General features: G+C 52.6%; 53 protein-coding genes, 1 tRNA gene, 1 other RNA gene, 1 pseudogene and 1 riboswitch (1 of these 57 running past the window's edge). Of the genes and pseudogenes, 32 read left to right on the forward strand and 24 right to left on the reverse strand.

What is annotated here, in order from left to right; genetic code table 11:
• Positions 1-120: 120 nt before the first annotated feature.
• Positions 121-774: a 3,4-dihydroxy-2-butanone-4-phosphate synthase gene (ribB, locus tag ACLD3P_RS16745; RefSeq protein WP_001076978.1), complete on the reverse strand. Its 654-nt coding sequence runs from the start codon at positions 772-774 to the stop codon at positions 121-123.
• Positions 775-879: 105 nt separating this feature from the next.
• A riboswitch (FMN riboswitch) is annotated at positions 880-1,078 on the reverse strand.
• A gap of 132 nt (positions 1,079-1,210) precedes the next feature.
• Between ribB and ubiK the strand changes: the two genes are divergently transcribed.
• The gene (gene ubiK, locus ACLD3P_RS16750) at positions 1,211-1,507 is read left to right on the forward strand and encodes a ubiquinone biosynthesis accessory factor UbiK (protein WP_000566824.1); all 297 of its coding nucleotides are present in this window, start codon (positions 1,211-1,213) and stop codon (positions 1,505-1,507) included.
• A 73-nt stretch (positions 1,508-1,580) separates the two neighbouring features.
• On the opposite strand, the gene glgS is transcribed toward ubiK, so the two are convergent.
• Entirely contained in the window at positions 1,581-1,790 is a 210-nt protein-coding gene (glgS, locus tag ACLD3P_RS16755; RefSeq protein WP_000928927.1) for a cell surface composition regulator GlgS, read from the reverse strand.
• Between the two features lie 257 nt (positions 1,791-2,047).
• Here glgS and ACLD3P_RS16760 point away from each other — a divergent pair, with 257 nt between their 5' ends.
• The 3 genes from ACLD3P_RS16760 (at position 2,048) to ACLD3P_RS16770 (ending at position 4,632) form a co-directional block, all read left to right on the forward strand.
• On the forward strand, positions 2,048-2,668 hold the full coding sequence (locus ACLD3P_RS16760) for an OB-fold-containig protein (protein WP_076935679.1): 621 nt from the start codon (positions 2,048-2,050) through the stop codon (positions 2,666-2,668).
• Between the two features lie 18 nt (positions 2,669-2,686).
• Positions 2,687-4,366: a flotillin family protein gene (locus tag ACLD3P_RS16765; protein WP_411006606.1), complete on the forward strand. Its 1,680-nt coding sequence runs from the start codon at positions 2,687-2,689 to the stop codon at positions 4,364-4,366.
• Positions 4,367-4,572: 206 nt separating this feature from the next.
• Positions 4,573-4,632 (forward strand): type I toxin-antitoxin system Ibs family toxin, encoded by a 60-nt coding sequence (locus tag ACLD3P_RS16770; RefSeq protein ID WP_001804776.1) that lies wholly within the window; start codon positions 4,573-4,575, stop codon positions 4,630-4,632.
• A 159-nt stretch (positions 4,633-4,791) separates the two neighbouring features.
• On the opposite strand, the gene hldE is transcribed toward ACLD3P_RS16770, so the two are convergent.
• The 3 genes from hldE to ACLD3P_RS16785 all read right to left on the reverse strand — a co-directional run bounded on the left by hldE (position 4,792) and on the right by ACLD3P_RS16785 (position 10,535).
• Positions 4,792-6,225: a bifunctional D-glycero-beta-D-manno-heptose-7-phosphate kinase/D-glycero-beta-D-manno-heptose 1-phosphate adenylyltransferase HldE gene (gene hldE, locus ACLD3P_RS16775; protein WP_000867682.1), complete on the reverse strand. Its 1,434-nt coding sequence runs from the start codon at positions 6,223-6,225 to the stop codon at positions 4,792-4,794.
• 47 nt (positions 6,226-6,272) lie between these two features.
• Positions 6,273-9,116 (reverse strand): bifunctional [glutamate--ammonia ligase]-adenylyl-L-tyrosine phosphorylase/[glutamate--ammonia-ligase] adenylyltransferase, encoded by a 2,844-nt coding sequence (gene glnE, locus ACLD3P_RS16780; protein WP_411006716.1) that lies wholly within the window; start codon positions 9,114-9,116, stop codon positions 6,273-6,275.
• A gap of 117 nt (positions 9,117-9,233) precedes the next feature.
• Positions 9,234-10,535: an inorganic triphosphatase gene (locus ACLD3P_RS16785; protein ID WP_411006608.1), complete on the reverse strand. Its 1,302-nt coding sequence runs from the start codon at positions 10,533-10,535 to the stop codon at positions 9,234-9,236.
• Between the two features lie 241 nt (positions 10,536-10,776).
• Between ACLD3P_RS16785 and ACLD3P_RS16790 the strand changes: the two genes are divergently transcribed.
• Positions 10,777-11,391, forward strand: a complete 615-nt coding sequence (locus tag ACLD3P_RS16790) for a TIGR04211 family SH3 domain-containing protein (RefSeq protein ID WP_001125344.1) — start codon at positions 10,777-10,779, stop codon at positions 11,389-11,391.
• Positions 11,392-11,453: 62 nt separating this feature from the next.
• Entirely contained in the window at positions 11,454-12,695 is a 1,242-nt protein-coding gene (locus tag ACLD3P_RS16795; protein WP_023206363.1) for a multifunctional CCA addition/repair protein, read from the forward strand.
• Between the two features lie 104 nt (positions 12,696-12,799).
• Here ACLD3P_RS16795 and bacA read toward each other — a convergent pair whose 3' ends face one another.
• Together bacA and folB are read right to left on the reverse strand one after the other, a co-directional pair.
• Complete coding sequence (gene bacA / locus ACLD3P_RS16800; protein ID WP_001281933.1) at positions 12,800-13,621, reverse strand: undecaprenyl-diphosphate phosphatase; 822 nt, start codon at positions 13,619-13,621, stop codon at positions 12,800-12,802.
• A gap of 97 nt (positions 13,622-13,718) precedes the next feature.
• Positions 13,719-14,078, reverse strand: coding sequence for a bifunctional dihydroneopterin aldolase/7,8-dihydroneopterin epimerase (gene folB, locus ACLD3P_RS16805; RefSeq protein ID WP_000355776.1), 360 nt, complete (start codon positions 14,076-14,078; stop codon positions 13,719-13,721).
• Positions 14,079-14,184: 106 nt separating this feature from the next.
• Here folB and plsY point away from each other — a divergent pair, with 106 nt between their 5' ends.
• On the forward strand, positions 14,185-14,802 hold the full coding sequence (plsY, locus tag ACLD3P_RS16810; RefSeq protein ID WP_001272785.1) for a glycerol-3-phosphate 1-O-acyltransferase PlsY: 618 nt from the start codon (positions 14,185-14,187) through the stop codon (positions 14,800-14,802).
• A gap of 38 nt (positions 14,803-14,840) precedes the next feature.
• Positions 14,841-14,903 (forward strand): annotated as a pseudogene (locus ACLD3P_RS16815) (hypothetical protein); the annotation flags it as partial.
• Positions 14,904-15,026: 123 nt separating this feature from the next.
• Here ACLD3P_RS16815 and tsaD read toward each other — a convergent pair.
• Complete coding sequence (tsaD, locus tag ACLD3P_RS16820) at positions 15,027-16,040, reverse strand: tRNA (adenosine(37)-N6)-threonylcarbamoyltransferase complex transferase subunit TsaD (RefSeq protein ID WP_001264389.1); 1,014 nt, start codon at positions 16,038-16,040, stop codon at positions 15,027-15,029.
• 227 nt (positions 16,041-16,267) lie between these two features.
• On the opposite strand from tsaD, the gene rpsU reads away from it, so the two are divergent.
• The 3 genes from rpsU to rpoD all read left to right on the forward strand — a co-directional run bounded on the left by rpsU (position 16,268) and on the right by rpoD (position 20,461).
• Complete coding sequence (gene rpsU / locus ACLD3P_RS16825; protein ID WP_001144069.1) at positions 16,268-16,483, forward strand: 30S ribosomal protein S21; 216 nt, start codon at positions 16,268-16,270, stop codon at positions 16,481-16,483.
• A gap of 235 nt (positions 16,484-16,718) precedes the next feature.
• A complete protein-coding gene (gene dnaG / locus ACLD3P_RS16830) occupies positions 16,719-18,464 on the forward strand; it encodes a DNA primase (RefSeq protein ID WP_131046555.1) in 1,746 nt (581 codons plus the stop codon).
• Positions 18,465-18,478: 14 nt separating this feature from the next.
• Positions 18,479-20,461, forward strand: a complete 1,983-nt coding sequence (gene rpoD / locus ACLD3P_RS16835; protein ID WP_001120159.1) for an RNA polymerase sigma factor RpoD — start codon at positions 18,479-18,481, stop codon at positions 20,459-20,461.
• Between the two features lie 123 nt (positions 20,462-20,584).
• Here the strand turns inward: rpoD and mug are convergent, their stop codons facing one another.
• Positions 20,585-21,091 (reverse strand): G/U mismatch-specific DNA glycosylase, encoded by a 507-nt coding sequence (gene mug / locus ACLD3P_RS16840; protein ID WP_000237776.1) that lies wholly within the window; start codon positions 21,089-21,091, stop codon positions 20,585-20,587.
• 125 nt (positions 21,092-21,216) lie between these two features.
• On the opposite strand from mug, the gene ACLD3P_RS16845 reads away from it, so the two are divergent.
• Positions 21,217-21,292: transfer RNA gene (locus ACLD3P_RS16845), tRNA-Ile, on the forward strand.
• A gap of 78 nt (positions 21,293-21,370) precedes the next feature.
• Here ACLD3P_RS16845 and ACLD3P_RS16850 read toward each other — a convergent pair.
• Complete coding sequence (locus ACLD3P_RS16850; protein ID WP_023233420.1) at positions 21,371-22,138, reverse strand: siderophore-interacting protein; 768 nt, start codon at positions 22,136-22,138, stop codon at positions 21,371-21,373.
• 231 nt (positions 22,139-22,369) lie between these two features.
• Between ACLD3P_RS16850 and ACLD3P_RS16855 the strand changes: the two genes are divergently transcribed.
• Entirely contained in the window at positions 22,370-23,017 is a 648-nt protein-coding gene (locus ACLD3P_RS16855; protein ID WP_000983434.1) for a PadR family transcriptional regulator, read from the forward strand.
• On the opposite strand, the gene ACLD3P_RS16860 is transcribed toward ACLD3P_RS16855, so the two are convergent.
• On the reverse strand, positions 23,014-24,579 hold the full coding sequence (locus tag ACLD3P_RS16860; protein WP_000478471.1) for a methyl-accepting chemotaxis protein: 1,566 nt from the start codon (positions 24,577-24,579) through the stop codon (positions 23,014-23,016). The two genes, ACLD3P_RS16855 and ACLD3P_RS16860, sit on opposite strands and share 4 nt — an antisense overlap.
• Positions 24,580-24,965: 386 nt before the next feature.
• Positions 24,966-26,486 (reverse strand): PAS domain-containing methyl-accepting chemotaxis protein, encoded by a 1,521-nt coding sequence (locus ACLD3P_RS16865; protein ID WP_001582503.1) that lies wholly within the window; start codon positions 26,484-26,486, stop codon positions 24,966-24,968.
• 429 nt (positions 26,487-26,915) lie between these two features.
• Here ACLD3P_RS16865 and ygjG point away from each other — a divergent pair, with 429 nt between their 5' ends.
• Both ygjG and ACLD3P_RS16875 read left to right on the forward strand, forming a co-directional pair.
• Complete coding sequence (ygjG, locus tag ACLD3P_RS16870; RefSeq protein ID WP_001576371.1) at positions 26,916-28,295, forward strand: putrescine aminotransferase; 1,380 nt, start codon at positions 26,916-26,918, stop codon at positions 28,293-28,295.
• 170 nt (positions 28,296-28,465) lie between these two features.
• A complete protein-coding gene (locus ACLD3P_RS16875) occupies positions 28,466-30,484 on the forward strand; it encodes an FAD-dependent oxidoreductase (RefSeq protein ID WP_411006609.1) in 2,019 nt (672 codons plus the stop codon).
• 80 nt (positions 30,485-30,564) lie between these two features.
• On the opposite strand, the gene rlmG is transcribed toward ACLD3P_RS16875, so the two are convergent.
• Positions 30,565-31,701 (reverse strand): 23S rRNA (guanine(1835)-N(2))-methyltransferase RlmG, encoded by a 1,137-nt coding sequence (gene rlmG / locus ACLD3P_RS16880; RefSeq protein ID WP_411006610.1) that lies wholly within the window; start codon positions 31,699-31,701, stop codon positions 30,565-30,567.
• Between the two features lie 85 nt (positions 31,702-31,786).
• Here rlmG and ACLD3P_RS16885 point away from each other — a divergent pair, with 85 nt between their 5' ends.
• The 14 genes from ACLD3P_RS16885 (at position 31,787) to ACLD3P_RS16950 (ending at position 42,191) form a co-directional block, all read left to right on the forward strand.
• Entirely contained in the window at positions 31,787-32,284 is a 498-nt protein-coding gene (locus ACLD3P_RS16885; RefSeq protein ID WP_000202969.1) for a M48 family metallopeptidase, read from the forward strand.
• Between the two features lie 151 nt (positions 32,285-32,435).
• A complete protein-coding gene (locus ACLD3P_RS16890) occupies positions 32,436-33,128 on the forward strand; it encodes a vancomycin high temperature exclusion protein (RefSeq protein ID WP_000951045.1) in 693 nt (230 codons plus the stop codon).
• An 88-nt stretch (positions 33,129-33,216) separates the two neighbouring features.
• Positions 33,217-34,215 (forward strand): Gfo/Idh/MocA family protein, encoded by a 999-nt coding sequence (locus tag ACLD3P_RS16895; RefSeq protein ID WP_000617682.1) that lies wholly within the window; start codon positions 33,217-33,219, stop codon positions 34,213-34,215.
• A gap of 269 nt (positions 34,216-34,484) precedes the next feature.
• Positions 34,485-35,453 (forward strand): TerC family protein, encoded by a 969-nt coding sequence (locus ACLD3P_RS16900; RefSeq protein WP_001098833.1) that lies wholly within the window; start codon positions 34,485-34,487, stop codon positions 35,451-35,453.
• 254 nt (positions 35,454-35,707) lie between these two features.
• Entirely contained in the window at positions 35,708-36,952 is a 1,245-nt protein-coding gene (gene sstT, locus ACLD3P_RS16905; protein WP_000235363.1) for a serine/threonine transporter SstT, read from the forward strand.
• A gap of 449 nt (positions 36,953-37,401) precedes the next feature.
• Positions 37,402-38,064, forward strand: coding sequence for a DedA family general envelope maintenance protein YqjA (gene yqjA / locus ACLD3P_RS16910; protein ID WP_000422143.1), 663 nt, complete (start codon positions 37,402-37,404; stop codon positions 38,062-38,064).
• A 3-nt stretch (positions 38,065-38,067) separates the two neighbouring features.
• Positions 38,068-38,451, forward strand: coding sequence for an EnvZ/OmpR regulon moderator MzrA (gene mzrA, locus ACLD3P_RS16915; RefSeq protein WP_000917512.1), 384 nt, complete (start codon positions 38,068-38,070; stop codon positions 38,449-38,451).
• A 144-nt stretch (positions 38,452-38,595) separates the two neighbouring features.
• Positions 38,596-38,964 carry a DUF1090 domain-containing protein gene (locus ACLD3P_RS16920; protein ID WP_115285653.1) on the forward strand — a complete coding sequence of 123 codons (369 nt, stop codon included), beginning with the start codon at positions 38,596-38,598 and terminating at the stop codon, positions 38,962-38,964.
• 41 nt (positions 38,965-39,005) lie between these two features.
• The gene (locus tag ACLD3P_RS16925) at positions 39,006-39,311 is read left to right on the forward strand and encodes a YqjD family protein (protein WP_000031219.1); all 306 of its coding nucleotides are present in this window, start codon (positions 39,006-39,008) and stop codon (positions 39,309-39,311) included.
• A gap of 2 nt (positions 39,312-39,313) precedes the next feature.
• Positions 39,314-39,712: a phage holin family protein gene (locus ACLD3P_RS16930; protein ID WP_000785626.1), complete on the forward strand. Its 399-nt coding sequence runs from the start codon at positions 39,314-39,316 to the stop codon at positions 39,710-39,712.
• Positions 39,709-40,008, forward strand: a complete 300-nt coding sequence (locus tag ACLD3P_RS16935) for a YqjK-like family protein (RefSeq protein ID WP_000095498.1) — start codon at positions 39,709-39,711, stop codon at positions 40,006-40,008. Before ACLD3P_RS16930 ends, ACLD3P_RS16935 begins: the two co-directional genes overlap by 4 nt.
• A 247-nt stretch (positions 40,009-40,255) precedes the next feature.
• The gene (locus ACLD3P_RS16940) at positions 40,256-40,648 is read left to right on the forward strand and encodes a DoxX family protein (RefSeq protein ID WP_001592732.1); all 393 of its coding nucleotides are present in this window, start codon (positions 40,256-40,258) and stop codon (positions 40,646-40,648) included.
• 67 nt (positions 40,649-40,715) lie between these two features.
• Positions 40,716-41,702: a glutathione S-transferase family protein gene (locus tag ACLD3P_RS16945; protein ID WP_023217464.1), complete on the forward strand. Its 987-nt coding sequence runs from the start codon at positions 40,716-40,718 to the stop codon at positions 41,700-41,702.
• A gap of 123 nt (positions 41,703-41,825) precedes the next feature.
• Positions 41,826-42,191 carry a DUF805 domain-containing protein gene (locus ACLD3P_RS16950; protein WP_000384139.1) on the forward strand — a complete coding sequence of 122 codons (366 nt, stop codon included), beginning with the start codon at positions 41,826-41,828 and terminating at the stop codon, positions 42,189-42,191.
• A 38-nt stretch (positions 42,192-42,229) separates the two neighbouring features.
• Here ACLD3P_RS16950 and yhaJ read toward each other — a convergent pair whose 3' ends face one another.
• Positions 42,230-43,126, reverse strand: a complete 897-nt coding sequence (gene yhaJ / locus ACLD3P_RS16955; RefSeq protein WP_079841740.1) for a DNA-binding transcriptional regulator YhaJ — start codon at positions 43,124-43,126, stop codon at positions 42,230-42,232.
• A 104-nt stretch (positions 43,127-43,230) separates the two neighbouring features.
• Here yhaJ and ACLD3P_RS16960 point away from each other — a divergent pair, with 104 nt between their 5' ends.
• The gene (locus tag ACLD3P_RS16960; RefSeq protein WP_000633547.1) at positions 43,231-43,932 is read left to right on the forward strand and encodes a pirin family protein; all 702 of its coding nucleotides are present in this window, start codon (positions 43,231-43,233) and stop codon (positions 43,930-43,932) included.
• Between the two features lie 23 nt (positions 43,933-43,955).
• Complete coding sequence (locus ACLD3P_RS16965) at positions 43,956-44,120, forward strand: hypothetical protein (protein WP_000039324.1); 165 nt, start codon at positions 43,956-43,958, stop codon at positions 44,118-44,120.
• A gap of 112 nt (positions 44,121-44,232) precedes the next feature.
• On the opposite strand, the gene ACLD3P_RS16970 is transcribed toward ACLD3P_RS16965, so the two are convergent.
• The 8 genes from ACLD3P_RS16970 to tdcA form a co-directional block, all read right to left on the reverse strand.
• Entirely contained in the window at positions 44,233-45,543 is a 1,311-nt protein-coding gene (locus ACLD3P_RS16970; protein ID WP_000463070.1) for a serine dehydratase subunit alpha family protein, read from the reverse strand.
• Positions 45,544-45,568: 25 nt separating this feature from the next.
• Positions 45,569-46,900 (reverse strand): amino acid permease, encoded by a 1,332-nt coding sequence (locus tag ACLD3P_RS16975; RefSeq protein WP_000443187.1) that lies wholly within the window; start codon positions 46,898-46,900, stop codon positions 45,569-45,571.
• 315 nt (positions 46,901-47,215) lie between these two features.
• Positions 47,216-48,580, reverse strand: a complete 1,365-nt coding sequence (tdcG, locus tag ACLD3P_RS16980; protein WP_134944528.1) for an L-serine ammonia-lyase — start codon at positions 48,578-48,580, stop codon at positions 47,216-47,218.
• Positions 48,581-48,649: 69 nt separating this feature from the next.
• A complete protein-coding gene (gene pflB, locus ACLD3P_RS16985; RefSeq protein WP_000867316.1) occupies positions 48,650-50,944 on the reverse strand; it encodes a formate C-acetyltransferase in 2,295 nt (764 codons plus the stop codon).
• A 33-nt stretch (positions 50,945-50,977) separates the two neighbouring features.
• Positions 50,978-52,186 carry a propionate kinase gene (gene tdcD, locus ACLD3P_RS16990; protein WP_411006611.1) on the reverse strand — a complete coding sequence of 403 codons (1,209 nt, stop codon included), beginning with the start codon at positions 52,184-52,186 and terminating at the stop codon, positions 50,978-50,980.
• A 66-nt stretch (positions 52,187-52,252) separates the two neighbouring features.
• Positions 52,253-53,584, reverse strand: coding sequence for a threonine/serine transporter TdcC (gene tdcC / locus ACLD3P_RS16995; RefSeq protein WP_000108129.1), 1,332 nt, complete (start codon positions 53,582-53,584; stop codon positions 52,253-52,255).
• Between the two features lie 20 nt (positions 53,585-53,604).
• On the reverse strand, positions 53,605-54,594 hold the full coding sequence (tdcB, locus tag ACLD3P_RS17000) for a bifunctional threonine ammonia-lyase/L-serine ammonia-lyase TdcB (RefSeq protein WP_000548368.1): 990 nt from the start codon (positions 54,592-54,594) through the stop codon (positions 53,605-53,607).
• 97 nt (positions 54,595-54,691) lie between these two features.
• Positions 54,692-55,630: a transcriptional regulator TdcA gene (gene tdcA / locus ACLD3P_RS17005; protein WP_001094907.1), complete on the reverse strand. Its 939-nt coding sequence runs from the start codon at positions 55,628-55,630 to the stop codon at positions 54,692-54,694.
• A gap of 713 nt (positions 55,631-56,343) precedes the next feature.
• Between tdcA and ACLD3P_RS17010 the strand changes: the two genes are divergently transcribed.
• Complete coding sequence (locus ACLD3P_RS17010; protein ID WP_411006717.1) at positions 56,344-56,559, forward strand: hypothetical protein; 216 nt, start codon at positions 56,344-56,346, stop codon at positions 56,557-56,559.
• 442 nt (positions 56,560-57,001) lie between these two features.
• Here the strand turns inward: ACLD3P_RS17010 and rnpB are convergent.
• Both rnpB and garK read right to left on the reverse strand, forming a co-directional pair.
• Positions 57,002-57,376, reverse strand: an RNA gene (gene rnpB, locus ACLD3P_RS17015) — RNase P RNA component class A.
• 32 nt (positions 57,377-57,408) lie between these two features.
• On the reverse strand, positions 57,409-57,551 hold the 3' portion of the coding sequence (gene garK, locus ACLD3P_RS17020; RefSeq protein WP_134944527.1) for a glycerate 2-kinase. 1,003 nt of this gene lie beyond the right edge of the window; 143 of the gene's 1,146 nt are visible here — the last part of the coding sequence; its start codon lies off the right edge, out of view; it ends in the stop codon at positions 57,409-57,411.

Below are 57,551 nucleotides of genomic sequence, written 5' to 3' on the forward strand. Positions count from 1 at the left end.
AGTCATCATCACGTTCTCCGGATTTAAGTCTGGAACGTGTCAACGCTATTCAGGACGGGTCAAGGAATACAAAAAAGCCGATGACATCTCATCGGCTTTTTTCAACCATGATCCGTTCGATCAGCTGGCTTTGCGCTCATGCGCCTGGCGGTAAGCCACCAGATCTTCAATCGTGACCACCGCCATATTATGCTGGCCTGCAAACGCGATACACTCCGGCGCGCGCGCCATCGTCCCATCGTCGTTAGTCAACTCGCACAGTACGCCTGCAGGTTTAAAACCGGCCAGCGTCATCAGATCGATGGTCGCCTCCGTATGACCGCCGCGCGTCAGCACGCCGCCCGCCTGAGCGCGTAGTGGGAAAACGTGCCCCGGACGGTTAAGATCGGACGGTTTTGCGCCATCCTTAATTGCCGCACGCACCGTAGTGACACGGTCAGCGGCGGAAACGCCGGTGGTCACGCCTTCTGCGGCTTCAATGGTCACGGTAAAACCGGTGCCGTAGGCGCTGGTGTTGTTTTCCACCATCATTGGCAAGTCGAGCTGCTTACGACGGTCTTCAGTAATACACAGGCAAACAATACCGCTACCGTGACGAATGGTTAACGCCATCTGTTCTACGGTCATCGTCTCTGCGGGGAAAATCATATCGCCTTCGTTTTCACGATCTTCATCATCAAGCACCATCACACCGCGTCCTTCACGCAGCGCATCCAGTGCAAGTTCAACACGTTCAAAAGGCGTACCAAAAGAGGAAAGTAGCGTCTGATTCATGGTAAAAAAACCTCATTAACATTATGGTTACCAGAATCAGGGCAGTCTTAGGAGTGCCGACAAGCGGCAAAAAAATAACGTGAGCGGGTCCATGCCCGACTGGATCGTTACCCTCTCCCATCCGGACTTTAACCGTCGGCCCCGGAATTACACCGGATCTGCTGACCTTTTCGCTATGGCAAAAAGCGCTCGCGGGCTTTCAACCTGCTCTCCGCGTTCCGTCACGGCGCGCCGTGATGAGAAATGCGTTAAACATCGCTGATTTACCGCCGGTGGGGAATTTCGCCCCGCCCTGAGAATAAGCGGGTTAACTATAACGCTATTGATTACCTTCATCAACGCCTTTACTCCGTATGACGTCACACAATTCTGGTTTATGGCGTCCACATATCGCACTACAATAAGAGCTAACACTTACCAGTTCAGGGAAACCACAATGATTGACCCGAAAAAAATTGAGCAAATCGCACGCCAGGTTCATGAGTCAATGCCGAAAGGTATTCGCGAGTTCGGGGAAGATATCGAGAAAAAAATCCGTCAAACGCTGCAATCTCAGCTGACGCGTCTCGATCTGGTGAGCCGCGAAGAGTTTGATGTCCAGACTCAGGTCTTGCTGCGCACCCGGGAAAAACTGGCGCTGCTGGAGCAACGCCTCAGCGAACTGGAAGCTCGCGACAAGCCTGAAGAAGTAAAACCTGCACCCGCCATCCCGCCAGTCGATCCACAAGAGTAAAAACGTGAACGGGCCTGACGGCCCGCTCATATAAGATCTGAATAATGCCCTGCACCTGTAAAGGGAGCGAGGATTAGTGTTCTAATTCTAACCTTTTCGCCTGAGTCGCCTGCTGGCAGTAAAGCGCGTAACGCTTGCAAAACCAGTCGCGGTGCTCCTCGTCCATATTGCCGGTTACCGCCTGGATATCAACAGGACGCCCCTCCGCCTGCATTCTGGCAAAACTGCGCGCCAGAAAATCGAAATTATTTAATGAATAGACGTTATTGTTGTTCATCAGCATACCCTCCAGTTATTGAATTCTGTTAAGGCTATATGCTTTTTCTAATTTCAGTATTTCCCTATATGTACGGCGGTTTTATACATAACGTGCGCAAATTTAATGCGCAAAATCACAATATTCACCAAAGATAACGACGGATAAATCGCTTTTCGGACTTAAGGAGATATGGGTCACATGATATTGTAACGCAATAAAATAACAAGCATGAAAATTATCACGCGAACACCCTTCTGAAGGCGGCGACAAGGATAGAAAATATGACCTTATTTGCGGAGTATAACAGCCCCTATCTGTTTGCCATCGCGTTCGTTTTCTTTATCGGCGTGCTGGAGATGATTTCTCTGATTTTTGGCCACTTTCTTTCAGGCGCGCTCGACGCCCATCTCGATCATTATGACGCCCTGTCATCCGGCCCTGCGGGCCAGGCGCTTCATTATCTGAATATTGGACGCGTTCCCGCCCTGGTCGTCCTCTGTCTATTGGCCGGTTATTTCGGCCTCTTCGGTATCCTCATCCAGCATGGCGGGATCATGCTCTGGCAAGCGCCGCTCAGCAATCTGCTGCTGGTCCCGTTGAGCATTGTCCTGTCGGTCTTTGCCGTGCATTACAGCGGAAAAATCCTCGCGCCCTGGCTACCCAGAGATGAAAGCTCCGCCCTCAGGGAAGAGGAATTTATCGGCGGCATGGCGATTATTACCGGCCACGCCGCCGTCGCCGGTACACCTTGCGAAGGAAAATTTACCGATAAGTTCGGCCAGATTCACTATTTACTGCTGGAACCCGAAAAGGGAAAAGAATTTAAAAAAGGAGACAAGGTGCTGATTGTCTACCGACTTTCCGCAACGCGTTATTTGGCTGAGCGTACCTTCTATGTCTAATTGAGAGGAACTTACATAATGGATGATGTTTTTGGCATATTGCCATCATGGATGTTTACCGCCATCGTTGCGGTTATCGTCTTACTAATTATCGGGATCATTTTTGCTCGCCTCTATCGCCGCGCATCTGCGGAACAGGCGTTTGTCCGTACCGGGCTTGGCGGGCAAAAAGTGGTGATGAGCGGCGGCGCTATTGTGATGCCAATCTTTCACGAAATTATTCCGATCAATATGAATACCCTAAAACTTGAAGTCAGCCGTGCTACCGTCGACAGCCTGATCACCAAAGATCGTATGCGCGTTGACGTGGTCGTCGCTTTCTTCGTGCGTGTAAAACCCTCTGTTGAAGGTATTGCCACCGCCGCACAAACGCTTGGCCAGCGAACGCTGTCGCCGGAAGATCTGCGTATGCTGGTTGAAGATAAATTCGTTGACGCCTTACGCGCTACCGCAGCCCAGATGACGATGCATGAGCTACAGGATACGCGTGAAAACTTCGTTCAGGGCGTACAAAACACCGTTGCGGAAGATTTGTCGAAAAACGGCCTGGAGCTGGAAAGCGTCTCATTAACCAACTTTAACCAAACGTCCAAAGAGCATTTCAATCCAAACAACGCCTTTGATGCCGAAGGGCTGACGAAACTGACGCAGGAAACCGAACGCCGCCGTCGTGAACGTAATGAAGTGGAACAGGATGTGGAAGTAGCGGTGCGCGAAAAGAACCGCGACGCGCTTGAGCGCAAGCTGGAAATCGAGCAGCAAGAAGCCTTTATGACTCTGGAGCAGGAGCAACAGGTTAAAACCCGCACCGCCGAACAAAACGCCAAAATTGCCGCTTTTGAGGCCGAGCGCCATCGTGAAGCAGAACAGACGCGCATTCTTGCTGAGCGGCAGATCCAGGAGACGGAGATCGAACGTGAGCAAGCAGTACGGTCCAGGAAAGTTGAGGCCGAGCGTGAAGTACGTATTAAAGAGATCGAACAGCAACAGGTGACAGAAATCGCCAACCAGACAAAATCTATCGCCATTGCCGCCAAATCCGAGCAGCAATCGCAAGCGGAAGCGCGCGCCAACAACGCGCTGGCCGATGCGGTTCGCGCCCAGCAAAACGTAGAAACTACCCGCCAGACCGCCGAAGCGGATCGCGCCAAGCAGGTCGCTCTGATCGCCGCGGCGCAGGATGCGGAAACCAAAGCGGTCGAACTGACCGTTCGGGCAAAAGCAGAGAAAGAAGCGGCAGAATTGCAAGCCGCCGCCATCATCGAACTGGCGGAAGCAACGCGTAAAAAAGGTCTGGCGGAAGCCGAAGCGCAGCGGGCGCTGAATGACGCTATCAACGTACTATCTGACGAACAAACCAGCCTCAAATTTAAACTAGCGCTCTTACAATCGTTGCCTGCTGTTATTGAGAAGTCTGTTGAACCGATGAAATCCATCGACGGCATTAAGATTATTCAGGTCGATGGCCTCAATCGCGGCGCGATGGCGGGCGACGTCGCCGCTGGCGGCGCTAACGGGGGAAACCTGGCGGAACAAGCGTTATCTGCCGCGCTCACCTATCGTACCCAGGCGCCGCTGATCGATTCGCTGTTAAACGAGATTGGCATCGCTGGCGGCTCGCTAAAGGCGCTGACCACGCCGTTGGTTTCATCGGCAACGGATGAGATTAATCGCGAAGCAACGGTAAAAGAGCAATAATCCCCGCCATATCTCCTGTCCCTGGTCATAAGACCGGGGATTTTTTTATCTTTTTTCCACCTTGTCTGTACAAAACGTTATGACCAGCAGGCCATTTTGCGTGGGCGATCCAGTAACGCAAAATCGGCGGGAGAAAGCCCTTGCGTCAGACAGGCCACTCACCAACAATCGCGATGTCAGCAAGGGGCTTTAATAAGGAAAGGGTTATGATGCACCAGGTCATCATACTGATTGTTCTGTTACTGATAAGTTTCGCAGCTTACTAACAGCCAATCAGAGGGGGGAGAGATCCCCTCTCACCCTTATTCCTTTACTTTAGGTCGAAAAAAAAGCAGCGTCAACCGCGAGATACGCGTCGAAACAAAATGTCCGACGCGCCTTCAAAATCAGCGCCCGCAGCGTCTGTAACGCCTGATGACGCGGTTTTACTTCTCGCTCTCGGTCTGGATCTTTTTGATGATATTGGTCGTGGAACAACCATCTTCGAAGTTCAGCACCATGACTTCACCGCCGTTGGCCCAGACCTCTTCGCTGCCCGCGATCTCTTCCGGCTTATAGTCGCCGCCTTTTACCAGCAGATCCGGCAGAATACCGGCAATCAGTCGTTGCGGCGTATCCTCTTCAAAAGAGACAACCCAGTCGACTGACTCCAGCGCGCCCAGCACGATCATACGCTGTTCGAGCGGATTAACCGGACGGCTTTCGCCTTTCAGACGTTTAGTCGAGGCGTCACTATTGACCGCAACAATCAGGCGGTCGCCCAGTTTGCGCGCGTTCGCCAGATAAGAGACGTGACCCGCGTGCAGAATATCGAAAACGCCGTTGGTCATAACCACTTTCTCGCCACGCTTACGCGCGCTGGCGACGGCCTGTCTCAACTCCTCTTCGGTCATGACGCCGAAGCCGGTATCCGCGCGTCCGCGCACTGCGTTTTCCAGCTCAATAGGGGAAACCGTTGACGTCCCGAGTTTACCTACCACTACGCCCGCCGCCGCATTGGCGAAATAACACGCCTCTTCCAGGGTATTTCCCGCCGCCAGCGTCGCCGCCAGCACGCCGATCACCGTATCGCCCGCACCGGTAACATCATAAACTTCCTGCGCCTGCGTCGGCATATGTAGCGGCGCTTTATTCGGTTGCAGCAGCGTCATTCCCTGTTCGGAACGCGTGACCAACAGCGCGGAAAGGTCGTAATCGGCAATGAGTTTCATGCCACGTTCAACCAGTTCGTCTTCGCTTTTACATTTCCCCGCGACCGCCTCAAATTCAGAAAGGTTTGGCGTCAGCAGCGTGGCGCCGCGGTAACGTTCAAAATCCGTTCCTTTCGGATCGATGAGCACCGGTACGCCCGCCTGGCGCGCCAGGGAAATCATAGTCTGCACGCTGGTCAGAGCGCCTTTGGCATAATCGGACAATACCAGCGCGCCGATCGATCCCAGCGCCTGGTTGATACGCTCATGCAACGGCTGTGGGTCCACGCCCTCAAAGCCTTCTTCAAAATCAAGACGAATGAGCTGCTGATTACGTGATAGCACACGCAGTTTGGTAATCGTCGGATGCGTCGGCACAGAAACGAAGTCGCACTTCACATTGACCTCTGCCAACGTTTTGCTCAGCGCGCGCGCGGCGTCATCAATACCCGTCAGGCCGACCAGACGGGCGTTCGCTCCCAGAGACGCAATGTTCATCGCCACGTTCGCCGCGCCGCCCGGGCGTTCCTCAACGGTATTTACCTTAACCACGGGCACCGGCGCTTCCGGTGAAATACGGCAAGTGGGGCCATACCAATAGCGATCCAGCATTACATCACCCACAACCATGACGCCTGCACGTTCAAACGCTGGCAGATTTACTTTCATTCCTGTCTCCTGAGAGATTCAAAATTTGCGCGCGATAATAGCATAATTCAAACGGCTACCAGCCACTTCCGCCAGCTTGCCTGCACCAGCGCGCGCTCTTTGCTAAAATACGTCTGCGCCACATGACCGGGAAGCTCCTGCAACGCCAGGTGGTGCAGTTCATCACGCAGTGTGGTGTAGGCTACCGTCAGCGCCTGCGCTTCGTGTTCATCCATAATGCCGTTTTGCGCCAGAAGCTCCAGGATGCGCACGTTATCAGACCAGCGCGTTAATTTAGGTTTTTCATGAGCGTAGCGCAGTACCAGATATTGCGCGATAAACTCAATATCCGTAATACCGCCTTCATCAGCTTTAATATCAAAACGATCGCGATGCTTATTGCCGAGATGCGCCCGCATTTTCTCGCGCATTTCACGCACTTCAGTCTGCAATGTCTTGCCGTCGCGCGCCGTCGTCATGATAGTGCGGCGCACCGTATCAAACTGTGAGGTAAGCTGCGGGTCGCCATATACCACGCGAGCGCGTACCAATGCCTGATGTTCCCAGGTCCAGGCTTCATGCTGCTGATAATCGGCAAACGCGTCCGCTGAAGTCACCAGCATTCCCGCCGCGCCAGAGGGGCGTAGACGCGCATCTACCTCATACAAAATGCCGGAGGAGGTGCGCGTACTGAACAGATGCATAATGCGCTGCGCCAGGCGCAGATAAAACTGCCGCCCGTCGATTTCGCGTTCGCCGTTGGTCATGACGTCCATCGGACAGTCATGCAGGAAGATGAGATCCAGATCGGAACTGTAGCCCAGCTCCCATCCGCCCAACTTGCCATAACCGACAACCGCAAACCCCCGCCCCTGGCGCTCGTCCAGATGCGCTGGCTGACCATAACGCGCAACCATTTGCGTCCACGCCTGCTGCACCACAGCATCAATCATCGCCTCCGCCAGCCATGTGAGGTGATCGCTCACTTTCATCACCGACAGCGTACCGGCAATATCCGCCGCCGCAATCCGCAAAAGCTGTGCCTGTTTAAACTGGCGTAATGCCTCCAGTTGTTGTTCTTCGTCTTCTTCCGGCACGCGCAGCAAATATTGGCGTAATTCGTCGCGATAAGCGTCTGTAGCCGTCGGCTGATAAAGCGTGCCGGGGTCGAGCAGTTCATCAAGCAACAACGGATAACGCGCCAGTTGGCTCGCTATCATTGGCGAAGCGGCGCAGAGCATAATCAGGTGTTTCAGCGCGCCGGGAAATTCGCTCAGCAGCTCCAGATAGGTGGTGCGAGTGACAATCCCCGCCAGCAACGGCGTTATCCGCGATAGCGTAACAGCGGCGTCTTCGCGGGAACAGACATCAGCAAGCAGGTGCGGCATCAGTTGGTCTAGCACCTGCCGCCCGCGCGGGCCGATAGGGCGTTTATCCAGTTCCTTACGGAAGTCAGCGATGAGGGTCAGAACTTGTCGCCGATCCTCATCGGCTAAATGCGCCAGCACTGGCGTCGAATCATCCTCCTGTAGCGCATCCTGCCATACTTCACGCCACGGCTCTGAACGTTCTTCCTCCTGCGGGGTATCGGCTTCATCATCGCCAATTAATTCGTTGAATACGCGGCGTACATTAGCCATATGATCCGTCAGTTCGCCAACAAGCTGCGGCCAGTTCTCCGCCTTCATTCCCCAGGCCAGCCGCGCCCGATTCAGATCGTCGGCAGGCAACGTTTGCGTCTGTTCGTCATTGATGCTTTGCAGCAGATTCTCCAGACGACGTAGAAAAAGATAGGCCACGCGCAGTTGCGCCACGTCATTCTCAGGCAGCAAATGCAGCGCAGCGATAGCATCCAGCGTCGGCAGTAACGAACGCGACTGTAGCGACGGCTCGCGTCCGCCGCGGATGAGCTGGAATACCTGCACGATAAACTCAATTTCCCGAATACCGCCCGCGCCAAGTTTAATGTTGTCCTTCAAACCGCGGCGTCGCACTTCGCGGGCGATCATCCCTTTCATATTACGTAGCGACTGGATGACGCTGAAATCGATATAGCGGCGGAAAACGAAAGGCCGCAGCATGGCGCGTAATTCACGAGACCAGGCGTCGTCGTTATCGCCCATTAGCCGCGCTTTCACCATGGCGTAGCGTTCCCAGTCGCGTCCTTGTTCCTGATAGTAGTCCTCCAGCGCGGCAAAACTCAGTACCAGCGGGCCGCTGTCGCCAAACGGTCGCAGGCGCATGTCCACCCGATAGACAAAACCATCCATTGTGGGCTGATCCAGCGCTTTGATCAGCCGCTGCCCGAGACGCGTAAAAAACTGGGCGTTATCGAGTTCACGACGCCCGCCCCGGGTCTCGCCATGTTCCGGCCAGGCGAAAATCAGATCGATATCAGAAGAAAAATTCAGTTCGCCGCCGCCCAGCTTGCCCATGCCTAAAATCAACAGCGGCTGCGGAACGCCCTGCGGGTTACAGGGGGTTCCCCACTCGCGGCAACAGGCGGCATACAGCCAATCACGCGCCCCCACGATGAGCGTCTCCGCCAGATGGCTCAACTGTTGTAAAATAGTCTCATCGTCCACCAGCGACAGCGTCTGCGCCCAGGCGATGCGTACCATGATGCGACGACGAAAAAACCTCAGTTCACGCATCAGCGAGGCGTCGTCACAGACACCTGCCAACGCCTCCTGTAACCAGCCAGCATAATGTCGCCATTCATCAGCCTGCGGCGATGCGGATTCCAGTTCGGCAAGCCACTCCGGATGCGCTATCACGCTATCCAGCGCAAAATCGCTAAATGTAAGTACTGACTTTGCCTGCGCGCTAAGCGATGTCTCAGTAAATCCTTCTGGTAGGCGCTCAACAACGGTCTGCCAGTACTGCGATAAGGGTGAAGAGAGCGGCGTCATTTAGGGGATATCCTTTAAATAATGCCGGATGGCGGCGTTTCGCCTGATCCGGCCTACAAGTCCGCATACCGTAAGCCTGATAAGCGCAGCGTCATCAGGCGCTTTCTACGGTTCTGATTATCGTTTTCCGCTGTGCAACCAGAACGGCTGCTGGTTAATGGCCTCATTACGGAAATGTTCAATTTCAATACGTTGCCCGGTAAGAATGGCGTGACGCAATCCCTGCCAGTTCTCCAGCCATGCCTGCGCGATCATCGCATCATAATACCCGGCCAGCAGTAAAACGCTGTCGATATCGCGAGTCAAACGCGGCAACTGGTCGCGATACTTATCACCCAGCGGTTGCCCAAAAACCTTCTTTAATTCAGCAGCATGACGAGAAAGATGAATGTCGGCGAAACGCTTAAAAGAATCGGCCATTTTGGCCTGCGCCTTCGCGTCCAGAAATGGCTGCCAGGCTTTCGTCACCAGCCATTCCGTCAATGCCAGTTTCGCCATCGCCGTTTGCGTACTATAAACGGCTGTGACGGCGGACACTGCGGATGTCATCGTCGCTTCCGCCTGGGTAAGTAGATCACGTAAGTGAGTGCTCGCTTTACGCGGAACAATGCCACCAAAGAGCATTAAGGCATGGCGCACCAACCCCATAGCATCCAGCACGTGTTCTTTCGCCGTCTCGTCGCCGCGCAGCCAGAGCTCTTCATGGTACTGCCACTGTGACAACGCCAGATCCAGCGAGGCCTCCAGCCCTTGCTCTACCGTGGCTTTCGCGGCGGTCCGCAGAATTGCCGTTGGTGTATTCTCTCGCGGCGCATTCCCCTGCGCCAGGTGATAACCTCGCGCCGCCTTACTCAGACTGCCCTGACGCAAACCGGTTTGCGACAGCAGTTGCTTCGCCAGTTTTAACACAGCGCGCGTATCGCCGCGAAGCAACTCAAGCTCCAGCTCACAAATCGGTTCGGCAAACTCGCCCGCTTTTACGTCGCCGAGATCGAGCGCAATTTCAATCCTGCTGCCGTCAACGTCCAGACACCATTTTTCCCGGTAAAAATCGGTACTGAACAGCGGCTGTACGCTTGATGCCAGGCCGGCGGGCAGGTTGCCATCCGGCCAGACCTCCGCCGGAAGTTGCGTCAGATCCAGCACAGGTTCGCTTAGCGCGACATTGTATTCGGGTCGCTGGTGCAGCCCGCCCGTTACCTGGCCGGCAATTTTCATGGTCATTTCATAGCGCCCATTTTCACCACGAATACGCAGCCCCATATCATGGCGGCGTAGCCAGTTATCAGGCGTTTCGAAGTAGATATTCAGTAACTGACTGGGCGCATGATGCTCGCCGCCGAGCGTATGAAGATGATTTCGCAGCGCATCTACGGCGTCGTGATTGACTATAAACTTTAATTCGATTTCCTGAGCCATGGCCTTGTACTTATGGGTTATGTCACATCTGGGAAGATTCTTGGCGAACTTACCCGCATTATTTTTGTCAGTAGATAGTATTTTGCGCCAAATTGCCATGCAACGAGCAATTTGACGGGCGTAAAAGTTTGACGTAGCGGCAAAGGCGACACAGATGATTCCGATTGATGTCGACTACTTTGCGTAGCGACACTGATGCCGTTACTATCGTTCCACTTTCTCTGACAATAACGACAGCCTGATGCCAAAATTACGCCTGATTGGACTAACTTTACTTGCGCTTAGCGCCACCGCCGTCTCTCATGCTGAAGAGACGCGTTACGTTTCTGATGAACTGAATACCTGGGTCCGCAGCGGTCCGGGAGATAATTATCGCCTTGTGGGTACCGTCAACGCCGGCGAGGAAGTCACGCTCTTACAGAGCGATGCCAACTATGGTCAAATTAAAGACAGTTCTGGTCGTACTGCCTGGATACCGTTAAAAGAACTGAATACCACACCAAGCCTGCGTACCCGCGTGCCGGATCTGGAAAATCAGGTCAAAACGTTGACCGATAAACTCAACAATATTGATACCACGTGGAATCAGCGCACCGCCGATATGCAGCAGAAAGTGGCGCAAAGCGACAGCGTCATCAACGGGCTAAAAGAAGAGAACCAGAAGCTGAAAAACGAGCTGATTGTCGCGCAGAAAAAAGTTAGCGCCGCGAATCTGCAGCTGGATGACAAACAGCGCACCATTATTATGCAGTGGTTTATGTATGGCGGCGGCGTATTGGGTATTGGCTTGCTGTTAGGGCTGGTGCTGCCGCATATGATCCCAAGCCGTAAACGCAAAGACCGCTGGATGAACTAAATCGCCTTCTCTGCGGCACTGTCTTATCATTAGAGGATGCTCGTTTTTAAAAGGAAAGTGGCGTGAAGATTTATCTGGTCGGTGGTGCGGTTCGGGATGCGTTGTTAGGGCTACCGGTTAAAGATAAAGATTGGGTCGTTGTCGGCGCCACGCCGCAGGAGATGCTTGATGCGGGCTACCAGCAGGTAGGCCGTGATTTTCCTGTGTTTCTCCATCCGCAAACTCACGAAGAATACGCGCTGGCGCGTACTGAGCGTAAATCCGGCTCCGGCTACACGGGCTTCACCTGCTATGCCGCGCCGGACGTTACCCTGGAAGCCGATCTCCAGCGTCGCGATCTGACCATTAATGCTCTGGCGCGCGACGATGACGGCCAGATTATCGACCCTTACCACGGGCGCCGGGATCTGGAGGCGCGTCTACTGCGCCATGTCTCTCCCGCGTTTGGCGAAGATCCCTTGCGCGTATTGCGCGTGGCGCGTTTTGCCGCCCGTTACGCTCATCTGAGTTTCCGTATCGCCGATGAAACACTGGCGCTAATGCGCGACATGACCGCGGCAGGCGAGCTGGAACATCTGACGCCGGAACGGGTATGGAAAGAGACGGAAAATGCGCTTACCACCCGCAATCCGCAGGTTTACTTCCAGGTATTGCGCGACTGCGGCGCCCTGCGCGTCCTGTTTCCGGAAATCGACGCCCTGTTTGGCGTACCCGCGCCGGCAAAGTGGCATCCGGAAATTGATACCGGAGTTCATACGCTGATGACGCTGTCGATGGCCGCCATGCTCAGTCCGCAGCTTGATGTCCGTTTCGCCACGCTTTGTCATGATCTGGGCAAAGGCTTAACGCCGAAAAACCTCTGGCCGCGCCATCATGGTCACGGCCCGGCGGGCGTGAAACTGGTCGAACAGTTATGCCAGCGTTTACGCGTCCCCAATGACCTGCGTGATTTAGCTAAACTGGTCGCCGAATACCACGATCTGATCCACACCTTTCCGATACTCCAGCCGAAAACGATCGTTAAGCTGTTTGACGCCATTGATGCATGGCGTAAACCGCAGCGCGTCGAGCAGATTGCGCTGACCAGCGAAGCCGATGTCCGTGGACGTACCGGATTTGAAGCGTCGGATTACCCGCAGGGGCGCTGGCTGCGCGAAGCCTGGCAGGTGGCGCAGGCGGTACCGACGAAAGAGGTGGTGGAGGCCGGATTTAAGGGCATTGAGATTCGCGAGGAGCTGACGAAGCGACGAATTGCAGCGGTCGCCAACTGGAAAGAGAAGCGCTGCCCGAACCCCGCCAGCTAAACGCCATCCGGCACGATAAATTGCCTGATGGCGCTGCGCTTATCAGACCGACAAAACAGTTAGGCCGGACAAGGCGGTACGCCGCCATCCGGCACGGTCAATCATCAGAAGAAGACAACGTAAACGGCAGCCGCCACCACAAAGCGGTAAATCGCAAACGGAATAAACGAGATACGCTTAATCAGTTGCAGGAAGGTCTTGATGGCGATCAGCGCCACCACAAACGCCGTCACAAAGCCCACTGCGAACATCGGAATATCCGCTGCGGTCAGGAATGACCAACTTTTGTAGAGATCCAGAACCGTTGCGCCCATCATCATCGGCACAGCCAGTAAGAACGAGAACTCAGAGGCGGCGTAACGGCTGACGCCCATCAGCATCCCACCGGAAATGGTCGCTCCGGAACGCGAGAAGCCCGGCCACAGCGCCAGACACTGGAAACAGCCAATCATAAACGCCTGACGATACGTCATATCATCCAGCCCCGGCGCGCGCGGTTCTTTCGGCTTCAGGCACTCGGCGGCAATCAGCAACAGACCGCCTACCACCAGCGCGTACATCACGTTAATTGGGTTAAATAGCGACTTGATCGTGTCATGAAAGACTAACCCCAGCACCACCGCCGGAATCATGCCCAGCAGGATGTGAATCAACGTTAATCGACCTTTACTTTCACCTTCACGCTGTAGCGGGCGGCCAAAGTGAATACCGATGAGACCAAACAACCGCCGCCAGAACATCACCACGACCGCCAGAATAGATCCAAGTTGAATCACCACTTCGAATGTCTTGGCCGTATCGCCTTCAAACCCCAGCAGATGACCCACAATAATCATATGGCCCGTGCTGGATACCGGCAAAAACTCCGTCAATCCTTCGACCACACCCAAAATTGCCGCTATCAGCAGCGAGTGCATATCGCTCATCAATAAACCCCTAAAATGAAGAACACTGCAAAAATGGATCTCGCGTTAAGACCCCATATATAACCGTTTGGTTTAAAAAATATAAAATTATTTATTTTTATTTCAGATTATTGCCACGCTCAATAATTACCCCTACGTTCGCCGCGCGCGCGACGGCGCCAGGCTTGCTCAGTTTGATGCGAACCCACGGAGAATTAAATCGGCTAAGCAGCAGATCCGCCACCTCTTCCGCCACGCGCTCGACCAGAGCAAAACGACCGCCTTCGACATGATTTATCACCGTGTCGGCGATATCCGCGTAACTTAGACAATCTGCGACATCATCGCTTTTCGCCGACTTACGGTTATCCCACGCCATTTCGATATCGAACACCAGTTTTTGCTCGATAGTCTGTTCCCAGTCGTAAACACCGATAGTGGTGATTACCGAAAGTTGCTCTATAAATACAATATCCATCACGACCCGCCTGCTTTTTGGCTAACCCGGATACCACTTCCGGCGAAATGTGCGTATTATCCACAGAAATAGTAAATAAAACGACACTTTCAATACGGAACAGCTTATGAGTGCAATCGCGCCTGGAATGATCCTCTTCGCGTACCTCTGCGGCTCAATTTCCAGTGCCATTCTGGTTTGCCGCATCGCCGGGCTGCCCGATCCGCGTGAAAGCGGCTCCGGCAACCCGGGCGCGACGAACGTATTACGAATCGGTGGCAAGGGAGCGGCTGTCGCGGTACTTATTTTTGACATCCTTAAAGGCATGTTGCCCGTCTGGGGCGCGTATGCGTTAGGAGTTACCCCTTTCTGGCTGGGGCTTATCGCTATCGCCGCCTGTCTGGGGCATATCTGGCCGGTCTTTTTTGGCTTTAAAGGTGGGAAAGGCGTAGCAACCGCATTTGGCGCCATTGCGCCCATCGGCTGGGATTTAACCGGCGTTATGGCTGGCACCTGGCTGCTGACGGTCCTGTTAAGCGGTTATTCATCGTTAGGGGCGATTGTCAGCGCCTTGATTGCGCCGTTTTACGTCTGGTGGTTTAAACCGCAGTTCACCTTCCCGGTGTCGATGCTGTCATGTCTCATTTTGCTGCGCCATCATGACAACATCCAGCGTCTGTGGCGTCGCCAGGAAACGAAAATCTGGACGAAGCTGAAAAAGAAACGCCAGAAAGATTCGGAGTAGTTTTTTTGCGCTATGCCGTGCCTGCGCATCGCCGGATAAATAGCTCGGTGATAGGCGTACATATCGAATCCGCCGCGCGTCACCCTTCCACCATTGGCGTGGTTAGGCGCGATTTTCGGCCTGATCTTCCTGGTGCTGCTGATCGTCACCGGGCTGTTGTGGATGCCCGTCGTTTTACTGTAAACCCGTTGGGGCGGCATGATGTCGCCCCCTTTTTTCCGCTTTTACGCCGCCGGCAGCTCGGCCAGCGGCCAGCGCGGACGTACCGTTACGCCAAGATCCGCCGTAACGCCCGCCTTAAACCGCACCATTCCGGCATAAGCGATCATCGCCCCGTTGTCAGTACAAAACTCCGGACGCGCATAGAACACTTCGCCGCGGCGTTTTTGCATCATTTCGGCAAGCTTCGCGCGCAGCGTGCGGTTAGCGCTGACGCCGCCCGCCATGACCAGACGCTTAAAACCGGTGCTTTCCAGCGCGCGCTTGCACTTGATCATCAGCGTATCCACGACCGCATCTTCAAAAGCGCGCGCGATATCAGCGCGAGTTTGTTCGTCGTCGCCATTACTACGAATGGTGTTAGCGGCAAAGGTTTTCAGACCGGAAAAACTAAAATCCAGCCCCGGGCGATCGGTCATCGGGCGCGGAAAGACAAAACGTCCCGCCGTCCCCTGCGACGCCATTTTCGACAGCATCGGGCCGCCAGGATAATCCAGCCCCAACAATTTGGCGGTTTTATCAAACGCTTCACCGGCGGCATCGTCAATCGACTCTCCCAGCAGTTCGTACTGACCGATTCCGGTCACGCTAATGAGCTGCGTATGCCCGCCGGAGACCAGTAGCGCCACAAACGGGAAATCCGGAGGGTTATCTTCCAGCATCGGCGCCAGCAGATGACCTTCCATATGGTGTACAGGAATGGCCGGCACATTCCAGGCAAATGCCAGCGAACGCCCGACGGTTGCGCCGACCAGCAGCGCGCCGACCAGGCCCGGGCCTGCGGTATAGGCCACCGCGTCGATATCGCTCGCCGTCAGACCGGCTTCTTTTAATGCCGCCTGAATCAGCGGCACGGTTTTACGCACATGATCGCGGGAAGCCAGTTCAGGCACTACGCCGCCGTAGTCAGCATGTAATTTCACCTGACTATACAATTGGTTGGCTAACAGACCTTTTTTGTCGTCGTAAATAGCGATGCCGGTTTCATCGCAGGATGTTTCAATACCCAGTACACGCATGACTTGTTTTACCTCGCTCTAATACCGCGCAGTGTAGGTCGAATGCGGGTGGATGTATACCCTCAGTCCCGACTTCGTGTATACTCCCTCACCTTATAAAAGTCCCTTTCAAAAAAGGCCGCGGTGCTTTACAAAGCAGCAGCAATTGCAGTAAAATTCCGCACCATTTTGAAATAAGCTGGCGTTGATGCCAGCGGCAAACCGAATTAATCAAAGGTGAGAGGCACATGCCGGTAATTAAAGTACGTGAAAACGAGCCGTTCGACGTAGCTCTGCGTCGCTTCAAGCGTTCCTGCGAAAAAGCAGGTGTTCTGGCGGAAGTTCGTCGTCGTGAGTTCTATGAAAAACCGACGACCGAACGTAAGCGCGCTAAAGCTTCTGCAGTGAAACGTCACGCGAAGAAACTGGCTCGCGAAAACGCACGCCGTACTCGTCTGTACTAATCTTTTGAGAGCGGGCTGCTCTCAATTCAGATCGAGTTGTAGTTGTAAGGCCGTGCTTCCGAAAGGAATGCGCGGCTTGTTTTCGTTTATGCATTAGCATATACACAAAATCATTCATGCTGCGTCCAGGCGGCAAGAGAGCAAGTCCCCGGCGCTTACGCAAGTCAGCGACAGGGGTGAGCGAACGCAGTCAACACTGCGGCAGCCTGAAGAATGACGTGTATAAAAGGGGCATATGGCTGGACGAATCCCACGCGTATTCATTAATGACCTGCTGGCGAGAACCGATATCGTCGATCTGATCGACGTGCGCGTAAAACTCAAGAAACAGGGCAAGAACTATCACGCGTGTTGTCCATTCCATAATGAGAAAACCCCTTCTTTCACCGTAAACGGTGAAAAACAGTTTTATCACTGCTTTGGATGCGGCGCGCATGGCAATGCGATCGACTTTTTGATGAATTACGACAAGCTCGAATTTGTCGAAACCGTCGAAGAATTAGCGGCCATGCATAACCTGGAAATTCCCTATGAAGCAGGCACCGGGCTTAGCCAGATAGAGCGCCATCAACGGCAAAACCTCTATCAGTTGATGAATGGTCTGAATGACTTTTATCAGCAGTCGCTTACCCATCCTGCGGCAAAACCTGCGCGTGACTATCTGCAAAAGCGCGGTCTGAGCGCTGAAATTATTCAGCGTTTCGCCATTGGCTTCGCGCCGCCTGGTTGGGATAACGCGTTAAAGCGCTTCGGTAATAACAGCGATAACAAGGCATTGTTGCTGGATGCCGGAATGCTGGTCAATAACGAGCAGGGCAGCACTTACGATCGTTTCCGTAATCGGGTCATGTTCCCTATTCGGGACAAACGCGGCAGGGTGATTGGTTTTGGCGGCCGAGTTCTGGGGAACGACACGCCGAAATACCTTAACTCTCCGGAAACGGACATTTTCCATAAAGGCCGCCAGCTATATGGTCTTTATGAGGCTCAGCAATATAGTGCTGAACCGCAACGCTTGCTTGTGGTCGAAGGTTATATGGATGTCGTCGCACTAGCGCAATACGACATTAACTATGCGGTCGCCTCGCTGGGTACCTCAACCACGGCAGACCATATGCATATGTTATTCCGGGCGACGAACAACGTAATTTGCTGTTACGACGGCGACCGGGCTGGCCGTGATGCCGCCTGGAGAGCGCTGGAAACAGCAATGCCTTATATGACCGACGGTCGGCAGGTACGCTTTATGTTTTTACCTGACGGCGAAGACCCGGATACGCTGGTGCGTAAAGAAGGCAAGGCGGCTTTTGAAGCGCGGATGGAGCAGGCGCAGCCGCTCTCTACGTTTCTGTTTAATAGCCTCCTGCCGCAGGTGGATTTAAGCTCGCCGGATGGCAGCACGCAGTTAGCCGCGCTGGCGCTGCCGCTCATTAATCAGGTGCCTGGCGACGCGCACCGTATTCAGCTGCGCCAGACGTTGGGGCTGAAGTTAGGCATTTTCGATGATAGTCAGCTTGATCGTTTAGTGCCAAAACAGGCGGAAAGCGGCGTTTCCCGCCCGGCTCCGCAGATAAAACGCACGACCATGCGTATACTGATAGGATTACTGGTGCAAAATCCGGATCTCGCGCCGTTAGTGCCGCCCTTAGACGCGCTGGATGAGAATAAGCTGCCTGGACTTGGCTTATTTAAAGAATTGGTCAAAACTTGTTTGGCTCAGCCAGGTCTTACTACCGGACAACTTCTGGAACTCTACCGTGGCACAAATGATGCTGCGACCCTTGAAAAATTATCGATGTGGGACGATATAGCAGATAAGGCGATTGCCGAAAAGACCTTTACCGACTCACTCAACCATATGTTTGATTCGCTGCTGCAACTGCGACAAGAAGAGCTGATCGCTCGCGATCGCACTCACGGTTTAAGCAGCGAAGAACGCCGAGAGCTCTGGACGTTAAACCAGGAGCTGGCCAGAAAATGAATTTAACGGCTTAAATGCCGCATATCGATCGGGAAGCCCCCGACAGCCGCAGTGAGAGGCAGCGGCCAAAATATAAGTATGCCCTCGCTTTAAATGTCGACAGCTATACCGTCGACACCAATCAAACGAATAAGTGTGGATACCGTCTTATGGAGCAAAACCCGCAGTCACAGCTGAAACTTCTTGTCACCCGTGGTAAGGAGCAAGGCTATCTGACCTATGCTGAGGTCAATGACCATCTGCCGGAAGATATCGTCGATTCAGATCAAATTGAAGATATCATCCAAATGATCAACGACATGGGTATTCAGGTAATGGAAGAAGCGCCTGATGCCGATGATCTGCTGCTGGCTGAAAATACCACCAGCACCGATGAAGATGCGGAAGAAGCTGCTGCACAAGTTCTGTCCAGTGTTGAGTCTGAAATCGGTCGTACGACTGACCCGGTACGCATGTATATGCGTGAAATGGGCACTGTTGAACTGTTGACCCGGGAAGGCGAAATCGACATCGCTAAACGTATCGAAGACGGGATCAACCAGGTTCAATGCTCCGTTGCCGAATACCCGGAAGCCATTACCTATCTGCTGGAACAGTACGATCGCGTTGAGGCTGAAGAGGCTCGTTTGTCCGATCTTATCACCGGCTTTGTCGATCCGAACGCGGAAGAAGAGATGGCGCCGACCGCAACTCACGTCGGTTCTGAACTCTCCCAGGAAGACCTGGATGATGACGAAGACGAAGATGAAGAAGACGGCGACGATGACGCCGCCGATGACGACAACAGCATTGATCCTGAACTGGCACGCGAAAAATTCGCTGAGCTGCGCGCGCAATACGTCGTTACGCGCGACACCATCAAAGCGAAAGGCCGCAGCCATGCTGCCGCGCAGGAAGAGATTCTGAAGCTGTCTGAAGTGTTCAAACAGTTCCGTCTGGTACCGAAGCAATTCGACTATCTGGTCAACAGTATGCGCGTGATGATGGATCGCGTGCGTACTCAGGAACGTCTGATCATGAAGCTCTGCGTCGAGCAGTGCAAAATGCCGAAGAAGAACTTTATCACGCTGTTTACCGGTAACGAAACCAGCGAAACCTGGTTCAACGCCGCTATCGCGATGAACAAACCGTGGTCGGAAAAACTGCACGATGTCGCGGAAGAAGTGCAACGCTGTCTGCAAAAACTGCGGCAGATTGAAGAAGAAACCGGTCTGACCATCGAACAGGTGAAAGACATCAACCGTCGCATGTCCATCGGGGAAGCGAAAGCCCGCCGTGCGAAGAAAGAGATGGTTGAAGCGAACTTACGTCTGGTTATTTCTATCGCTAAGAAATACACCAACCGTGGCTTGCAGTTCCTTGACCTGATTCAGGAAGGCAACATCGGTCTGATGAAAGCGGTAGATAAGTTCGAATACCGTCGTGGTTACAAGTTCTCCACCTACGCTACCTGGTGGATCCGTCAGGCGATCACCCGCTCTATCGCGGATCAGGCGCGCACCATCCGTATTCCGGTGCATATGATTGAGACCATCAACAAGCTCAACCGTATTTCTCGCCAGATGCTGCAAGAGATGGGCCGCGAGCCAACGCCGGAAGAGCTGGCCGAGCGCATGCTAATGCCGGAAGATAAGATCCGCAAAGTGCTGAAAATCGCCAAAGAGCCTATCTCCATGGAAACGCCGATCGGCGACGATGAAGATTCGCATCTGGGTGATTTCATCGAGGATACCACCCTCGAGCTGCCGCTGGACTCTGCCACTACCGAGAGCCTGCGTGCCGCCACGCACGACGTGCTGGCTGGCCTGACCGCCCGTGAAGCGAAAGTGCTGCGTATGCGTTTCGGTATCGATATGAACACCGACCACACGCTGGAAGAAGTGGGTAAACAGTTCGACGTTACCCGCGAACGTATCCGTCAGATCGAAGCGAAGGCGCTGCGTAAACTGCGCCACCCGAGCCGTTCTGAAGTGCTGCGCAGCTTCCTCGACGATTAATTCGCCGCACACGTATAAACGCCGCCGCAAGGCGGCGTTTTCTTATCAGGCCATGCGCAAGCGCCCTATTTGGCCTACAGAATCTCTACACAGCGCGAGTATTCGCGCCCTCATTCCCCATTGCTATAGCCCACGCATAATGAGCGCTTGGTCCAGTTCGCGATAGGCCTCGACCAGTTTTTCCGTTTTAATTCGGTTTAAGCCGCTGGGATTCGGCAACACCCACACCATCGTCGCGCCAATGGCGATCTTTTGTTTACCCCAGGCGATACCACGCTGGCTGAATCCCTGTTCAAAAGCCTGTTTACCAAGCACCGCCAGCGCTGCGGGCTGGTAGTCCTCTATTTTTTCAATCAGGTTGCGTCCGCCGCTACGTAATTCATGCAACTTCACCTCAGTCGCTTGTACCGTCGGTCGATCGACGAGTTTTGTTACCCCGCAGCGAAAATCCAGTAATTTTTCCGCCTCCTCCGGTTTCAACTGTCGATCGGTGAAACCGGCCAAATGAATAACTTTCCAAAAACGATTCGCGGGATGCGCAAACGGAAAGCCGGTATTCGCCGAGGAGAGTCCTGGATTGATGCCGCAAAAAACCACCCGTAGCCCTGGCGCCAGTATGTCCTTAACCATTATTACTCCTGAGCAATACAACGTACTTTAAGTATAACGGGTTGAAAACACATTGTTTATAAAAACAGCACCCGCACGGTTACGGCTGGATTACAGCGTAAAGTTACATTATAATCCACCGCCACGGCCCCTTAGCTCAGTGGTTAGAGCAGGCGACTCATAATCGCTTGGTCGCTGGTTCAAGTCCAGCAGGGGCCACCAAATTTTAGCTTTAAAATCATATAATTAAGCCACTCTAAAGAGTGGCTTTTTTGTTTCTGACAGGGTCGCCCCATACCGCTATTTACGATGCCAATAAGCTGCCGCACGTACCAGGTGTGGATCAAACCCCTTTTCAAAGCACTGACTTAAACGTTTTACCGTTTTGCCTTCGCCAGTAATCCAGATGAAATAGTCTGATTCTGGTATTGTCAGCTGCGACAGGCGCGTTTGTATTGCCTGTTCATCGCCGCCAACAACATATTCCACAGTAATATCCGTCAAATGGGCGAGATAATCGCGATATTCGGCATCCTGAATGCTCACCAACGCGGTTACCGCAGGGCGCGCAGGCAGACGGCTAAGCGATTCCAGACGACGACGCAGCGCAGGCATACCGGACTCATCGCAGACATAAACCTGACAGGCATAATCTTCCGGCACCACCAGCGAACCGCGCGGCCCGCCGATCGTCAGTGTATCACCTTCACGGGCTTCCATTGCCCAACGGCTGGCTACGCCGCCATCGTGGATAAAGAAATCCAGCGCCAGCTCGCGACGCGCCTCGTCATACAGCGGCGTGTAATCCCTGGAGACCGGACGAACGCCCTCCCCCCAGATAATACCTTCCTCAGTGACTGTCGGGGGCGTAAAGCGACAGCCTGGCTCAGGGAAAAAAACTTTCGTGTGATCGTCAAAGCCCAGGGAGGTGAAACCGTCCAGCGCCTCGCCGCCAAGTACGATCCGCTGAAATCCTGCGCTAATACGTTCTACCCGCAGAACGGTTAGCTCGCGAAAACGCAGTTCATTACGAACACGCTGTGGATAGCGTGCGGATGATGTCGTCATTTTTTGCCTTCGTGAAGTAATACGATATATCTAAATTAAAGTTTTAAATGATAATGATTGTTAATCAGTAAAAATGCAACTGTTTTTTGATAGTGTTCTGGCAACACGTCGCTAACTATAACCTTAAAATAAAAACTTATAAATTAATTGCTTATAGAAACACTCACTTTTACCCTTGCTAAAAAGCATCATTTAGATATAAATTAGATATATCTAAATAAGCAGGAGGCAATGATGCAAAATCAACATGAAGGGTGTTGCAAAAACCGGGATCATAAGCACGACGGCTGCTGTAAAGATCGAGAACATCAGCATGAAGGCTGCCATAGCGCGCATCAGCATGAGAACGCCAGTTGCGGCGGCGAACACCGTCACGGACACGGCTGTGGTCGTCATGGACAGGGCGGTGGTCGACGTCAGCGATTTTTTGGCCACGGGGAACTTCGGCTGGTCATTCTTGATATCCTGACCCGGGACGCCAGCCACGGCTATGAACTGATTAAAGCGATAGAAAACCTGACGGGGGGCGGCTATACGCCAAGCGCTGGTGTGATCTACCCTACGCTGGATTTTTTACAGGATCAGCAATTTATCACAATTAGCGACGAAGAAGGCGGGCGGAAAAAAATCGCGATTACCGCGAACGGCGCGCAATGGCTTGATGAAAATCGCGAACACCTGACGCATATTCAGGCGCGGCTAAAAGCCCGTTGTGTGGGCATGGAGTTACGTAAAAATCCGCAGATGAAGCGGGCGCTGGATAACTTCAAGGCCGTGCTGGATCTGCGGATAAACCACAGCGATATCAACGACGCGCAAATCAAACGCATTATCGGCGTGATTGATCGCGCGGCGCTGGAAATCGCCGAACTGGATTAAGCGGGCTGCGTGTCCTCTTCGCGGACGCGGAACACATTAACCAGCTCTTTTAAATGTAACGCCTGTTCGTTCAGCGACGCCGCGGCGGCAACAGACTCTTCCACAAGGCAGGAGTTTTGTTGCGTGGCGGCGTCAATCAGGCCAATCGCGCTGTTAATCTGCGAAATACCGTCAGTTTGCTCACGGCTGGCCTGCCCAATCTCGCGTAATATCACATCCATCTCTTCGACGTTATCCACCATGCCATTAATCAGGGCGCTGGCTTTCTCCACCAGGTGCATCCCTTCCTGAGTCTGACTGGTTGAATCTTCAATCAAATTACGGATTTCACTGGCTGACGAGGCGCTCTTTTGCGCCAACTGGCGAACCTCTCCGGCGACAACGGCAAAACCACGTCCATGTTCGCCCGCGCGCGCCGCTTCAACCGCCGCGTTCAGCGCCAGGATATTGGTCTGAAAGGCAATGGAATCAATGATATTGATGATATCTGACATACGATTTGCCGTATCGTTAATGACGCGCATTTTCTGCGTCACTTGATTCATCATCTCTCCATTGTTTTTCACCACGCTGGCGGCGCCGGCAGAGAGTTTGGTCGCTTCACTGGTATGATCGGCTGTGTTTTTAACCGTGGCGGTAATCTGTTCCATCGACGCCGCCGTTTCTTCAACCGAGCTGGCCTGCTCTTCCGTACGCGCCGCCAAATCCTGGTTACCGGCGACAATTTGCGCCGCCGCCGTGGAGATACTCTCCGAACCGTTTTGCACTTCCTGTACGATATCCAGCAGACGCGTTTTCATCGCCATTAACGCTTGCAGTAGTACGCCTGTTTCATCTTTATAATCGGTGGTGATATGACGAGTCAGATCGCCATCGGCAATCGCCTCGGCAAAGCGTACCGCGTCATCAAGCGGTCGGGTAATGGAACGTACGATATACCATCCCATTACGCATCCGGCGGCGATGCTTATCAGCGCCAGGGTAATTAACAGCGTCCGGTTAGTTTTAAAATCTCCTTCGACCTGCACGCCCGCGTTGTGCATTTGCGCGTCCTGAACAGCGATAAGCTCCTGAACTTTATCCTTATAGACCTTTTGCACCTGCACCGTTCTGGTCATCATCTCCTGAATGGCCGCCTGACGATTATGGCTTTGAATATCTTGCAAAATACGGAATCTGGACTCCAGGTATTGCTGGCGCGCTTCACGGATCTCGGTAATGATTTTCTGCGAAGCCGCATCGTGACGATTGCTGGAAAGCTCATCCAGTAGCGCCGTAATACGCTGGCTTATTTCATCCAGCTCTTTCTGCGAACTCTGGCTCCAGCGCCCCTCCTCATCCAGTAGCATGAGCTGCTGCGCGATGATGAAATCATTAAAATTATCGATTAACAGATTGGCTTTCACCGTGGTGGGATAATCATTGGTAATAATGTTCTGCATACCCGTATTAGCCCGATCAAGGCTAAACAAAGACAGAGCGGAACTGACCACCATGAGAACAATGAATAAGCCAAAGGCCATAAATAATTTTGAACGTATTTTAATGTTATGCAAAAACATATTTTCTCCCTGGGATTGCATATCCTCATACAGGAAGATTTATCGGCAATAATGTTACTAACTTTATGATATTGATCGCTTTTTATTTCGGAACATTATTAGTAAATAATATTTATTGTTCACAGAAAGATGAACCAAAAGTGACATAAATTGGCACTAATAATGAAAGAAATACGCTAAAAGGTTAACCATTTCTTATTTATCAACTGAGCTTATACCTATTAATAGGTAGGCAGGAAGAAGGAATAAATATCACATTATTTTTAACATCACAGGCCACTGATACTCTCTATGATGGCAGGCACCGCCTTCTATCAGAGCGCATCCGCCCGGTAAGCTTGTTGCTACCGGGCGGATGTCATTACCGTTGCTACCTACAAGTAAACTTAATGCAGTACCGTGACCGCATCCTCCAGCCGGCTGGCACGGTGTTTTACCATTGCGGAGACTTGTGCGCTTTCTTCCACCAGCGCCGCATTTTTCTGGGTTATGCGGTTCAACTCGTCCACGGCGCGAGTCAGGCTGGAAAGCCCATCTGTCTGTTCCTGCGTCGACTGACTGATACGTGCGATAAGCAGGGTGACATTTTGCACCTGGGCTACAATGTCATCCATGGTACGGCCTGCGGCGTGAACCTGCTCGGAGCCTGACTGCACCTTTGTTGCGCTGGCATCAATTAATTTACGAATATCGTTCGCCGCGTTAGCGCTGCGGCTGGCAAGATGGCGTACCTCGCCAGCAACCACGGCAAACCCTTTCCCCTGCTCGCCCGCTCTCGCCGCTTCTACCGCCGCATTCAGCGCCAGGATATTCGTCTGAAAAGCGATATCGTTAATTAGCGTGGTGATCGTCCCGATACGTTGCGTACTGTGAGCGATATCATCCATCGTTTTAATCACCGTATCCATCGCCTCACCTCCCTGAGTCGCCGCGCTACTGGCCGCCATGGAAAGCTTATCCGCAGCGGAAGCCGTCTCGGAGTTGAGCTTCACGGACTCCGCCATCTGATTCATGGTCGTTACCGTTTCCTGAACATTCTCCACGGTCTGACGGGTGTGTTCGTTCAGATCATTATTACCCTTCGCCAGCCTTTCACTGCCGTTTCTGACGCTGGAAACCTGACTTGATACGTCATTGATCAGCCAGCGGCACATCAAGCCAAGCTGCCCTACGGCCCTCAGCGTCAGCCCCAACTCATCGCTACGATTAAGATGTTGTACGCTGTTGCGTTCGCCGGTCGCCACTTTCAGCGCCTGCGTCGCCACATTTTCAATGGGACGCACAATTTGCCATTCCAATAGCGCCGTACCTGCCAGCATCGCCAACGCGCCCAACAGCAACGCCTGCCATGACGCATCCGTACCGAACAGCGCCAACGCCAGCATTACGGCCATTAGCCCCATAATGCTACGCACTCGCCAGCGAACAGGCATAGCGGGCAGTTTGCCCAGCAAACCCTGACGAACCACCAGGCCTTTATGAATACGTTTACTACACCGCCCTTCATTTAGCGCCTGATATAAAGGCTCGACGGCGGCAATCTCATCATCCGTGGCGCGGGTACGGATCGACATATATCCCGTCACACGCCCTTCACGTATCATCGGTACCGCGTTGGCCCGCACCCAATAATGGTCGCCGTTTTTACGCCGGTTTTTCACAATGCCGCTCCACGGTTCGCCCTGTTTTAGGGTGTACCACATATCTGCGAAGGCAGCTTTCGGCATATCCGGATGACGCACCAGATTATGTGGCTGCGCCAGTAACTCGTTTAACTGATAGCCGCTCACCTGGACAAAAGTGTCATTGGCGTGAGTGATATAGCTTTCCAGGTCGGTCGTAGACATCAGAGTGGTATCATCATCCAGCGGGGTATTTAGCTGGCTGACGTAGGGATGAGAAGACATGATAGCGTCCTGTGCAGGTTATCTGGATGTTAATTTTTCGCTCAGATGTTATTTCGGCGCTAATCTATTTATCTTTAGTTGTTAAAATTGCTCTGGATCGCAATTTGCGATTAATCCTTAATATTTGTACGATTTTCACCTCATCCTGCGCCTTATTTTCATTATGAAATTGTTTAGCGTAGACAACCTTTTTCTTTAAAATCTGCCCTGGCTCACCTTTTTCTCACGCCGCCGCTACCGCAACACACCGTAAACCGTAAAACAAGATCTGCTCAAAATGCATCCAATTGTTAACGCATGACATTAAATGTTGTGTAAATGTGATTATTCCTGGTGTTTATCCCGATTTTCACTATGGGCTTAGACCCCCGCTAATCCCTGCAATACTTAATTCAGTATCATGTGATACACGGCCCTCTGGAGCTCATTTTGAACAGGTTACCTTCCAGCGCATCGGCTTTGGCCTGTAGCGCGCACGCACTGAATCTCATCGAGAAGCGAACGCTAAACCATGAGGAAATGAAAGCACTAAACCGAGAGGTCATTGACTACTTTAAAGAGCATGTAAACCCAGGATTTCTGGAATACCGGAAATCTGTTACCGCCGGCGGGGATTACGGAGCCGTAGAGTGGCAAGCGGGCAGTTTGAATACGCTTGTCGACACCCAGGGGCAGGAGTTTATCGACTGTCTTGGGGGGTTTGGCATCTTTAACGTGGGGCACCGTAATCCTGTTGTGGTATCCGCCGTCCAGAATCAACTCGCAAAACAACCTCTCCACAGCCAGGAGTTACTTGATCCCTTGCGGGCGATGCTGGCAAAAACGCTGGCGGCGCTGACACCGGGGAAACTCAAATACAGCTTTTTCTGTAACAGCGGCACCGAATCCGTCGAAGCGGCGCTAAAACTGGCAAAAGCGTATCAGTCGCCGCGCGGCAAGTTTACCTTTATCGCCACCAGCGGCGCATTTCATGGCAAATCATTGGGCGCGCTCTCCGCCACGGCCAAATCCACCTTCCGCAGACCCTTTATGCCTTTACTGCCGGGCTTCCGCCATGTGCCGTTTGGCAATATCGACGCGATGAGCATGGCATTTAGCGAAGGCAAAAAAACGGGCGACGAGATAGCAGCCGTGATTCTGGAGCCTATTCAGGGTGAAGGCGGCGTGATCCTGCCGCCGCAGGGATACCTGACAGAGGTACGTAAGCTCTGTGACGAATTCGGCGCGCTGATGATTCTGGATGAAGTACAAACCGGCATGGGGCGTACCGGCAAGATGTTTGCCTGTGAGCACGAAAATGTGCAGCCTGATATTCTGTGTCTGGCGAAAGCCTTGGGCGGCGGCGTGATGCCGATTGGCGCCACCATCGCGACTGAAGAGGTGTTTTCGGTTCTGTTCGACAACCCCTTCCTGCATACCACCACTTTTGGCGGTAATCCGCTGGCTTGTGCTGCCGCGCTGGCGACCATTAACGTCCTGCTGGAGCAAAACCTCCCGGCCCAGGCGGAACAAAAAGGCGATACGCTCCTGGATGGTTTTCGACAACTTGCGCGTGAATATCCCAATCTGGTACACGATGCACGCGGCAAAGGTATGTTGATAGCCATTGAATTTGTCGATAACGAAACGGGCTACCGTTTTGCCAGTGAGATGTTCCGTCAACGCGTGCTGGTCGCTGGTACGCTGAATAATGCGAAAACAATTCGTATCGAGCCACCGCTCACGCTAACCATTGAACTGTGCGAACAGGTATTGAAATCAGCGCGTAATGCGTTGGCGGCGATGCAGGTGAGCGTTGAAGAGGTTTAAAAACGATGCCGGATGGCGCTGTGCTTATCCGGCCTGTTTTCCCCGGGTCGCGGCCTCTTTTTTGAATCCCATCACAATCACCACATTCCCCTTTTCCCTTTTACCTCGCGACGGCTACATTAGTAACTCATCCGACCACATAACAATAATTTTACATACTGGATACGCTTATGAGCTACCCGTCGCTGTTCGCCCCGCTCGATCTGGGCTTTACTACTCTCAGAAACCGTGTGCTGATGGGATCGATGCACACGGGTCTGGAAGAACATCCTGATGGCGCTGAGCGCCTGGCGGCATTTTATGCCGAGCGCGCGCGACACGGCGTAGCGTTAATCGTCACCGGCGGTATTGCGCCCGTTCCCTCCGGGGTCGTGATGACCGGCGGCGCGATGCTGAACGATGCCAGCCAATTAACGCCTCACCGCGTGGTGACCGATGCCGTACATGCGCAAGGCGGTAAAATCGCGCTGCAAATTCTGCACACCGGACGTTACAGCTATCAGCCGCACCTGGTCGCGCCGTCGGCAATTCAGGCGCCAATCAACCGCTTTATGCCGCATGAACTGACGCATGATGAAATCTTGCAGTTAATCGACGGCTTCGCGCATTGCGCGCAACTGGCGCGGGAAGCAGGTTACGACGGCGTAGAGGTGATGGGATCAGAGGGCTATCTGATTAATGAATTTCTCACCCGGCGAACTAACCATCGCGATGACGAATGGGGCGGCGACTATGCCAGCCGTATGCGCTTCGCGGTTGAGGTAGTACGCGCGGTACGCCAGCGGGTAGGGAACGACTTTATTATTATCTATCGCCTGTCGATGCTCGATCTGGTGGAAAATGGCGGCACGTTCGACGAAACGGTACAACTGGCGCAAGCCATTGAAGCCGCAGGCGCAAGCCTAATTAATACCGGCATTGGCTGGCATGAGGCGCGAATCCCGACCATCGCCACGCCAGTACCGCGTGGCGCCTTTAGCTGGGTGACGCGGAAACTCAAAGGTCATGTGTCGGTTCCGCTGATCGCGACCAATCGCATTAACGATCCGCAGGTCGCCGAGACGATCCTGACGCGCGGCGATGCCGATATGGTGTCGATGGCGCGTCCCTTCCTTGCCGATGCCGAATTCCTGACTAAAGCGCAATCCGGACGCGCAGATGAGATCAACACCTGTATCGGCTGTAATCAGGCCTGTCTGGATCGGATCTTCATCGGCAAAGTGACCTCCTGTCTGGTGAACCCACGCGCCTGTCACGAAACCCACATGCCGATAACGCCGGCCATACGCAAAAAGAATCTGGCCGTTGTCGGCGCAGGCCCGGCGGGGCTGGCTTTCGCGATTAACGCCGCGTCGCGCGGCCATCATGTCACGCTGTTTGACGCCCAGAGTGAAATTGGCGGTCAGTTCACTATCGCCAGGCAGATCCCGGGTAAAGAGGAGTTTTACGAAACGCTGCGCTACTACCGTCGAATGATCGATATTACTGGCGTTACGCTGAAACTGAACCAACAGGTGAACGCAGAGGATCTTCAGCCGTTTGACGAAGCGATCCTCGCCTGCGGAATAGTACCGCGCCGCCCGCCGATAGACGGTATTGATCATCCAAAAGCATTGACCTACCTGGAGGTATTGCGCGATAAGGCGCCGGTTGGTAAACGAGTGGCGATCATCGGCTGCGGCGGGATCGGTTTTGACACGGCCATGTATCTGAGCCAGCACGGCGAATCCACCAGCCAAAATATTGCTGAATTTTGTACGGAATGGGGAATTGATACCAGCCTGCAACAGGCAGGCGGTCTGCGCCCGGAAGGCCCGCGCCTGGCACGTAGTCCACGGCAAATCGTCATGCTGCAACGTAAAGCCAGCAAGCCGGGCGAAGGATTAGGTAAAACCACCGGCTGGATCCATCGCGCGACGTTACTGGCGCGCGGCGTGAAGATGATCCCGGCAGTCAGTTACCAGAAGATCGACGACGACGGATTACATCTTTTGATCGGCGGCGAACCGCAGTTGCTGGAAGTGGATCATGTGGTGATCTGCGCCGGACAAGAACCCCGCCGTGAACTGGCGGACCCGTTACGCGCCGCAGGTAAAACGGTACATCTTATCGGCGGATGCGATGTCGCGATGGAGCTGGATGCCCGACGGGCGATTGCCCAGGGCACCCGACTGGCGCTGGAGATTTAACGACTTTACCTGATGGTGCTGCGCTTATCGGGCTTACGTCGTCATACCGGTTTTATAGGCCGGTATGACGCTTGAGCGCCTTATCGACGGCGTCCCTGCTTCACCGCTTTCAAAATAACAAATTTATTGTTGGTTGCTATCGTCGCGCAATTACCGAAAATCTTCTTCAGCTTGTGGAAATAGTCCAGATGGCGGTTCGCCACAATATACAGTTCGCCGTTGATTTTCAGGCAGCGGCGGGCGTGATGGAACATCTCCCAGGCGATATTATCCGTCAGCGCATGTTTCTGGTGGAACGGCGGGTTGCAGAATACAGCGTTAAAACGGAACGGCTCCACGCCGGAGAGCGCATTGTTGATCATAAATTCGCAGCGTTCGAACGCTTCCGGCAGGTTCGTTTCTACATTCAAACGGCTGGAATCTACCGCCATCGGCGATTCATCGACAAATACCACGTTCGCCTGCGGATTTTTCGCCAGTAAGCTCAGGCCAATCACCCCATTGCCGCAGCCGAGATCGACAATCTCCCCGTCGAGGTTTTCCGGCAAATGCTGCATAAAGAAGCGCGCGCCGATATCCAATCCGGTACGAGAAAACACATTCGCGTGGTTGTGAATCGTCCAGCCTGTATCTTCCAGTTTCCAGCTTAGCGTTTGCGGCGCGTCGGCCAGTTGCGGATGACTGAAGGTACAGTTAATCAGGCGCGCTTTCTTCCACGCCAGCGTCGTCGTGGTTGGGCCCAGCACTTTTTCAAACAGTTCCAGCGTAGAGGTATGAATATCACGCGCTTTCGCGCCGGCGATAATATGCGTTTGCGCCGTAACGACCTTACGCAAAGCGCGTAACTGCTGTTCCAGCAACGCCAGTGTTTTCGGTACCTTAATCAATACCACGCCTGGCGCCTGCGGGTAGTCAGCGGTACTGTCGAGAAACGTTACGCTGGACTCCGCGATGCCGTTATGGCGTAAATTCTCTCGCGTACCCAGTTCGCTTAAATATGAATCGCCAATACTGTATGGCGAATGCTCCGCCAGCGCACAGCTTAGCGCGCCAAACGTATCATTCAGGATCAGCACCGGGCCGCGAATTTCCGTCTCATCCAACTGTTGCAGCAGATACTCATCGGCCGCCTCCCACGCCAGAAGCGGGTTAACATCATCCGTTTGCGGAAAACGTTTCAGCGTCAGTGAACGGAAACCGTCGTCTACGTGGCTCATTAGGCCTCCTGAATGGTAAAATTGCGGCGTTATCCCTGAAAAGGGTGCGTGAGTATACACTTTTTATCAGCAACATGGAGCTTTGATGACCTCACTAACTTACCTTCAGGGGTATCCGGAACATCTCCTTGCCCAGGTGCGCACCTTAATCGCCGAGCAGCGCCTGGGAGCGGTGCTGGAAAAACGTTATCCCGGCGCGCATGATTACGCCACTGACAAAGCGCTATATCACTATACTCAGGAACTGAAAAGTCAGTTTCTGCGCAATGCGCCGCCCATCAATAAAGTGATGTATGACAGCAAGATCCATGTGCTGAAAAATGCGCTGGGACTGCATACCGCTGTCTCGCGCGTTCAGGGCGGCAAGCTCAAGGCAAAGGCGGAGATCCGCGTCGCCACCGTGTTTCGCAACGCCCCGGAGCCATTCTTACGGATGATTGTGGTTCACGAGCTGGCGCACCTGAAAGAGAAAGATCATAACAAAGCGTTTTATCAGCTCTGCTGCCATATGGAGCCGCAGTACCATCAACTGGAGTTTGATACGCGCCTGTGGCTGACGCATCAGGCGCTGTCGGCACAATAAATTCTGAAAATGCCCCTTCCCCCGTATCTTTTTAACGGCGTGGGCATAAAATCGACGCGTTCACATTTCGCTCATTGCCTGCCGCCACGTCAAGGATGACGATCTGTAGAGGGTATTTTTTATCCACCGCCAACGGAACCGCGCAACGACCATGCTCTCACAATGTGCCCGTTTTATCCGCCGCCTCTGTTTTACACGCCGGGCGTTAACAGTGGCGTGCTTTCTGCTTGTCGCGGCAGGCGTCGCGCTTTTCTATTCTAACTGGCTTATCGTCAACGCCTCACAGCATCTGACATGGAATGACATTCAGACCGTTCCCGCCCGCAACGTCGGGCTGGTGTTAGGCGCCAAACCCGGCAATCGGTATTTTACCCGGCGGATTAATACTGCCGCCGCGTTGTATCACGCCGGTAAAGTGAAGTGGCTGTTAGTCAGCGGCGATAATGGCAAAAAAGAGTACGATGAACCTTCGGCGATGCAGCAGGCGCTGATAGCGAAAGGTGTACCGGAGGCGGCCATTTTTTGTGATTATGCCGGATTCTCCACGCTGGACTCCGTGGTTCGCGCCCGGAAAGTGTTTGGCGAAAGCCGCATTACGATTATCTCGCAAGCATTTCATAATCAACGGGCGATCTGGCTAGCGCAACAATATGGCATAGACGCTATCGGCGTTAACGCGCCGGATCTGAATAAAAGGCACGGAACCTACACACGACTTCGGGAAAAGCTGGCGCGGGTTAGCGCGGTGCTGGATGCCAAAATTTTGCACCGTCAGCCTAAATATCTGGGCGCTGGTGTCACTATTGGGGCTGATAGCGCACACGGGTGCCCTTCTCGCCAGTAAAATGACAGAGTGCGTCGCAGCGCACTGGCAAGGGCGGAAAGGCGTGCTACATTGACAAAAAATCCCTTTCTGGAGTCCGCTGACGTTTATGATACGTTTCGCTGTAATTGGGACTAACTGGATCACGCGCCAGTTTGTCGACGCCGCCCATGAAACCGGCAAATTCAGGCTCGCCGCCGTTTACTCCCGTAGTCTTGAACAGGCGCAGTCTTTCGCAAATGATTATCCCGTCGAGCATCTGTTTACCTCGCTGGAAGCGATGGCGCAAAGCGACGCGATTGAGGCGGTTTATATCGCCAGCCCGAACTCCCTGCATTTCTCCCAGACGCAGCGCTTTTTGCAGCATAAAAAGCATGTCATGTGCGAAAAGCCGCTGGCTTCTAACCTGGCGGAGGTTGATGCCGCTATCGCCTGCGCGCGCGATAACCAGCGGGTACTGTTTGAAGCCTTTAAAACCGCCTGCCTGCCCAATTTCCTGCTGCTGCGGGAATCGTTGCCGAAAATCGGCAGAATGCATAAAGCATTCCTAAATTACTGCCAGTACTCTTCACGTTATCAGCGCTATCTGAACGGTGAAAATCCGAATACGTTTAATCCGGCCTTCTCCAATGGTTCGATTATGGATATCGGGTATTACTGTCTGGCGTCGGCGATCGCGCTATGGGGCGAGCCGCGCAGCGTTCAGGCGTCAGCGAATTTGTTGGAAAGCGGAGTAGATGCGCACGGCGTCGTGGTTATGGATTACGGCGATTTTAGCGTCACGCTACAGCATTCCAAAGTCAGCGACTCGGTACTGGCCAGTGAAATTCAGGGCGAGAGGGGATCGCTGGTCATTGAAAAGCTGTCGGAATGCCAGAAAGTGTGTTTTGCGCCGCGCGGCGCGCTGATGCAGGATCTGACCCAGCCTCAGCATATTAATACCATGCTGTATGAAGCCGGGGCGTTTGCCCAGCTTATTGAAAACCACGCCGTGGAACATCCGGGGTTGTCGCTAAGTCGCGCCACGGCAAAATGGCTGACAGAAATACGCCGTCAAACCGGGGTCATCTTCCCGGCGGACGATCTGACTCATCCCCTTACTGCGTAAAATTATGTAAATTATATGTTACAGGTCATTGACTCTACGCGTGGCCTGTCATACTTTGTTACGCGCAAAGGGGAGTAACTTCATTGCCGGTCGATCGTCATTACGATGTGTGCAAAACCACATCCGGTCACCGGGCAGCCATAAAGGAATGCGTCAGCGTATTCCTTTATTGTTGTAAGTGAGACCTTGCCGAATGGCAAGGTCTATGCATAAAAGCAGCGGCTAATGCCATTCGGCGTTAGCCGTTTTTTTTTGCATAGGGAGAAATAATGAATACTGTTGGTACGCCATTATTATGGGGTGGATTCGCGGTTGTTGTGGTGATAATGCTATCCATCGACCTGTTGTTGCAGGGACGCCGTGGCGCACATGCGATGTCGATGAAACAAGCAGCAGGATGGTCAATCCTGTGGGTAACGCTCTCGCTACTGTTTAACGCTGCTTTCTGGTGGTATCTGGCTGAAACGCAAGGGCGCGAAGTTGCTGACCCGCAGGCATTGGCGTTCCTTACCGGCTATCTGATTGAAAAGTCGCTGGCCGTAGATAACGTCTTTGTCTGGCTGATGCTGTTTAGCTATTTCTCCGTCCCTCCGGCTCTGCAACGCCGGGTGCTGGTGTATGGGGTTCTTGGCGCGATCGTGTTGCGTACTATCATGATTTTCGCCGGTACCTGGCTTATCACTCAGTTCGAATGGCTGCTGTATGTGTTCGGTGCCTTCCTGCTGTTTACCGGCGTAAAAATGGCGCTGGCGAAGGAAGACGAATCCGGCATTGGCGAAAAACCGATGGTGCGTTGGCTGCGCGGGCATCTGCGCATGACCGATACGATCGAGAACGAGCACTTTTTCGTACGTAAAAACGGCCTGCTGTATGCCACGCCGCTGCTGCTGGTGCTGATTATGGTTGAGTTCAGCGATGTGATCTTCGCCGTTGACAGTATTCCGGCGATCTTTGCGGTCACCACCGACCCGTTCATCGTACTGACCTCTAACCTGTTTGCCATCTTAGGACTGCGCGCGATGTACTTCCTGCTGTCCGGCGTGGCGGAACGTTTCTCGATGCTGAAATATGGTCTGGCGGTCATTCTGGTCTTTATCGGCATTAAGATGCTGATCGTCGACTTCTACCATATTCCTATCGCGATTTCGCTGGGCGTAGTGTTTGGCATTCTGACCATTACGCTGGTGATTAACGCCTGGGTTAACCATCAGCGCGATAAGAAACTACGAGCGCAATAATCTTTTATCGGGGTAAACCTGCCCCGTCAAAAACGCCCGGCAGCGCACACCTGCCGGGCGTTTTTGTTTAACATGTCACAATACTGTTAATATAAAGTTATAAAACATGATCACAGCAAAAAATCCAGGATATTTCGCTTCCCGAACCTTCAACTTTCCTTATACTCAACCAGGCAAACACTTTGTTACATCCTGAAAGATGCGCCGTAAGAGCGTGCAGGGGATGACCAGCAACACAATACAAGGAACATGAAATGGCTACGCAACGAGCATCAGGGCTACTGCAGCGTTTAGCGCAAGGCAGTCTGGTTAAACAAATTTTAGTGGGTCTGGTACTGGGGATTTTACTGGCATGGATTTCTAAGCCTGCGGCAGAAGCGGTTGGCTTGCTTGGCACCCTGTTCGTCGGCGCCTTAAAAGCGGTCGCCCCCGTTCTGGTGCTGATGCTGGTCATGGCCTCGATCGCCAACCACCAGCACGGTCAAAAAACCAATATTCGCCCTATTCTCTTTCTTTACCTGCTAGGCACCTTTTCAGCCGCGCTGGCGGCCGTTGTGTTCAGCTTCGCCTTCCCTTCAACGCTGCATCTGTCCAGTAGCGCCCAGGATATCGTGCCGCCGTCCGGCATTGTAGAAGTCCTGCGCGGTCTGCTGATGAGCATGGTGTCGAACCCCATCGACGCGCTGCTGAACGCTAACTATATCGGGATTCTGGTGTGGGCCGTCGGTCTGGGATTTGCCCTGCGTCATGGCAATGAAACCACCAAAAACCTCGTGAACGATATGTCTAACGCCGTGACCTTTATGGTGAAACTGGTGATCCGTTTCGCGCCAGTCGGTATTTTTGGTCTGGTTTCATCAACGCTTGCAACCACCGGCTTCTCCACCCTGTGGGGCTATGCGCACCTGCTGGTCGTCTTGATTGGCTGTATGCTGCTGGTCGCGCTGGTGGTCAACCCGCTGTTGGTATTCTGGAAAATTCGTCGCAACCCTTATCCGCTGGTGTTCGCCTGCCTGCGTGAAAGCGGCGTTTATGCCTTCTTTACCCGCAGCTCTGCCGCCAATATTCCAGTGAATATGGCGCTGTGCGAAAAACTGAATCTGGACAGGGATACTTACTCCGTTTCCATTCCGCTGGGCGCCACCATCAATATGGCCGGCGCGGCAATTACCATTACGGTTCTGACGTTGGCGGCAGTTCATACGTTAGGCGTCCCGGTGGATCTGCCTACAGCGCTGCTGCTGAGCGTGGTGGCCTCGCTGTGTGCTTGCGGCGCCTCCGGCGTGGCAGGCGGTTCATTGCTGCTGATCCCGCTGGCGTGCAACATGTTTGGCATCCCGAACGATATCGCGATGCAGGTAGTAGCGGTCGGCTTTATTATCGGCGTATTGCAGGATTCGTGTGAAACGGCGCTGAACTCATCTACCGATGTTCTGTTCACTGCGGCAGCCTGCCAGGCAGAGGACGAACGTCTGGCGAATAACGCCTTGCGTAGCTAAGTGATTATTGATGCCGGATGGCGTATGCCATCCGGCGTAACGATAGATCTGAATCTCCCAATCCGTAGGCTGTGACGTAAAGCGAATTTATATCCACACGCAACATCCTCGCGTAACGTTATATATAGATGGCGTCTGCCGCGGCGCTCGGTCAGCGTAAAGTATAAAGTGTCAGCCTGTGTAAATCCTCTCGCCACCCTCCCTTGCGATAAGCAAAATCAAAGCTCAACGACGCGTAATTTCTATAACGGACTTCGTTGACCTTTGTTACAATTAGATGCATTTTGAATTTTTGTGTGTTAGTGCTTGCTTACTTCACAACTTAACAAGGAATAGTTCAGGCCGCGAATTTGCCGTTTCCGCAACGCTGATAAAAACTCCAACTCTGTTGCGGCAGTGCAAACCTCAGATCACCGGCGTGACGTTAACCGATTCTCCAGGAATACTGAATGGAACTACTGACTCAATTGCTGAATGCCCTGTGGGCTCAGGACTTTGAAACACTGGCCAATCCTTCCATGATTGGCATGTTATATTTTGTGTTATTTATGATTTTGTTTCTGGAAAATGGGCTGCTCCCTGCCGCCTTTTTGCCTGGCGACAGCCTGTTGATCCTGGTCGGCGTGCTGATCGCCAAAGGCGCGATGGGTTATCCACAAACCATTTTGCTGCTTACCGTCGCGGCCAGCCTGGGTTGCTGGGTGAGCTATATTCAGGGCCGCTGGCTGGGGAATACCCGCACCGTGCAAAACTGGCTCTCTCATCTCCCCGCACATTATCACCAACGCGCCCATCACCTTTTCCATAAACACGGCCTGTCGGCATTATTGATAGGCCGTTTTATCGCGTTTGTCAGAACGCTGCTGCCCACCATTGCCGGCATATCCGGCCTGAATAACGCGCGCTTTCAGTTTTTCAACTGGATGAGCGGCTTGTTGTGGGTGCTTATCCTGACGTCGCTGGGCTATCTGCTGGGCAAAACGCCCGTCTTTATGAAGTATGAAGATCAGTTAATGTCATGCCTGATGCTGCTGCCCGTAGTGCTGCTCTTTTTTGGCCTGGCGGGTTCACTGGTCATGCTGTGGAAAAAGAAGTATGGGAGCCGGGGATAACTTATGCTTAAACCACGCATAACTGCCCGACAACTCATTTGGATCAGCGCTTTTCTACTGATGCTGACCATACTCATGATGGCGTGGTCAACGCTGCGTCAGCAAGAGTCGACGCTGGCCATTCGCGCGGTTAACCAGGGCGCCAGTATGCCAGACGGCTTCTCAGTTCTGCATCATCTGGATGCGAACGGCATTCATTTTAAAAGCATTACGCCTAAAAATGACATGTTGCTCATTACCTTCGATTCCCCTGCGCAAAGCGCCGCAGCAAAAACAGTGCTTGATCAAACGTTACCACACGGTTATGTCGTCGCTCAGCAGGACGATGACAACGAAACGGTACAGTGGCTGTCCCGCTTACGGGAAAGCTCACACCGCTTTGGCTAATCTCCAGGAATCCGAATCATATCACTCACTTTGGTGATTTCATTGTTTAATGACTATGATTAATAAAGCGGTGTTTAACCCACCGCGTTATTATCGGGATCACCGCCCCGGACAACGGGTCCGAACATAAGGGAAAGTTCAGGAATGAAATATCGCATCGCTTTGGCTATCACGCTTTTTACACTTAGCGCCGGTAGCTACGCTAATTCGCTTTGTCAGGAAAAAGAGCAGGATATACAAAAGGAAATTAGCTACGCTGAAAAGCACAACAATCAGCGCCGTATTGAGGGTCTGAACAAGGCGCTCAGCGAAGTACGCGCCAATTGTACTGACAGCAAGCTGCGCGCCGAGCATCAGAAAAAGATCGCTGAGCAAGAAGAAGAGGTAGCCGAACGCCAACGTGATTTAGCCGAGGCAAAAGCAAAAGGCGATGCGGATAAAATAGACAAACGTGAACGTAAGCTGGCCGAGGCTCAGGATGAGCTAAAAAAACTTGAGGCCAGAGACTACTAAATTAACGCCGAATGTAAATACTCACTCACCTGGAGAAAACTATGTCGAAAGATAACACTACGGAACATCTGCGCGCTGAGTTGAAATCCCTGACCGATACGCTTGAAGAAGTGCTGAGCTCTTCGGGCGAAAAGTCGAAAGAAGAGTTGAGTAAGATTCGTAGCAAAGCCGAGCGCGCGCTGAAAGAGAGCCGTTACCGCCTGGGCGAAACGGGTGATGTGATTGCCAAACAGACTCGCGTCGCCGCCGCCCGCGCCGATGATTATGTGCGCGAAAATCCCTGGACAGGCGTAGGCATTGGCGCCGCTGTCGGTCTGGTGTTGGGCGTACTGCTGACGCGTCGTTAATTATGGCGGACTCTCGACAGGCACAAGGACCAGGCAAAAGCGTACTGGGTATCGGGCAGCGGATTGTCACCATTATCGTTGAGATGGTGGAAACCCGGCTGCGACTGGCGGTAGTAGAACTGGAAGAAGAGAAGGCGAACCTCTTTCAGCTTTTGCTGATGGTAGGTCTTACCATGCTCTTCGCGGCGTTTGGCTTAATGAGCCTGATGGTTCTGGTCATCTGGGCTATCGATCCTCAGTACCGTTTGAACGCGATGATCGCTACCACAGTTGTGCTGTTAGTGCTTGCGCTAATCGGCGGCATCTGGACTTTGCGCAAAGCGCGTCAGTCCACGCTATTGCGCCATACGCGGCACGAACTGGCTAACGATCGGCAAATTCTGGAGGACGATCAGTCGTGAGCAGCAAAGGCGAACGCGAGAAACGTAAAGCGCTGCTTCTCAGTCAGATCCAGCAGCAACGGCTGGATCTGTCCGCCAGCCGTCGCGACTGGCTGGAGACCACTGGCGCGTACGATCGCGGCTGGAATACGGTGTTAAGCCTGCGCTCCTGGGCGCTGGTCGGTAGCAGCGTAATGGCCATCTGGACCATCCGTCATCCTAATATGTTGGTACGCTGGGCGAAACGCGGCCTGGGTATCTGGAGCGCCTGGCGCCTGGTAAAAACTACCCTCCGTCAACAACAGCTCCGCAGCTAATATCTTTTCTTTTATAGCATCGCGCCATCAGGCTATCACCCGATTACACCTGATGGCGCGATACTTTTATGCATATCGTCTCTTTAGCAATCACTCAAATTTTTTGAAAAAATTTGGCAATTTTCCTTGCTAACAATTCCAGTACGCCACGTTTATGATTCTCTCCAGCGATAACAATGACGCGCTATACCGCGTCATTGCTCATGAAAATAGCAGCAGCCGCCGAATCGGCCTCCTGGAGAATAAAATGAAAAAATTAGAAGATGTTGGTGTACTGATAGCGCGTATTTTAATGCCAGTTCTGTTTATTACCGCAGGATGGGGAAAAATTAGCGGCTATGCGGGCACACAACAGTATATGGAAGCGATGGGCGTACCAGGATTCCTGCTGCCGCTCACCATACTGCTTGAGTTCGGCGGCGGTCTGGCGATTCTGCTGGGGTTCCTCACCCGCACCACTGCGCTTTTCACCGCTGGTTTTACGTTGCTGACGGCATTGATCTTCCATAGCAATTTTGCAGAAGGTGTAAACTCGCTGATGTTTATGAAAAACCTCACCATTGCCGGCGGATTCTTATTACTGGCGTTAACCGGGCCTGGCGCGTTCAGCCTTGACCGTTTGCTGAATAAAAAGTGGTAAGCAATCTATACTCAATTAAAAAAGCGAGGGAATAGCGCCTCGCTTTTGTCATCTGAAGGAGAGAGACATGGGACAACTGATCGATGGCGTCTGGCACGACACCTGGTATGACACCAAATCTTCCGGGGGGAAATTTCAGCGTTCAGCGTCGGCTTTCCGCAACTGGCTTACCGCTGACGGCGCGCCCGGACCTTCCGGCGAAGGCGGATTCGCCGCAGAAAAAGATCGTTACCATCTGTACGTTTCCCTTGCCTGCCCCTGGGCGCATCGCACGCTCATTTTCCGTAAACTGAAAGGTCTGGAGCCGTTTATTCCGGTTTCCGTCGTGAATCCATTGATGCTGGAAAACGGCTGGACGTTTGATGATACTTTTCCGGCGGCCACCGGCGATACCCTCTATCAGCATGAATTTCTCTACCAGTTGTATCTGCACGCCGATCCACACTACAGCGGCCGCGTCACCGTACCGGTCTTATGGGATAAAAAAAATCATACTATCGTCAGCAACGAGTCCGCCGAAATCATTCGTATGTTTAACTCCGCCTTTGATGGACTGGGCGCTAAAGCCGGGGATTACTATCCCCCCGCGCTGCAAAGCAAAATTGACGAGTTAAACGGCTGGATTTATGACAACGTTAATAACGGCGTTTATAAAGCAGGCTTCGCCACCAGCCAGCAAGCGTATGATGAAGCGGTAGAAAAGGTGTTTACTGCGCTGGCGCGCCTGGAGCAGATTCTCGGACAGCACCGCTATCTGACGGGCGACCAGTTGACCGAGGCGGATATCCGCTTATGGACGACCCTGGTACGCTTTGATCCGGTTTACGTGACTCATTTCAAATGCGACAAATACCGAATCAGCGACTACCTGAATCTATACGGTTTCCTGCGCGATATCTATCAAATACCGGGCATTGCTGAAACCGTTAATATGGACCATATTCGTCACCACTATTTCCGTAGCCATAAAACGATTAACCCCACGGGTATCATTTCTATCGGACCGTGGCAGGATCTGCTCGAACCTCACGGGCGCGACGTGCGCTTTGGCTAATTTCAGGCGTCCTCCGGGACGCCTTATTAATTAATACCACAAATATTTACCAGCATTTCATTCGCGGCTATTCTTAGTTTGATTACTTTAAAAACAAGTGATTGAACCATTATTGAGGCGAAAATGGATTGGTATTTAAAGGTTTTAAAAAATTATCTGGGATTTGGCGGCCGCGCGCGACGCAAAGAGTACTGGATGTTTATTCTGGTCAATATCATCTTTACCTTTGTGTTGGGCCTGCTGGACGCCATGCTTGGCTGGCAACGCGCCGGGGGTGAAGGCGTTCTGACCACCATTTACGGCGTTCTGATCTTTTTACCGTGGTGGGCCGTGCAGTTCCGTCGTCTGCATGACACTGACCGCTCCGCATGGTGGCTACTGTTGCTACTTATCCCCATTATCGGCTGGCTTATCATCATCGCGTTCAACTGCCAGAATGGTACGCCAGGCGACAACCGCTTCGGCCCCGACCCGAAACGTTTTTCCTGATGGCGGCGCGGCGCCGCTTTTAAAGCGCCGCGCGCTATTTATTTTCCGGCGAATAGCTTAGGTATTTCCCGCAGGCACCAGGCTTTTGCCTCCCCCATACTGTCGCGCCGCCAGGCCATAATAATATCGATTTCGCTGGTCGATTCCGGGCTGACCACGCGTAGCCGCCCTTCGGCAATATCCTGTTCCACCATCGAATATGGCATAGTCGCGACGCCAAGCCCGGCCAGCAGCGCCTGACGTTTATCTTCAATCGTGCTTACCGTCAGACGTGGCTGCTTATCCAGCAGTTGCACCGTTAATACCGGCCGCTCGCGCGCGGTATCCGCTACCGCTACGCCGCGGTATTTAACCCGCGTCACTTCCGAAAGCGGCTCCGGCTCCTGATGAATAGGGTGGTCAGGCGCGGCGACATACACATTCATTAACGTATACAGCTTACGGGAGTTAATTTCCGACGACGATCGAAAATGCATATCCGGAGCGATAACGATATCCGCCCGTCCCTGCTCAAGCCGCTCCCATGCGCCAGCCAGTACTTCGGTAATCAATGAAAGCTGCGTATTGGCTTTAGCGGCCAGCCGGTCGAGCAGAGGAAAAAAAGCAGGCGTCGGTACCAGAGCTTCAGTGACCAGCGTCAGATGCGTTTCCCAACCACGGGCCAACGCTTCAGCATCCGTCGTTAACTTGTCTGCCGCTTCCAGCAATACCCGCCCGCGTTCCAGCAGCATACGTCCGACGTTGGTGAATTTTGTACGATGGCCGGAGCGATCGAACAGTACAACGTCCAACTCTTCTTCCAGCTTCTGCATGGTGTAACTCAGCGCGGAGGGCACCCGCCCCAACTCATCAGCCGCTGCGGCAAAACTGCCCCGGCGGTCAATGGCGTCCATCACACGCAATGCTTCAAGCGTCAGCGCTCTCTCTTTAGCCATAACGTTCTCATTCAGGAAATTTGAACATACCGGGCAGAATATCTGGCTAACAATGCAGCGTCCAGCCCCTTAACATAAAAGGAAGTAAAGAGAGGTTAATAACGATGATTACGACCCGAACCGCCAAACAATGTGGACAGGCAGACTACGGATGGCTACAGGCCCGCTATACCTTCTCCTTTGGACACTATTTCGACCCTACACTGCTGGGCTACGCGTCGTTGCGCGTACTGAACCAGGAAGTGCTGGCGCCGGGCGCCTCTTTTCAGCCTCGAACTTATCCAAAGGTGGATATTTTAAACCTGATTCTGGACGGCGAAGCGGAATACCGCGACAGCGACGGTAACCATGTACAGGCTAAAGCGGGCGAAGCGTTACTGCTCGCCGCGCAGCCGGGCATTAGCTACAGCGAACATAATATCAGCAAAGTTAAGCCGTTAACCCGAATGCAACTGTGGCTTGACGCCTGTCCTGAACGGGAAAACACGCTGGTACAAAAAATCCCACTCCTGGCGGCGCAACAACAGCTTCTTGCCTCGCCCGACGGTGAGCAAAACAGCTTACAACTGCGCCAACAGGTCTGGGTACATCATATTACGCTGGAGAAAGGCGAATCGCTTAATTTCCAGCTTCACGGGCCGCGCGCCTATTTGCAATCGATTCACGGTACGTTCCACGCGATGACGCACAACGAAGAACGCGAGGCGTTAACCTGCGGAGATGGCGCATTTATTCGTGATGAACCTAACATTACGCTGGTTGCCGATACGCCGCTGCGCGCATTACTGGTAGATTTACCGGTGTAGCCAGCCAGAAAAGGAGTCGCAAGATGAGCAAAAAATCGGCGAAGAAACGTCAGCCCGTGGTAAAACCTGCCGTACAGGAGGCGATGAGCGCCGCTGTGCCGCTGGGCTATGAAGAGATGCTAACCGAACTGGAAGCCATCGTGGCGGACGCCGAAGCCCGGCTGGCAGAAGAAGAGGCCGCAGCCTGAAATCATGCCGGATGGCGACGCAAGCGCCCGATCCGGCTGATAACAGGTAGACCCGATAAGCGCAGCGCCATCGGGCAACACGCTGCCCCGACGACATGCCGGGGCGTTATTATTAATGCGCTTTACTGGCCATAATCTCGATGATCTGCTTGTCTGTCTGCTGCATTGAGCGACACGCCAGCGAACACAAATTCGCAATAGATTGTTCGACATTGTGCGCCACAATCCCTTCGTTTCCGGTCACCGCCGTATCGTCCAACGCCATCAGTACGGCTTTCCACGCCGCCGACGCGCTGGTAGAGACTTTCATCGCACAGCTATTCGACGCGCCATCGCAAATCATCCCACTGACATCGCCGATCATGCTGCTGATAGCCATTGCGATAGTGTCATAACGACCATCTATCAGCCACGCCATACCCGCCGCCGCGCCCATCGCCGCCGTGGTTGCCGCGCACAGAGCCGACAAACGCGGAAGCTGATGGTGAATATAGATAGCGCTCAAATGCGATAACATTAGCGCGCGCGCCAGGCGCTCGTCATCGGCACCGACATGTTCAGCAACCACCATGACTGGCACCGTGGCGGTAATCCCCTGGTTGCCGGAGCCGGAGTTGCTCATCGCGGGCAACGTGGCACCGCCCATTCTGGCGTCTGACGCCGCGCTGGTACGGATCAAAATCGCCGTGGAGAGATCTTTCGCCAGCAGACCGCGATCGCACTGTTTGGCCAGCGTCGAACCGATATGCAGCCCCCAGGAACCACGCAGTCCCTCCTGCGACAACGCGCCGTTTAGCCTGGCCGCATCGAGAATAAAGCGGATAGCGTCAAAGGGCACCGCATTCACAAACGCCAGGATCTCTTCCAGCGAGGTATGAGACAGCACTCCCAGCGGCGAGGTTTTTTCTTCTTCCTGCGCATTATCGGCCTGGGTAAATACCACGCCCTTGTCGGTTTCTATCCGCACAATGTTTGTATGATCGCCGACGATCGTGACACATGCCCAGCTATCGCCGCTATACACTTTCGCCCGTGAAAACAGGATGTCGTTACATGGCTCCTGCAACATCACTGCGACATGTCCGGCGGCCAGCATCGCTTTTGCATCGGCAACGGCTTTAGCGGAAGCGTCTTTTAACACCTCCAACCCGGCTTTCGCATCACCGCCCAACGCGCCAAGCGCCGCGGCGATCGGTAGCCCTACCATTCCCGTTCCTGGAACGGTAACGCCCATACCATTTTTCATCAGATTAGGCGAAACCCACGCGTCAATGCGTTCAACTGTGCCGTCAAGTTCAGCCGCCGCCGCCGCTGCCGCCAGCGCCAGTGAAATTGGCTCAGTACACCCCAGCGCCGGTTTTACTTCTTCCTGTACGGCCAGGATAAAACTTTGCCACAATGGATTTATTTTAGATTCAAACATAACAACAACCTTAATCTCAGGTATATCAAGAGAATGCCAGGAACGGAGAAACGCATAGCAGCAGACCGGTAATAATAATCAGGTACAACGAAGCGCCTTTATATTTGTGCAATGCGGGAACCTTGTAGACCAACCATGCCGGAATTAAACAGCCCACCATACCGAAGATAGGGCTACAAATAGAGGTGAAGCTCAGTACCGGCGCGTTGAGCACAATGGCGCTCCAGGCCAGCAAAATAGCGAAAATCATAATGCCGCGCTGTACCAGATTTTCCTTAATCTTCTCGGCGGGCATTTTGCGGCGCAGGATATTCATCACAATGCCTTGCGTCGCTTCGCGGAATCCTAAATAAACGCCAAAGAAGGCGGTCATGACGGCAAAGATGTTCAGAATTACGCTAACCACTTTGACCCAGCCAGCGCCATCGCCGCTAATAAATTGCGCGGCGATCGCCAGGGCGGAAATATTCTGCTCATAGGCTTTCACCGCTTCGTCATGCCCCATCGCCAGGGTGAAGGAAACCGCATAGAAAAATACGGTAACGAACAGGATGCCAAACGCGATATTCATGGCACGCAGCGCTTTATGGCGTGCGACCTCAATAGATTTTTCGCGTGAACGGTAAGAGATCACCATTGGGCTTAACGTCTGGATAAATAAAATCGAGGTCAGCGTAAATGGCAGGGTAATAATGGCGTTTTTAATCAGCAGGGCCATCGGCGGCAGCGCGCCAATGTTATACAAATGCCACATACCCACCATAGAGACGCCCAGCGCCGCCACTACCAGTAGCTTGGTCAGCACCATGCCGGTGGAAATTTTGAACAGTAATTTTTCACCGCGTGAGGAAATCGCCACCAGGATGCAGATCAGCACCAGACCATAAAACGGACTATCGGAAAGTAATCCTTCCGTTACGCCGAAAGTATGCAGATAAGAGGCGCTGTCGTTAGTAATCGCCGTAGAATAGACGAACATCCAGATGACGAGCATTACAAAGTACAGCGCGCCTAATAAAATACCCCAGTTTTTGCCCAGATAGCCGCTGATCACGCTGGGGTAGTCTTTACATTCCGGGGATTCCGCCAGCGTATTAATAAACAGCCGCTGGAACAGGTACATGGCCGGATAGCCAATAATAGAAGAGAGTAAAAAGACCCAAAGTCCCATCAGGCCAACCTGGACAGGAAGAAAAACGATCCCTGCGCCGATCGCCATCCCGATACTCATAATGACCCAACCGGTGTCGGTACTATCAAATTTGATGGCTTCACGCCATTCGCTTTCTGTCATCCCTGCCCGACGCGCCGGGGCTGATGCGTCGAGGATTACGCTGGTATTACTAGCCGATTCCATAAAATTCTCGCTCAATGTGTAGGTAGAGGTTTTTTTTATTTTTCGTGCCGCAGCAAGGCGATATGCAGAACGTGAGGTGCAGGTACTTTCTTGTAATAAGAAAATCATACGCGCACGATAAGAGAAAAACTTACCAATAAAACACCTGCATTTCTTGTGGGTTAAGAATTCTTTTCTATTTACTATTGGTTTAATGTTGTTATTTTCTCTATTTGACGCACATCACAACAAAAAAGGGCGCACATTGGTGCGCCCTTTTCTCAGCTTCTGTCTTCTGCGTTATCCCATAGCCTACTCACTCTGCGCCTGTCGGGCCTATCCACAAACGACTTTAATCGCCAGACCGCCGCGCGACGTCTCGCGATATTTGTCGTTCATGTCTTTACCCGTTTCGTACATGGTTTCGATCACTTTATCGAGCGAAACCCGCGGCTCAGAGGTTCGGCGTAGCGCCATTCGCGCCGCATTTACCGCTTTAACGGCGTTAATCGCATTACGTTCAATACAAGGGATTTGCACCTGACCCGCCACCGGGTCACAGGTGAGGCCAAGGTTATGCTCCATCGCAATTTCCGCCGCAATACAGACCTGCGCCGGGCTACCGCCCAGCAGTTCTGTCAGCCCCGCCGCCGCCATCGAACACGCGACGCCAACCTCGCCCTGACACCCCACTTCCGCGCCGGATATCGAGGCGTTCATCTTGTACAGCATGCCAATCGCCCCCGCCGACAACAGATAACGGGCGATAGAGTTGGCATTGACCGGACGACGGAATTTGTCGTAATAGGCCAGCACCGCAGGAATAATGCCGCACGCGCCGTTGGTCGGCGCGGTGACCACTCGCCCGCCCGCCGCGTTCTCTTCGCTCACGGCCAGGGCGAACATGTTAATCCAGTCGATGACGTTCATCGGATCGCGGGAGAGATTATCGCTGGAGACCAGCAGACGCCGTAACGCTACCGCGCGGCGTGGAACGTTCAGCGGCCCCGGCAGCACGCCCTCAGTATTCATGCCACGTTCAATTCCGGTCGCCATCACCTGCCAGATGCGGGCAAAGCCAGCGTCAATCTGCTCTTTGCTCCGCAACGCCAGTTCATTTTGCATCATCAGACCGGAAACCGAGAGCCCCTGCCTTTCACACAGCGTCAGCAGTTCGCTGGCGGAATGAAAATCATACGGCACCGATTTTTCTACGTCGTGCGACTGACCAAAGCGTTCCTCTTCGACAATAAAGCCGCCGCCAATAGAGTAATACGTTTTGTGTAAAAGCGGCGTTTGCCCGTGCCAGGCGGTAATTCGCATACCGTTTTCATGGCGCGCCAGGGTTTCAGCGTGAAAGAGAATACTGTCGGCGACGGGAAAATCCACCACATGCGCGCCACCCGCCACCGATAAACGGCTGCTGCGGGCAACCTCCTGGATAAACGCCGGAATGCTATCAATATTGACATCCTGCGGCGTATTGCCCGCCAGGCCCATAATGATGGCGGTATCGGTCGCGTGGCCTTTGCCCGTCAGCGATAGCGATCCGTAAAGATCAACCGTGATGCGCGTCGTTCGCGACAGGTCGCCGCTGTCGATCAGCCGATCGATAAAACATTTTCCTGCATTCATTGGCCCTACGGTATGGGAGCTTGAAGGTCCAATGCCAATCTTAAAAATATCAAATGCGCTAATCATATCTCCCCCTAAGATTACCGTTCAGTGAAGATCCGTCGCGGGGCGATCCACACGATCGCCCCGTTCACGTTACATCGCCTGAGTAAAGGTGCGCGAAATAACGTCCTGTTGCTGCTCACGAGTCAGCGCATTGAAGCGCACGGCATAGCCGGAAACGCGGATCGTCAGGTTCGGGTAGTTTTCCGGATGTTCAATCGCATCCAGCAACATTTCACGGTTCATGACATTGACGTTCAGATGCTGCCCGCCTTCTACTTGTGCTTCATGATGGAAATAGCCGTCCAGCAGGCCGACAAGATTGGTTTTCCGCACCGCATCTTCTTTCCCGAGCGCCGCAGGCACAATCGAGAAGGTGTACGAAATACCGTCTTTGGCGTAGGTAAACGGCAGTTTCGCCACCGACGTCAGCGAGGCCACCGCCCCTTTGCGGTCACGACCGTGCATCGGGTTCGCCCCCGGCGCGAACGGCGTTCCGGCGCGGCGTCCATCCGGCGTATTGCCGGTCTTCTGCCCGTACACGACGTTCGAGGTGATGGTCAAAATGGACTGCGTCGGCACCGCATTGCGATACGTCGGCAACACGCTAATTTTTTGCATAAAGCGTTTCACCAGGTCACAGGCGATGCTGTCCACGCGCTCATCGTTGTTGCCGTACTGCGGATACTCGCCTTCAATAGCGAAGTCGATGGCAAGGCCATTTTCGTCGCGAATCGGCTTCACCTGAGCGTACCTGATGGCGGACAGGGAATCCGCCGCCACCGACAGTCCGGCGATGCCGCACGCCATCGTCCGATACACATCACGGTCGTGCAGCGCCATCAGCGAAGCTTCATAGCTGTACTTATCGTGCATGTAGTGAATGATGTTCAGCGCGCTAATGTACTGCACCGCCAGCCAGTCCATAAAATGGTCGAGACTCTCCATTACCGCGTCGTAATCCAGCACCTCATCCGTTAACGGCGCGGTTTTCGGCCCAACCTGGATTTTCAGTTTCTCATCAACGCCGCCATTGATAGCGTACAGCAACGTTTTGGCAAGGTTGGCGCGCGCGCCGAAGAACTGCATCTGCTTGCCGATGACCATCGGGCTGACGCAACAAGCGATGGCATAATCGTCGCTGTTAAAGTCGGTACGCATTAAATCGTCGTTTTCATACTGCAAAGATGAGGTCACGATGGAGACCTGCGCAGCATATTTTTTGAATGCCACCGGCAACGCTTCTGACCACAGTATGGTCAGGTTCGGCTCCGGCGCTGGCCCCATCGTGTGCAGGGTATGCAGATAACGGAAGGAGTTCTTCGTCACCAGCGTGCGGCCATCAAGCCCCATCCCGCCAATAACTTCGGTGGCCCAGATCGGATCGCCGGAAAAGAGCGAGTCAAATTCCGGCGTGCGCAGGAAGCGCACCATGCGGATCTTCATGATGAAATGGTCGATCAGTTCCTGCGCCTGCTGCTCTGTCAGAAGGCCCGCGTTGAAATCGCGCTCAATGTAGATATCAAGGAACGAGGCGGTTCTTCCCAGCGACATTGCACCGCCATTTTGCGATTTTACCGCCGCCAGATAAGCGAAGTAGAGCCACTGTACCGCTTCCTGCGCGTTTCGCGCCGGGCGGGAGATATCGTAGCCGTATTTCGCCGCCATCTCCTGCATTTGCAGCAGCGCGCGACGGTGCTCCGCCAACTCCTCACGCAGGCGAATCGTCGCCTCAAGGTTCTGTCCCCGCTCCAGATTCGACTGCAGGTCGGCGAATTGCAGCTCGCGTTCGCGTACCAGATAACGGATGCCATACAGCGCGACGCGGCGATAATCGCCAATAATGCGCCCGCGACCATAACCATCCGGCAAACCGGTTAATACGCCGGATTTACGGCAGCGCAGCATATCCGGCGAGTAAACATCGAATACGCCCTGATTATGGGTTTTCCGCAGATCGGTAAAGGTATATTCAAAATCGGCGTCCATTTCGCGGCCATAGGCGTGGAATGAACTTTTGATCATGTTAACGCCGCCAAACGGATGCAAAGCGCGTTTAAGCGGCTTATCTGTTTGTAAACCGACGATTTTTTCCAGATCTTTTTCAATATACCCCGCATCGTGCGCGGTAATCGTCGTCGCGATGTTGGTATCGAAATCCACCGGCGCATGGGTCGCGTTCTCGATACGTATTCCCGCCATCACCTTTTCCCACAACGCCGTGGTCGCTGGCGTCGCGTCGGCGAGAAAAGATTCATCCCCCTCATAGGGCGTATAGTTATGCTGAATAAAATCACGGACATTAATTTCTTCTTTCCAGTCCGTACCTTTAAAATCACGCCATGCTTCGGCATACAGCATATCGCTGGTATCGATATTTACCTTCATGAAAAATAATCTCTCTACAGAACAGCCGTTAAGTTATGCAAATTCCACTGGTGCTTTCACGTTGCCTAAATGAATGGCATCAAGGGCAATCATTTTCTCTTCATTCGTGGGAATAACAGCGCAAATAACCTGAGAAGGGTTAGCGGAAATAATGCGCTCGCCGTGAGAATTCGGCTGCTTATTCATTTCAACGTCTAACGTAAGCCCCAGCACGCCCAAATGTTCAATTACCAACTGGCGAATTAATACTGAATTTTCACCAATACCGCCGGTAAAAAGAATGCCATCCAGCCGATGTAACGATGCCGCGTGTCCGGCAATATGACGGGCGATACGGTGGACAAATGTTTTTATCGCTAACCGGGCGCGCTCATGTCCTTCGTGCCAGGCTTTTTCCAGGACTCTAAGGTCGGATGACAACCCGGAGATGCCGAGCAAACCGGACTCTTTATTCACCACTCGCTCCAGATCGCTCAACGTCTGCCCGGTTTCTTTGGCTATCCACGCCATCGCGCCGAAATCAACGTCGCCGCTGCGAGTGCCCATCATCAGCCCCTCAAGCGGCGTCATCCCCATTGAGGTATCCACGCTCTGACCATTGCGTACCGCGCAGATAGACGCCCCATTGCCCAGATGCGCGACAATCAGACCCGAGTTTTTTTCATCGAGGTCAAGCAGTTCATACGCGCGCCGCGAAACATAGCGATGCGACGTACCGTGAAAGCCGTAGCGACGCACACCCAGACTGGAAAAATACTCCCACGGCAATCCGTACAAATAGGCTTCCGGCGCCAGCGTCTGGTGGAAACTGGTATCAAATACCGCCACCTGACGCACGGCCGGGAAAAGGTGCCGCGCCGCGTCAATGCCGCTTAAATTAGCGTAATTATGCAGCGGCGCTAAAGGCGATACCCGACGAATATTATCGATAATCTCATCGGTAATAATGACGGACTGCGTAAATAGCTCTCCACCGTGCGCGATACGGTGGCCAATTAATGCCACGCTATCCGTTAAATCACGTTTTTCCAGCTCAAAGGCAATGGCTTTTAACGCGTTCTCATAATTAGAGTGCGCGAGGTGTATCGGCTTATCGCCATTAATAGATAAAAAGGCGTTTTCAGTATTCATCCCATCTACTATTCCCGCCATTAAAACATCACAGGTAGCGACATCCAGTACAGAGAATTTGATAGAAGATGAGCCGCAATTAATGACCAGAACGACCGGAAATTCATTCATGTAGTGACTCCGTCGATGTCAGCCTGCGTCCGCGCCTTGGGGCGGAACGCAGGCTAAACGTGAGGATTAGAACAATTTGTAGACAATATTCAGGATGGTCAGCAGACCAATCAGGGTGACGAACACGTTATCCAGACGACCACGGTACTTCGCCAGCGACGGCGCTTTACGAATGGCGTACATCGGCAGCAGGCATAACAGCGAGGCGATAATCGGCGCGCCCATCGCTTCAATCAGGTCCAGAATGTTCGGGTTTGCGTAAGCTACGACCCAGGTAGACCCCATAATGAAGATCATGCTGATGGTATTAAGCTTGCCCATAGAGACTTTGGTTTTATCGCCTTTATAACCGAATTTCAGCACCAGGCCGTTCAGCCCTTCCAGCGTCCCCAGGTAGTGACCGAAGAAAGATTTGAAAATAGCAACCAGCGCGATGATAGACGCGCCATACTCCAGCACCGTTGCAAAAGTGGATTTTGTCCCCGACAAAGAGGCGAAATGGTTGGCCAGGTAGGAAAGTACCGGAATGTTCTGCGCTTTCGCATCCGCCATGTTCTGTGGAGAGAGCGTAAACAGGCAGCTAAAGGCGAAGAACATCACCACGGCGACCATCAGCATACTGGCGCGCGAGATGATCTGTGAACATTTACGCTCGGTAAATTCGCGGCCAAACTCTTTCTCATACTCTTCACGCTTAGACACCACGAAGGAAGAGACGATAGGCGAAAAGTTAAAGGAGAACACCATGATAGAGATGCCCAGCCACACCGTAACCAGTATGCCATCGTGCCCGGTCAGCGCGATATTACTGAGATCAACCTGATCGATAACCGCCGAGTTCCAGTAAGGAATCAGCGATAATGAAATTAGCACCAGGCTGGCGATAAACGGCCATACCAGGTAACTCATCACCTTAACCATCAGATCTTTACCAAACCAGATCACAAAGGCCATCAGCAGCAGCAAGAACAGCGCCACGAAACCGCGATTCAACGCTGGCATCTGCAACTGGTTTTCCCAAAACGTCATGAACGTGTTAGTGATGGTGACGCCATAAATCCACAGCAGCGGACAAATCGCAAAGAAGTAAAGGAACGTGATAACTACCCCGCCCGTTTTACCAAAGTGCTCTTCGACCGTTTCCGTAATATTGCCGGACGGATTAGATCCGGATAAACACAGACGCGCCAGCGCCCGGTGACAATAGAACGCAATGGGGTAAGCTAAAACCAGCATCAGCAGAATGGGGATAAGCCCGCCAAACCCGGCGCGGATAGGGAAAAACAGCACCCCGGCGCCAATGGCGGTACCAAATAAACCCAGCGTCCACGTCGTGTCCGACTTACGCCATGACGACTGTTTTGCCTGGCTGGATACAATGCTATCAGTAGTACTCATATCCTATCCTCACGAAAAGATTAAGCGTCAACTAAACCCGTAATTTGTGATACACGAGAAAGATCGATATTGCCGCCAGAAATAATACTGACCGTTTTTCTGTTCTGAATATGGCTATCTAATTTCCCGCTTAATAGTGCGGCACAGGCCAGAGCGCCAGCGCCTTCAGTAATAACCTTATTGCGCTGAATTAAAGCGATCATGCTGTTACGAATTTCATCTTCGCTAACCAGGACAATGTCATCGACTAATTCACGAACGATTTCATAGGTTAAATTACCCGGGCGGGAGACATCACAACCATCCGCCAGGGTGCCGGTCGTTCGGTGCGTGGTTATTTCGCCAGCGTAATAAGACGCCGCCATACCGTGAACATTTTCGGCCTGTACGCCGATAACTTTAATGGTCGGGTTAATCGATTTAATCGCAATGGCAATACCTGCAATTAAACCGCCGCCGCCAATAGGCACGATGACATTATCGACATCGTACAGATCTTCCATAATTTCCAGACCAATAGTGCCCTGTCCGGCAATGACTTTTGGATCGTCGTAAGGCGGAATAAAAATGCGGCCTTCGGTTTCGACAATTTCACTCACCTTAGCAATGGTGTCATTGAAGTTGTCACCGTGGAGCACCACTTCCGCCGAATAATCACAGGTGGCCGCCACTTTTGACTTTGGCGCGCCCTTCGGCATCACGACTTTGCCGTCAATACCCAGCATTGCGCAAGAAAGAGAAACGCCCTGTGCATGATTACCTGCGGAACAGGCCACGACGCCTTTACGTTTTTCCGCCTCCGTTAACGAGCTAAGTTTGTTAAAAGCGCCACGAATTTTAAATGAACCCGTACGCTGCATATTTTCAAACTTGAGAAATATTTCGCCTTTGCAACGTTCACTAAAATAGTTAGAGCGAGGCATTCCCGTTTTATATATCTTCCCCGCCAGTCTTTTTTTCGCTTCGAGGATATCTTCAATTGCAACCGGGAGATCGTATGTAATGTGCATTATAACCTCTTAACCTGGGTATTAAAAATAAGTTACCGTTGCCCACTGTTCAAAAGAAACAGGTGACGTCAATTTCGCTAAATATGTTTATTCCATATCATTCAATTTCTATTAACTGCCTGCGTCTGCATCCATTATATGATGAATATTGTTTAGCCAATTCTACTAATACTGAAGCGGCTTTTTTGATACGATAATTTTTAGACCATACCGCCGCATAACGTGCGACGGGTAACGTGTCTTTTATGGGTATCGTGATAAATTGATTAGAGCCAAAAGGCGTGGTCATATCGCAGGGAATAACAGTTAAGAAATCAGCATTGAGAACAAGATTATATATTGTGACAACGGAATCTGTTTTAACAATGTTTTCGATGCTGATGCCATTTCGTTGTAGAGTGGTGAGTAATTCGCTGTAGTAGCCCATATTCGTTTGCGGCAACACCCACTGTTCGTCTTTTAACGATTCCAGTGTGATGGTGCCGGTGCATGTTCGGGACTTGCTGGCTACCAGGACAAACTCTGATTCAAACAGCGGCTCGACATGCAGATCCTGTAGCTGCATTTCATTACTGAGCGTACCGATAGCAAAGTCCAGCCGCCCGTCGCGCAGGGCCGGCAGGAATGAAGAGAGCTGGGCTTCGTACATGGATACCTGCGCTTTTGGAAAGACCTCTTTGAACTTATGAATCATATCGGACATGAAGGTAAAGCCAATCAGCGAAGGAAAGCCAAACGAGACGTCGACAACGGTATTGCACGTCATACTGTTCATCTCGTTGATCATGTTTTTCATTTCGCGGGTGATAGATTCAGACCAGGAAAGCAGTACCTGTCCCGCTTCGGTCAACGTAACGCCGGTATTTTTACGTACAATTAGCTCAACGCCAAAATAGGCCTCAACATCGCTAATGATTTTACTGACGGCGGGCTGGGTTAACCCTAACGATTTTGCGGCAGAACCGATAGAACCACTTCTAATGACTTCCTGAAAGACCACCAAATGCTGTGTTTTAGGGAGAACAAGAGTATTCATATCTACCGCTCTGAAATAACATTGTGAACGGCAGGAAGTGTAGCAAATTAAATCTTAAAGGTTATGTGCGACCACTCACAAATTAACTTACCGCAATTTTTACATGGTCTTTATTAAATAAAGAAAACCTATTATTTCAATAGATTACAAAAATAAAACAGCAACTTAGTCTGATTTCAATCAAAAAATAGGGTCGGGATAACGATATATTATGGCGATAACCAGCCTATTTTATCTCCTATTTTCGACATCCCATGAAGACGATATTTCAATCAATTACGGGACATTTTATCGACAATTCCAGCGTTAAATTTAAAGCGTAATTTCTCAAATTTAAGTATAAACCGAAGGTAAATGCGCTTAAAAACCGTTACGCGTCACATTTTTTTACCTTATTTGTTTGTAAAGAAACATTTAATAAAATTTTAACCAAAATATTTCATACATTTAATTTTCATCTACAACAAATAATTTACACCGCTTTCTTGCTGTTTTTCAGGATGTAATTTTGCGAAAGAAATCGATTGCTTTTCACTTCAACTAAAAAGAGCGCAGTCTATAGCGTTTTGTGTTTATCATCACAAAAACGAATAATATTATGTCACCACGGCTGTCAATTAATTGCCGGATGGTGACGCTGGCGTCTTCTGCAACCTCTATATCCTTCACTGGCCTGATAAGCAAAAACCCGCCGAAGCGGGTTTTATGAAGAGGTGAAACTGACCGATAAGCCGCTTTCTTTTGGGTATAGCGTCGTGGACAGTCATCCATCCTGCCGCCCTGTAAAAGCAAAAACCCGCCGAAGCGGGTTTTATGAAGAAGTGAAACTGACCGATAAGCCGGGTTCTGTCGTGGACAGTCATTCATCCTGCCGCCCTGTAAAAGCAAAAACCCGCCAGCTTACACTGACGGGTTTTATGAAGAGGTGAAACTGACCGATAAGCCGCTTTCTTTCGGGTATAGCGTCGTGGACAGTCATTCATCCTGCCGCCCTGTAAAAGCAAAAACCCGCCAGCTTACACTGACGGGTTTTATGAAGAGATGATACTGACCGATAAGCCGCTTTCTTTTGGGTATAGCGTCGTGGACAGTCATTCATCCTGTCGCCCGGTAAAAGCAAAAACCCGCCAGCTTACACTGACGGGTTTTATGAAGAGATGATACTGACCGATAAGCCGCTTTCTTTTGGACATAGCGTCGTGGACAGTCATTCATCCTGCCGCCCTGTAAAAGCAAAAACCCGCCGAAGCGGGTTTTATGAAGAGGTGAAACTGACCGATAAGCCGCTTTCTTTTGGATATAGCGTCGTGGACAGTCATTCATCCTGCCGCCCTGTAAAAGCAAAAACCCGCCGAAGCGGGTTTTATGAAGAAGTGAAACTGACCGATAAGCCGGGTTCTGTCGTGGACAGTCATTCATCTAGGCCAGCAATCGCTCACTGGCTCAAGCAGCCTACCCGGGTTCAGTACGGGCCGTACCTTATGAACCCCTATTTGGCCTTGCTCCGGGTGGAGTTTACCGTGCCACGGACTGTTACCAGCCGCGCGGTGCGCTCTTACCGCACCCTTTCACCCTTACCTGATCCCACTTACGTGGGCCATCGGCGGTTTGCTCTCTGTTGCACTGGTCGTGGGTTTCCCCCCCAGGCGTTACCTGGCACCCTGCCCTATGGAGCCCGGACTTTCCTCCCCTCCGCCCGTCTCCCCGAAAGGACGACGACGAAGCGGCGACTGTCTGGTCAGCTTCGGCGCGCAGTATAGAGGGTTCGCGCGACTTTGTCACCCTGCGCTGCGCATTCCTATCGCCAGAGCGGCAGCAACATTTCTGGATGCCCGATAAATATTGTCAAAAGCGCCCCGAAAAGCCTCCTCCAGCGTCACGATGCGCGTGAGTACGCTAAAGACAGCGTCGATGCCATAAT

Origin of the sequence: Salmonella sp. 741265073_HBA (assembly GCF_046569105.1) — a bacterium.
GTDB lineage: Bacteria > Pseudomonadota > Gammaproteobacteria > Enterobacterales > Enterobacteriaceae > Salmonella > Salmonella enterica.

Bases quoted from the DNA above. Each gene is read 5' to 3' on its own strand.
- ribB (WP_001076978.1), bottom strand. From the start codon at position 774: ATGAATCAGACGCTACTTTCCTCTTTTGGTACGCCTTTTGAACGTGTT.
- ubiK (WP_000566824.1), top strand. From the start codon at position 1,211: ATGATTGACCCGAAAAAAATTGAGCAAATCGCACGCCAGGTTCATGAG.
- glgS (WP_000928927.1), bottom strand. From the start codon at position 1,790: ATGCTGATGAACAACAATAACGTCTATTCATTAAATAATTTCGATTTT.
- ACLD3P_RS16760 (WP_076935679.1), top strand. From the start codon at position 2,048: ATGACCTTATTTGCGGAGTATAACAGCCCCTATCTGTTTGCCATCGCG.
- ACLD3P_RS16765 (WP_411006606.1), top strand. From the start codon at position 2,687: ATGGATGATGTTTTTGGCATATTGCCATCATGGATGTTTACCGCCATC.
- hldE (WP_000867682.1), bottom strand. From the start codon at position 6,225: ATGAAAGTAAATCTGCCAGCGTTTGAACGTGCAGGCGTCATGGTTGTG.
- glnE (WP_411006716.1), bottom strand. From the start codon at position 9,116: ATGACGCCGCTCTCTTCACCCTTATCGCAGTACTGGCAGACCGTTGTT.
- ACLD3P_RS16785 (WP_411006608.1), bottom strand. From the start codon at position 10,535: ATGGCTCAGGAAATCGAATTAAAGTTTATAGTCAATCACGACGCCGTA.
- ACLD3P_RS16790 (WP_001125344.1), top strand. From the start codon at position 10,777: ATGCCAAAATTACGCCTGATTGGACTAACTTTACTTGCGCTTAGCGCC.
- bacA (WP_001281933.1), bottom strand. From the start codon at position 13,621: ATGAGCGATATGCACTCGCTGCTGATAGCGGCAATTTTGGGTGTGGTC.
- folB (WP_000355776.1), bottom strand. From the start codon at position 14,078: ATGGATATTGTATTTATAGAGCAACTTTCGGTAATCACCACTATCGGT.
- plsY (WP_001272785.1), top strand. From the start codon at position 14,185: ATGAGTGCAATCGCGCCTGGAATGATCCTCTTCGCGTACCTCTGCGGC.
- tsaD (WP_001264389.1), bottom strand. From the start codon at position 16,040: ATGCGTGTACTGGGTATTGAAACATCCTGCGATGAAACCGGCATCGCT.
- rpsU (WP_001144069.1), top strand. From the start codon at position 16,268: ATGCCGGTAATTAAAGTACGTGAAAACGAGCCGTTCGACGTAGCTCTG.
- dnaG (WP_131046555.1), top strand. From the start codon at position 16,719: ATGGCTGGACGAATCCCACGCGTATTCATTAATGACCTGCTGGCGAGA.
- rpoD (WP_001120159.1), top strand. From the start codon at position 18,479: ATGCCGCATATCGATCGGGAAGCCCCCGACAGCCGCAGTGAGAGGCAG.
- mug (WP_000237776.1), bottom strand. From the start codon at position 21,091: ATGGTTAAGGACATACTGGCGCCAGGGCTACGGGTGGTTTTTTGCGGC.
- ACLD3P_RS16850 (WP_023233420.1), bottom strand. From the start codon at position 22,138: ATGACGACATCATCCGCACGCTATCCACAGCGTGTTCGTAATGAACTG.
- ACLD3P_RS16855 (WP_000983434.1), top strand. From the start codon at position 22,370: ATGATGCAAAATCAACATGAAGGGTGTTGCAAAAACCGGGATCATAAG.
- ACLD3P_RS16860 (WP_000478471.1), bottom strand. From the start codon at position 24,579: ATGTTTTTGCATAACATTAAAATACGTTCAAAATTATTTATGGCCTTT.
- ACLD3P_RS16865 (WP_001582503.1), bottom strand. From the start codon at position 26,486: ATGTCTTCTCATCCCTACGTCAGCCAGCTAAATACCCCGCTGGATGAT.
- ACLD3P_RS16875 (WP_411006609.1), top strand. From the start codon at position 28,466: ATGAGCTACCCGTCGCTGTTCGCCCCGCTCGATCTGGGCTTTACTACT.
- rlmG (WP_411006610.1), bottom strand. From the start codon at position 31,701: ATGAGCCACGTAGACGACGGTTTCCGTTCACTGACGCTGAAACGTTTT.
- ACLD3P_RS16885 (WP_000202969.1), top strand. From the start codon at position 31,787: ATGACCTCACTAACTTACCTTCAGGGGTATCCGGAACATCTCCTTGCC.
- ACLD3P_RS16890 (WP_000951045.1), top strand. From the start codon at position 32,436: ATGCTCTCACAATGTGCCCGTTTTATCCGCCGCCTCTGTTTTACACGC.
- ACLD3P_RS16895 (WP_000617682.1), top strand. From the start codon at position 33,217: ATGATACGTTTCGCTGTAATTGGGACTAACTGGATCACGCGCCAGTTT.
- ACLD3P_RS16900 (WP_001098833.1), top strand. From the start codon at position 34,485: ATGAATACTGTTGGTACGCCATTATTATGGGGTGGATTCGCGGTTGTT.
- sstT (WP_000235363.1), top strand. From the start codon at position 35,708: ATGGCTACGCAACGAGCATCAGGGCTACTGCAGCGTTTAGCGCAAGGC.
- yqjA (WP_000422143.1), top strand. From the start codon at position 37,402: ATGGAACTACTGACTCAATTGCTGAATGCCCTGTGGGCTCAGGACTTT.
- mzrA (WP_000917512.1), top strand. From the start codon at position 38,068: ATGCTTAAACCACGCATAACTGCCCGACAACTCATTTGGATCAGCGCT.
- ACLD3P_RS16920 (WP_115285653.1), top strand. From the start codon at position 38,596: ATGAAATATCGCATCGCTTTGGCTATCACGCTTTTTACACTTAGCGCC.
- ACLD3P_RS16925 (WP_000031219.1), top strand. From the start codon at position 39,006: ATGTCGAAAGATAACACTACGGAACATCTGCGCGCTGAGTTGAAATCC.
- ACLD3P_RS16930 (WP_000785626.1), top strand. From the start codon at position 39,314: ATGGCGGACTCTCGACAGGCACAAGGACCAGGCAAAAGCGTACTGGGT.
- ACLD3P_RS16940 (WP_001592732.1), top strand. From the start codon at position 40,256: ATGAAAAAATTAGAAGATGTTGGTGTACTGATAGCGCGTATTTTAATG.
- ACLD3P_RS16945 (WP_023217464.1), top strand. From the start codon at position 40,716: ATGGGACAACTGATCGATGGCGTCTGGCACGACACCTGGTATGACACC.
- ACLD3P_RS16950 (WP_000384139.1), top strand. From the start codon at position 41,826: ATGGATTGGTATTTAAAGGTTTTAAAAAATTATCTGGGATTTGGCGGC.
- yhaJ (WP_079841740.1), bottom strand. From the start codon at position 43,126: ATGGCTAAAGAGAGAGCGCTGACGCTTGAAGCATTGCGTGTGATGGAC.
- ACLD3P_RS16960 (WP_000633547.1), top strand. From the start codon at position 43,231: ATGATTACGACCCGAACCGCCAAACAATGTGGACAGGCAGACTACGGA.
- ACLD3P_RS16965 (WP_000039324.1), top strand. From the start codon at position 43,956: ATGAGCAAAAAATCGGCGAAGAAACGTCAGCCCGTGGTAAAACCTGCC.
- ACLD3P_RS16970 (WP_000463070.1), bottom strand. From the start codon at position 45,543: ATGTTTGAATCTAAAATAAATCCATTGTGGCAAAGTTTTATCCTGGCC.
- ACLD3P_RS16975 (WP_000443187.1), bottom strand. From the start codon at position 46,900: ATGGAATCGGCTAGTAATACCAGCGTAATCCTCGACGCATCAGCCCCG.
- tdcG (WP_134944528.1), bottom strand. From the start codon at position 48,580: ATGATTAGCGCATTTGATATTTTTAAGATTGGCATTGGACCTTCAAGC.
- pflB (WP_000867316.1), bottom strand. From the start codon at position 50,944: ATGAAGGTAAATATCGATACCAGCGATATGCTGTATGCCGAAGCATGG.
- tdcD (WP_411006611.1), bottom strand. From the start codon at position 52,186: ATGAATGAATTTCCGGTCGTTCTGGTCATTAATTGCGGCTCATCTTCT.
- tdcC (WP_000108129.1), bottom strand. From the start codon at position 53,584: ATGAGTACTACTGATAGCATTGTATCCAGCCAGGCAAAACAGTCGTCA.
- tdcB (WP_000548368.1), bottom strand. From the start codon at position 54,594: ATGCACATTACATACGATCTCCCGGTTGCAATTGAAGATATCCTCGAA.
- tdcA (WP_001094907.1), bottom strand. From the start codon at position 55,630: ATGAATACTCTTGTTCTCCCTAAAACACAGCATTTGGTGGTCTTTCAG.